Annotated in this window: 42 protein-coding genes and 1 pseudogene (2 of these 43 cut by a window edge); 18 read left to right on the top strand and 25 right to left on the bottom strand. The window is 40.2% G+C overall.

Annotated features, from left to right (window positions below; all coding sequences use genetic code 11):
* Positions 1-1,779, bottom strand: partial view of a PrkA family serine protein kinase gene (locus tag ACSFVZ_RS03370; RefSeq protein ID WP_135924231.1) — the 5' portion only. The gene continues 144 nt to the left of window position 1, outside the view; the window shows 1,779 of its 1,923 coding nt (coding positions 1-1,779); its start codon is at positions 1,777-1,779; the stop codon falls past the left edge of the window.
* 239 nt (positions 1,780-2,018) lie between these two features.
* On the bottom strand, positions 2,019-2,600 hold the full coding sequence (locus ACSFVZ_RS03365; protein WP_054551537.1) for a superoxide dismutase: 582 nt from the start codon (positions 2,598-2,600) through the stop codon (positions 2,019-2,021).
* 263 nt (positions 2,601-2,863) lie between these two features.
* Here ACSFVZ_RS03365 and ACSFVZ_RS03360 point away from each other — a divergent pair, with 263 nt between their 5' ends.
* Positions 2,864-3,202 carry a Grx4 family monothiol glutaredoxin gene (locus tag ACSFVZ_RS03360; protein ID WP_054551536.1) on the top strand — a complete coding sequence of 113 codons (339 nt, stop codon included), beginning with the start codon at positions 2,864-2,866 and terminating at the stop codon, positions 3,200-3,202.
* A 76-nt stretch (positions 3,203-3,278) separates the two neighbouring features.
* Here the strand turns inward: ACSFVZ_RS03360 and ACSFVZ_RS03355 are convergent, their stop codons facing one another.
* The 6 genes from ACSFVZ_RS03355 to ACSFVZ_RS03330 all read right to left on the bottom strand — a co-directional run bounded on the left by ACSFVZ_RS03355 (position 3,279) and on the right by ACSFVZ_RS03330 (position 10,495).
* Positions 3,279-4,571 carry a sensor histidine kinase gene (locus tag ACSFVZ_RS03355; protein WP_435558103.1) on the bottom strand — a complete coding sequence of 431 codons (1,293 nt, stop codon included), beginning with the start codon at positions 4,569-4,571 and terminating at the stop codon, positions 3,279-3,281.
* The gene (locus tag ACSFVZ_RS03350) at positions 4,571-5,899 is read right to left on the bottom strand and encodes a sigma-54-dependent transcriptional regulator (RefSeq protein WP_435558102.1); all 1,329 of its coding nucleotides are present in this window, start codon (positions 5,897-5,899) and stop codon (positions 4,571-4,573) included. Before ACSFVZ_RS03350 ends, ACSFVZ_RS03355 begins: the two co-directional genes overlap by 1 nt.
* A gap of 81 nt (positions 5,900-5,980) precedes the next feature.
* A complete protein-coding gene (locus tag ACSFVZ_RS03345; protein ID WP_435558101.1) occupies positions 5,981-7,186 on the bottom strand; it encodes an ABC transporter permease in 1,206 nt (401 codons plus the stop codon).
* 10 nt (positions 7,187-7,196) lie between these two features.
* On the bottom strand, positions 7,197-8,510 hold the full coding sequence (locus ACSFVZ_RS03340; protein ID WP_435558100.1) for an ABC transporter permease: 1,314 nt from the start codon (positions 8,508-8,510) through the stop codon (positions 7,197-7,199).
* A gap of 2 nt (positions 8,511-8,512) precedes the next feature.
* Entirely contained in the window at positions 8,513-9,220 is a 708-nt protein-coding gene (locus tag ACSFVZ_RS03335; RefSeq protein ID WP_435558099.1) for an ABC transporter ATP-binding protein, read from the bottom strand.
* A gap of 21 nt (positions 9,221-9,241) precedes the next feature.
* Positions 9,242-10,495, bottom strand: coding sequence for an efflux RND transporter periplasmic adaptor subunit (locus ACSFVZ_RS03330; RefSeq protein ID WP_435558098.1), 1,254 nt, complete (start codon positions 10,493-10,495; stop codon positions 9,242-9,244).
* Between the two features lie 697 nt (positions 10,496-11,192).
* Here ACSFVZ_RS03330 and gltB point away from each other — a divergent pair.
* The 4 genes and pseudogenes from gltB to ACSFVZ_RS03310 all read left to right on the top strand — a co-directional run bounded on the left by gltB (position 11,193) and on the right by ACSFVZ_RS03310 (position 18,267).
* Complete coding sequence (gltB, locus tag ACSFVZ_RS03325; RefSeq protein ID WP_435558097.1) at positions 11,193-15,650, top strand: glutamate synthase large subunit; 4,458 nt, start codon at positions 11,193-11,195, stop codon at positions 15,648-15,650.
* Positions 15,651-15,659: 9 nt separating this feature from the next.
* Positions 15,660-17,075: a glutamate synthase small subunit GltD family protein gene (locus ACSFVZ_RS03320; protein WP_135924238.1), complete on the top strand. Its 1,416-nt coding sequence runs from the start codon at positions 15,660-15,662 to the stop codon at positions 17,073-17,075.
* 168 nt (positions 17,076-17,243) lie between these two features.
* A complete protein-coding gene (locus ACSFVZ_RS03315) occupies positions 17,244-17,579 on the top strand; it encodes a hypothetical protein (protein ID WP_435558096.1) in 336 nt (111 codons plus the stop codon).
* A gap of 2 nt (positions 17,580-17,581) precedes the next feature.
* Positions 17,582-18,267 (top strand): annotated as a pseudogene (locus tag ACSFVZ_RS03310) (response regulator).
* Positions 18,268-18,284: 17 nt separating this feature from the next.
* On the opposite strand, the gene ACSFVZ_RS03305 reads toward ACSFVZ_RS03310, so the two are convergent.
* Positions 18,285-18,752 carry a hypothetical protein gene (locus tag ACSFVZ_RS03305; RefSeq protein WP_435558095.1) on the bottom strand — a complete coding sequence of 156 codons (468 nt, stop codon included), beginning with the start codon at positions 18,750-18,752 and terminating at the stop codon, positions 18,285-18,287.
* 72 nt (positions 18,753-18,824) lie between these two features.
* A complete protein-coding gene (locus ACSFVZ_RS03300) occupies positions 18,825-20,867 on the bottom strand; it encodes an ATP-binding protein (RefSeq protein WP_435558094.1) in 2,043 nt (680 codons plus the stop codon).
* Between the two features lie 312 nt (positions 20,868-21,179).
* Here ACSFVZ_RS03300 and ACSFVZ_RS03295 point away from each other — a divergent pair, with 312 nt between their 5' ends.
* Positions 21,180-22,775 carry a hypothetical protein gene (locus ACSFVZ_RS03295; RefSeq protein WP_138557908.1) on the top strand — a complete coding sequence of 532 codons (1,596 nt, stop codon included), beginning with the start codon at positions 21,180-21,182 and terminating at the stop codon, positions 22,773-22,775.
* 347 nt (positions 22,776-23,122) lie between these two features.
* Positions 23,123-24,718, top strand: a complete 1,596-nt coding sequence (locus tag ACSFVZ_RS03290; RefSeq protein WP_435558093.1) for a hypothetical protein — start codon at positions 23,123-23,125, stop codon at positions 24,716-24,718.
* Between the two features lie 65 nt (positions 24,719-24,783).
* Here ACSFVZ_RS03290 and ACSFVZ_RS03285 read toward each other — a convergent pair whose 3' ends face one another.
* From ACSFVZ_RS03285 to nadK, 4 genes are all read right to left on the bottom strand, one after another.
* Positions 24,784-25,182: a hypothetical protein gene (locus tag ACSFVZ_RS03285; RefSeq protein ID WP_135924244.1), complete on the bottom strand. Its 399-nt coding sequence runs from the start codon at positions 25,180-25,182 to the stop codon at positions 24,784-24,786.
* 53 nt (positions 25,183-25,235) lie between these two features.
* On the bottom strand, positions 25,236-26,909 hold the full coding sequence (gene recN / locus ACSFVZ_RS03280) for a DNA repair protein RecN (RefSeq protein WP_435558092.1): 1,674 nt from the start codon (positions 26,907-26,909) through the stop codon (positions 25,236-25,238).
* 67 nt (positions 26,910-26,976) lie between these two features.
* Complete coding sequence (locus ACSFVZ_RS03275; protein WP_135924246.1) at positions 26,977-27,540, bottom strand: hypothetical protein; 564 nt, start codon at positions 27,538-27,540, stop codon at positions 26,977-26,979.
* A gap of 95 nt (positions 27,541-27,635) precedes the next feature.
* Positions 27,636-28,520 (bottom strand): NAD(+) kinase, encoded by an 885-nt coding sequence (gene nadK / locus ACSFVZ_RS03270; RefSeq protein WP_135924247.1) that lies wholly within the window; start codon positions 28,518-28,520, stop codon positions 27,636-27,638.
* A 120-nt stretch (positions 28,521-28,640) separates the two neighbouring features.
* Here nadK and ACSFVZ_RS03265 point away from each other — a divergent pair, with 120 nt between their 5' ends.
* Both ACSFVZ_RS03265 and grpE read left to right on the top strand, forming a co-directional pair.
* Positions 28,641-29,585, top strand: coding sequence for an HrcA family transcriptional regulator (locus tag ACSFVZ_RS03265; protein WP_135924248.1), 945 nt, complete (start codon positions 28,641-28,643; stop codon positions 29,583-29,585).
* 58 nt (positions 29,586-29,643) lie between these two features.
* A complete protein-coding gene (gene grpE, locus ACSFVZ_RS03260) occupies positions 29,644-30,252 on the top strand; it encodes a nucleotide exchange factor GrpE (RefSeq protein WP_135924249.1) in 609 nt (202 codons plus the stop codon).
* A 68-nt stretch (positions 30,253-30,320) separates the two neighbouring features.
* Here the strand turns inward: grpE and ACSFVZ_RS03255 are convergent, their stop codons facing one another.
* Positions 30,321-31,511 carry a Bcr/CflA family efflux MFS transporter gene (locus ACSFVZ_RS03255; protein ID WP_295508474.1) on the bottom strand — a complete coding sequence of 397 codons (1,191 nt, stop codon included), beginning with the start codon at positions 31,509-31,511 and terminating at the stop codon, positions 30,321-30,323.
* 192 nt (positions 31,512-31,703) lie between these two features.
* On the opposite strand from ACSFVZ_RS03255, the gene ACSFVZ_RS03250 reads away from it, so the two are divergent.
* Positions 31,704-32,501: a M48 family metallopeptidase gene (locus ACSFVZ_RS03250; RefSeq protein ID WP_135924251.1), complete on the top strand. Its 798-nt coding sequence runs from the start codon at positions 31,704-31,706 to the stop codon at positions 32,499-32,501.
* Here the strand turns inward: ACSFVZ_RS03250 and ACSFVZ_RS03245 are convergent, their stop codons facing one another.
* The 3 genes from ACSFVZ_RS03245 to ACSFVZ_RS03235 all read right to left on the bottom strand — a co-directional run bounded on the left by ACSFVZ_RS03245 (position 32,502) and on the right by ACSFVZ_RS03235 (position 35,175).
* Complete coding sequence (locus tag ACSFVZ_RS03245) at positions 32,502-32,867, bottom strand: hypothetical protein (protein ID WP_138557657.1); 366 nt, start codon at positions 32,865-32,867, stop codon at positions 32,502-32,504.
* Between the two features lie 120 nt (positions 32,868-32,987).
* Entirely contained in the window at positions 32,988-33,770 is a 783-nt protein-coding gene (locus tag ACSFVZ_RS03240) for an outer membrane protein OmpK (RefSeq protein WP_135924253.1), read from the bottom strand.
* A gap of 91 nt (positions 33,771-33,861) precedes the next feature.
* A complete protein-coding gene (locus ACSFVZ_RS03235) occupies positions 33,862-35,175 on the bottom strand; it encodes a Na+/H+ antiporter NhaC family protein (RefSeq protein ID WP_235382328.1) in 1,314 nt (437 codons plus the stop codon).
* Positions 35,176-35,465: 290 nt separating this feature from the next.
* Here ACSFVZ_RS03235 and dapB point away from each other — a divergent pair, with 290 nt between their 5' ends.
* From dapB to ACSFVZ_RS03210, 5 genes are all read left to right on the top strand, one after another.
* Entirely contained in the window at positions 35,466-36,263 is a 798-nt protein-coding gene (gene dapB / locus ACSFVZ_RS03230) for a 4-hydroxy-tetrahydrodipicolinate reductase (RefSeq protein ID WP_435558091.1), read from the top strand.
* A gap of 207 nt (positions 36,264-36,470) precedes the next feature.
* Positions 36,471-37,607, top strand: coding sequence for a glutamine-hydrolyzing carbamoyl-phosphate synthase small subunit (gene carA, locus ACSFVZ_RS03225; protein ID WP_130151430.1), 1,137 nt, complete (start codon positions 36,471-36,473; stop codon positions 37,605-37,607).
* Between the two features lie 16 nt (positions 37,608-37,623).
* Complete coding sequence (gene carB / locus ACSFVZ_RS03220; protein WP_435558090.1) at positions 37,624-40,842, top strand: carbamoyl-phosphate synthase large subunit; 3,219 nt, start codon at positions 37,624-37,626, stop codon at positions 40,840-40,842.
* Positions 40,843-40,892: 50 nt separating this feature from the next.
* Positions 40,893-41,369 (top strand): transcription elongation factor GreA, encoded by a 477-nt coding sequence (gene greA / locus ACSFVZ_RS03215; RefSeq protein ID WP_135924257.1) that lies wholly within the window; start codon positions 40,893-40,895, stop codon positions 41,367-41,369.
* 119 nt (positions 41,370-41,488) lie between these two features.
* A complete protein-coding gene (locus ACSFVZ_RS03210) occupies positions 41,489-42,532 on the top strand; it encodes a S66 family peptidase (protein ID WP_435558089.1) in 1,044 nt (347 codons plus the stop codon).
* A gap of 38 nt (positions 42,533-42,570) precedes the next feature.
* On the opposite strand, the gene ACSFVZ_RS03205 is transcribed toward ACSFVZ_RS03210, so the two are convergent.
* A complete protein-coding gene (locus tag ACSFVZ_RS03205) occupies positions 42,571-43,227 on the bottom strand; it encodes a nitroreductase family protein (protein WP_435558088.1) in 657 nt (218 codons plus the stop codon).
* Positions 43,228-43,329: 102 nt separating this feature from the next.
* On the opposite strand from ACSFVZ_RS03205, the gene ACSFVZ_RS03200 reads away from it, so the two are divergent.
* Entirely contained in the window at positions 43,330-44,268 is a 939-nt protein-coding gene (locus ACSFVZ_RS03200) for a LysR family transcriptional regulator (RefSeq protein WP_435558087.1), read from the top strand.
* A gap of 30 nt (positions 44,269-44,298) precedes the next feature.
* Here ACSFVZ_RS03200 and ACSFVZ_RS03195 read toward each other — a convergent pair whose 3' ends face one another.
* The 6 genes from ACSFVZ_RS03195 to ACSFVZ_RS03170 all read right to left on the bottom strand — a co-directional run bounded on the left by ACSFVZ_RS03195 (position 44,299) and on the right by ACSFVZ_RS03170 (position 54,063).
* Positions 44,299-45,648: a serine hydrolase gene (locus ACSFVZ_RS03195; protein WP_435558086.1), complete on the bottom strand. Its 1,350-nt coding sequence runs from the start codon at positions 45,646-45,648 to the stop codon at positions 44,299-44,301.
* A gap of 115 nt (positions 45,649-45,763) precedes the next feature.
* Complete coding sequence (locus tag ACSFVZ_RS03190) at positions 45,764-46,726, bottom strand: alpha/beta hydrolase (protein WP_435558085.1); 963 nt, start codon at positions 46,724-46,726, stop codon at positions 45,764-45,766.
* 108 nt (positions 46,727-46,834) lie between these two features.
* The gene (locus ACSFVZ_RS03185; protein ID WP_135924262.1) at positions 46,835-47,698 is read right to left on the bottom strand and encodes a D-Ala-D-Ala carboxypeptidase family metallohydrolase; all 864 of its coding nucleotides are present in this window, start codon (positions 47,696-47,698) and stop codon (positions 46,835-46,837) included.
* Complete coding sequence (locus tag ACSFVZ_RS03180) at positions 47,695-49,326, bottom strand: L,D-transpeptidase family protein (RefSeq protein ID WP_435558084.1); 1,632 nt, start codon at positions 49,324-49,326, stop codon at positions 47,695-47,697. Before ACSFVZ_RS03180 ends, ACSFVZ_RS03185 begins: the two co-directional genes overlap by 4 nt.
* 408 nt (positions 49,327-49,734) lie before the next feature.
* Positions 49,735-52,887, bottom strand: coding sequence for an efflux RND transporter permease subunit (locus ACSFVZ_RS03175; RefSeq protein WP_435558083.1), 3,153 nt, complete (start codon positions 52,885-52,887; stop codon positions 49,735-49,737).
* A 3-nt stretch (positions 52,888-52,890) separates the two neighbouring features.
* Positions 52,891-54,063, bottom strand: a complete 1,173-nt coding sequence (locus ACSFVZ_RS03170) for an efflux RND transporter periplasmic adaptor subunit (protein WP_135924265.1) — start codon at positions 54,061-54,063, stop codon at positions 52,891-52,893.
* 158 nt (positions 54,064-54,221) lie between these two features.
* Here ACSFVZ_RS03170 and ACSFVZ_RS03165 point away from each other — a divergent pair, with 158 nt between their 5' ends.
* Positions 54,222-54,470 carry a YkgJ family cysteine cluster protein gene (locus ACSFVZ_RS03165; RefSeq protein WP_135926270.1) on the top strand — a complete coding sequence of 83 codons (249 nt, stop codon included), beginning with the start codon at positions 54,222-54,224 and terminating at the stop codon, positions 54,468-54,470.
* Between the two features lie 197 nt (positions 54,471-54,667).
* Positions 54,668-57,671, top strand: the 5' portion of a protein-coding gene (locus ACSFVZ_RS03160; protein WP_435558082.1) for an SH3 domain-containing protein. 11 nt of this gene lie beyond the right edge of the window; 3,004 of the gene's 3,015 nt are visible here — the first part of the coding sequence; it begins with the start codon at positions 54,668-54,670; its stop codon lies off the right edge, out of view.

The following is a 57,671-nucleotide window of genomic DNA, read 5'->3' as shown; positions in this document are numbered from 1 at the left end:
CGGCAGGAGATCTTCTGTATTTGAGAACATTTTCTTCTCAATAACCGTGCGAAGTTTTTCGTAGCTAGTCCAAAGCGGATTCTTGCCTTGGTTGTGCGCGCGTGCACGCAGTACGAAATTGACTATTTCATTACGGAAATCTTTCGGATTTGAAATTCCCGCAGGTTTTTCAATCTTTTCAAGCTCTGCGTTAAGTGCTGCACGGTCAAATAGCTGGCCGGTATCTGGGTCACGGTATTCTTGATCTTGGATCCAAAAATCAGCATAGGTGACATAACGGTCAAAGATGTTTTGCCCGTATTCTGAGTAAGATTCTAAATAGGCCGTTTGTAACTCTTTACCAATAAACTCCACGTATTGAGGAATGAGGTAGCCTTTTAAGTGACTTAAGTAACGCTCTTCAACATCGGCTGAAAACTGCTCACGCTCAATTTGTTGCTCAAGCACATAGAATAAGTGCACAGGGTTGGCAGCTACTTCGGTAGTATCGAAGTTAAATACCCGCGACAGAATCTTAAACGCAAAGCGGGTAGAAAGCCCTGTCATGCCTTCATCAACACCTGCGTAGTCGCGGTATTCTTGATACGACTTCGCTTTCGGATCGGTGTCTTTTAAGCTTTCGCCGTCATACACCCGCATTTTTGAATAAATGCTTGAGTTTTCTGGCTCTTTCATGCGTGAAAGGGTGGTAAATTGCGCCAGTGTTTTTAATGTACCTGGTGCACAAGGGGCGTCATGTAACTCACTATTTTCGAGTAGTTTATTGTAAATTTTGACCTCTTCAGAAACACGTAAACAATAAGGTACTTTGACGATGTAAACACGGTCTAAAAATGCCTCATTGTTTTTATTGTTCTTGAATGTTTGCCACTCAGATTCATTCGAGTGAGCCAGAATCATACCATTAAACGGTAGGGCACTAATGCCTTCTGTGCCGTTGTAGTTACCTTCTTGCGTTGCTGTAAGTAGTGGGTGTAGCACCTTGATTGGTGCTTTAAACATTTCTACAAACTCCATCAAGCCTTGGTTTGCTAAACAAAGTGCGCCGGAGTAGGCATACGCATCTGGGTCGTTTTGTGCAAAGTGCTCAAGTTGGCGAATATCGACTTTACCGACTAACGCTGAAATGTCTTGGTTGTTTTCATCGCCGGGCTCAGTTTTAGCAATCGCGACTTGGTTTAAAATAGATGGGTAGCGCTTAACCACTCTAAATTGGCTAATGTCACCATTAAATTCACTTAAGCGTTTTGCAGCCCACGGTGACATCACCGTTTTTAAATAACGCGGTTTAATGCCATATTCTTTCTCTAAAAGCTCGGCGTCTTCATTTGGATCAAATAAGGCTAAAGGGTGGTCGTTAACAGGCGAGCCTTTAATTGAATAAATAGGTACTTGTTGCATTAAGTATTTAAGTTTTTCAGCAATTGATGATTTACCACCCCCAACAGGGCCAAGTAAATACAGCACTTGCTTACATTCTTCTAAGCCTTGCGCAGCATGTTTTAGATAAGAGACGATTTGCTCTATGGCATCTTCCATACCATAAAAATCGTGAAATGCCGGGTAGCGTGCAACTACACGATTTGAAAACAGCCTGCTTAAGCGCGCATCGGTTGATGTGTCGATAATTTCAGGTTCGCCAATAGCCATCAATAACCGTTCAGGTGCGCTGGCATAAGCTGATTTATCCTTCTTACAGATCTCGAGAAATTCCTCAATACTGTATTCTTCTTCTTGCGCTGCTTCGTATCGTGATTGGTAATGCTCAAAAATACTCATAGAGACCTCCGAAAACCCGCTAAAATGACGTGTAATTAGATTAAGAGAAAAGCAAAGGTTAATTAAAGCTTAGTCACGATTTTGAATTTTTGCGCAAGAAAATTAAGAATTTAATTGAAAAAAGCTCATCCTGATTAGGCTTTTTGGGTGAGTGGTTGGCTGCGGGTCAGAGGGGGCGTGCAAAGGACAATAAAAAAGACGCCGAAGCGTCTTTTTTGATTACTGTTTGTAACAGAAGATTAAGCGAAGTTAGCGTTCGCGAAGTCCCAGTTAACTAATGCCCAGAAACCTTTTAGGTAATCAGGACGTACGTTACGGTAATCGATGTAGTAAGCGTGTTCCCACAGATCCACAGTTAGGATTGGAGTAACACCTTCATCAGTTAATGGCGTTGCAGCATTTGACGTGTTTACGATATCAAGTGTGCCATCAGCTAGTTTAACTAACCAAGTCCAGCTTGAACCGAAGTTGTTTACTGCTTTGTCGTTTAACGCTTCTTTGAATGCGTCGAAAGAACCCCATTTAGCGTTGATCGCGTCAGCGATTGCGCCTGTAGGCTCGCCACCACCGTTTGGAGATAGGCTGTTCCAGTAGAAAGTGTGGTTCCAGATTTGTGCAGCATTGTTAAATACGCCACCTTCTGAAGAACATACGATTTCTTCTAAAGATTTGTTTTCGAATTCTGTGCCTGGGATCAGACCGTTTAATTTCACAACGTAAGTGTTGTGGTGTTTACCGTGGTGAAACTCTAGAGTCTCTTTTGAAATATGTGGCTCTAATGCATCGATTGCGTATGGTAGTGACGGTAGTTCAAATGCCATTTTTTATCTCCATCTTCTTGGTTGATAGTCCACTCAGTTATAGGTAATAGCAAGGTAAACAGCGTACTTCCCTATACCAAGTGGTATTATAGTGTTACTATAATTGTTGAGTATTTTACTCAAGTTTTAGCAAACAGCAATGCTATTGCTAAAGACTATTTTAAATTGTGGCTACGAATGCCGATTTAAGTTATATATCTGAGGCCACTGTGAAACTTTTTCAAGGCCAATGTAGTAAGCTAATGTCTTTTTTGAGGTTGTAAATGGAAACCATCGATAAAATTAAACAGCAAATTTCTGAAAATCCAATCCTTCTTTACATGAAAGGATCACCAAAGTTACCTAACTGTGGTTTTTCTTCACAAGCATCACAAGCACTTATGGCATGTGGTGAGCAGTTTGCTTACGTTGACATTCTACTTAACCCAGATATCCGTGCAGAGTTACCTGCATACGCAAACTGGCCAACATTCCCACAATTATGGGTAGAAGGCGAGCTTATTGGTGGTTGTGACATTATCATCGAAATGTTTCAACGTGGTGAATTACAGCCACTAATCACTGAAACAGCTGCAAAGTACAAAGAAAAAGACGCTGAATAATTATATTTAGTGTATAAAAAAGCCGCAAACTGCGGCTTTTTTATAGCCATCCGCTTAAGATTAGTAAGCGGTGGTATTACCCAGGTAATAAAACATGCACGCTCAAACCACCGTGCTCACGGTTATGTAGGCTAATTTGCCCGTGGTGCGCTTCAACTATTTCCCTGCAAAGTGCTAGCCCTAAACCACTGCCAGTTGCTTTGGTTGAGTAAAAGGGGATTAGTGCGTTGGCCATTACAGCCTCACTCATACCCTTGCCTTTATCACTCACTGTGATGTGTGTGCCACTTGTTTCTTGTTGCACAGTTAAGCTGACATCTTCTGGGTTTGAACCAGATTCATAGGCATTTTTTAATAGGTTTATAAGTAACTGCTCGAGTTGGGTATGATCAGCGTCAGTTGTTACACGTTCATCAAGTGAAACCTCAACCTGCCACTGACTTTTTAATTGCTCAATCAGTGTCGGCCAGTTAATCGTCGACAGTTGAGGGGTGGGTAACTTAGCAAATTTGCCATAGCCTTGTACAAACTCATTAAGGTGTTTTATGCGGTCTTCAATGGTGGTAAATACCCGTTTTAAGCGTGGCTCGTCGACTTTTTTTGTTAATAGTTGCGCGCTATGAAGCATAGATGACATTGGCCCTAGTGAGTTGTTAAGCTCATGGCTAATGATACGAATGACTTTTTTCCATACCTCTACTTCTTGGCGGCTTAGTTCGCGGGTCAGCTGTTTAAATACAAATAGTTGGTGAAACTGATTATTAAGTAATAATCGGCCTGTTGCCATATGCCAAGTTTGTGATTCTTGATCTGCTTTATCGAGGGTAAATAAGCCATCAACGCCTTTGTGAATGGCACGCGTTAATTGCTCGCAGCTTGAATCTAATAAGTTTTCGAGCTTGGCACCTTCAAGGGCTGACTTAGCATCGAGTAAGCTACGAGCACTGTGGTTGCTATACACAATAAAGCCTTGGTCGTTAGTCAAAAGCACAGCTTGTGGCGAGCTTTGTAATACTTTGTCGAGCATCAACTCGCGCTGATATATCCATTGTTTTTCTTGGCGAAGCTGTTTTGCGGTTTGGTTATAAAGCCGGCATAAATCACCTAGCTCATCGCTGCCATCATAGGCTAATAGTGTAGCCAGCTCGCCATCTTTAAAATTAAGCAACCCGGTTTCGAGTGAGTTCATGCCATCAATAAGCGGGGTTGATAATTGCGCGGCAAAAAGTCCGCTGATCAAAGCGCAAGCGAGCAGGGCTAATAGGCTGTAAAACAAGCTTATACCCGCAAAGTAACAAACCAACATAAGTGGCAATGCAGACGCTGCCATGCATAAGGTTATGATTTTATATCGAAACGAAAAACGCATTAGTATTCAATCTTAAATTTATCAAGCCTGCGATAAAGTGCTTGGCGACTTAGGCCAAAATGGCGAGCCACTTTAGCAATCACACCTTTGTACTCGCGCATGGCAAGTTCAATCTCTTGTTTGTTAGGCTCTGCTCTTGTTTGTGATGGGCTGTTTGTTTCAACTTGTAAGCCAAAATCAGCAAGCTCAATCACCCCTGTGGGTTTTAAAACGCCAGCGCGTTTACAGGCATTTTCAAGCTCACGAACATTCCCCGGCCAACTATGGGCGAGCAGGGCTTTTTCTGTACTTAACGACAGGGTGCGCTCAGGTAAAAAGTGTGCGACCAAAGCTAAAATATCATCAGGGCGATGAGCTAGGCTTGGTAAATTTAACTCAATTACATTTAAGCGGTAGTAAAGGTCTTCACGAAATTGACCTGTTTTAATTGCATGGCTTAAATCTTCATTGGTTGCTGAAATGACCCTAACATTCACTTTACGTGTTTGTGTTGAACCTAAGCGCTCAAATTCACCGGTTTGTAAAATGCGTAATAGCTTCATCTGCCCAGAAAGTGGCAAGTTACCAATTTCGTCTAAAAATAAGGTGCCACCATCGGCCGCTTCAAATCGACCAATGCGCTGTTTGGTAATGCCTGTATAGGCGCCAGCTTCTGCACCAAATAACTCAGCCTCAATAAGCTCGCTAGGCAGAGCGCCGGCATTAACAGTGATAAAGGGTTTATCTGCTAATAAAGAATTGGCCTGAATTATGTGTGCAATGCGTTCTTTACCGCTGCCGTTAGGGCCTGTGATCAGAACCGAAATATCCGATTTAGCAACTTGAATCGCAAGATTAACAATGTGCTCCATAGCGGTACTTTTATAAACCAAGCCTACTAAATTTGCTTGTTGCACAGATGCGTCACGTTCTTGCTGGTGGCGGGTAAAGGTTTCGTTTTGTTGTTTTGCTTTACCCAGCTCTATTAGGTTATTTACACAGGTAAGTAGCTTGGCATCGTCCCATGGTTTTGGCAGGTAATCAGCAGCCCCTGCTTTGACAAGTTCAACAGCAGTAGAAAGCTCTGTCCATGCGGTGATCAAAATAATCGGAAGGTGAGGATTAATGTCTCGTAAGGCATAGAAAAGCGCTTTGCCTTCTTCGCCTGAAGTGGTGTCGGCGGTAAAGTTCATGTCTTGAATAACAAGAGCAATGCGTTGGTATTGTACGGCCTGAATTGCCTCAAAAGGGTTGCTTGCCGTAACAACATCAAAATCGTGAATTTCGAGTAACAACGATAACGCATCCAAAATGGCTGGGTTATCATCGACGATAAGTATTTTTTCCATATTATTGTTTTAGTTGTTTTCCTAATAAGGGTGCAAGATGAATGCTACACTGTTAATCCAGTGTAGCATAGGTTGGGAGAACTAAATTGTTCGAGTTGCAATGCTCGGTGAGATATTCGCCGCCCGTTTTGCAGGTGCAAGTACTGCTAATAAACTCATAACGAACACTGCCAGCGCTGTAGCAAGCACGTAGCTAATATCAAGCTGAGCAATTGAGAAGTGCTGCATGAGTAACTGGCCTAAATACACGGCAGCAATCACGCCAATCACTAAACCAACAACACATATCATGGCGTTTTCAACTAAGAAGTAGCTGATAATGGCTGACTTTCTGGCACCTAAAGCACGGCGAGTACCAATTTGTTTAGTACGCTTACTAATATTGAACAGCGTTAGGCCGAAAATACCTAGGGCCGTCACTAACACTAAAATAGTAATTAGCACAATCAGCATGCGCATCATTAATGTATCTTCAGCCATGTATGACTCTTTATCGTCATCTAAGCCACGAATGCGAGAAATAACGCGTTTGTTGTAGTTTTTCAGCATGGCTTCTTCAACACGATTCATGACTGATTGACGTTGACCAGGCTCTGTTCTAACCACAAAGCGTGCATTTGTACCAGGCTTAATAAAAGGCAGCAGTGCTACGTTATCTGGGCGGCTGTCTTTAAGCCATGGGCCTTTCATCAGTTCAACAACACCAATTACTTTCATTGGAATGTCACCAAAATAGACAGTTTGACCTAAACCATTGCCGTCAGGGAACAGCTCATCGAGTAGTGTTTTAGTGACAACGGTTACTTTTGATAACTCATCATAGTTATCGGTAACGATCACTTCGTCTTCGGTGTAGTTACGCCCAGCAATGAGTTTTACGCCATAGGTATTAATGCCATGCTCATCGATAAACATGTAAGAGCTACGCGCTGATTTACTCTCTTCAGGTGCTGGCTTTAAACTAAAATCTGACGAAGAGCCACTGCCCGAAAGCGGTGTATTACTTGAATAAGCAGCATCAACTACACCAGGTATTTGACGAAGCATGGCTTCATCAAGCTCATATTGCTGTGACGGCGACACATCTTTGCCAAACATCATGACATTAAAAACAAAAATGTCTTGTTCAGGGTAGCCTGTTTCTTGGCTTAAATAGCTAATTCTGTCTTGAATAATAAACGCCGCGTTACTAACAATTGCAGTGGTGATGGCAATTTGGATCAGTAATAAAATAGCGCCAACTTTTGAGCGGCATAAGGCGTGAAAGATAGGTTTAATTTCTAACATGGTGTCTTCCTTATTGGCTCTTAAGGTAAATAGCAGGGTTGGTTTTACACACCAGCCAAGCAGGGTACAGACCCGCTATCACACAGGTGCTAATTGCAATCACAGGTGCGCTGAGTAACATGCTCAAGTCCATTGTGGCTAAGCTTTGGTAGTAGCTATAGCTTTGACGTACGCCTAATAACCCCACTTGCGCCAAAATAATTCCGAAGATGCCACCTAAGAAACCTAACATGGCTACCTCAACAATATGTTGAAAGAATATTTGGCGTTTACTGGCACCTAATGCACGGCGTACACCGACCTCAGGAGCGCGACGTAAAAATTTCGCAAGTAACAAGCCTAAGATGTTGGCAAGGCATACCGCTAAAAACATAAAGCTTAGGCCAACCAGAATTTCGTTGTCTTCGCTGACAACATTGTTGTACTGCATCCACTCATTTACATCGCGTAAGGTGGCGGTTAATTTTTCACGGTTAAAACGACCTAGCTTCTGTTGTTCTTGCATATAGGCCATTAAAAAGTCTTGGTAAGCTTGCTTTTCTGCAGGTGTTTTTAGTTCAACCCAAAACTGTAACCACACCATTTCTGAATTGAGCTTGTCATTAAAGGTATTGGTTTTTTCGTGCTTCCAACCATTGGTATTACCCCAGTTTTCAAGCTGGCGTGCTTTCATTAGGCTAAATGGTAAAAATAGTTGTTCGGTTTTATTAAATGCACCGTTATTCAAGTCATAGTATTTAGTAGTGATATCCCAATCATCAATCACGCCAATGACTTCGTAGCTGGCATCATCGAGGTACACCATTTTGCCTACCGGGTTTTCACCTGCGAATAGTTTGTCGTTTAATTCTTTATTGATAACCACGACAGGCGCTGCATCGGCTTCTTGTTGCGCGCTCCAAACCCCACCATAAATAAACGATAGGTTAAACATATCGAAAAAATCAGGGGTGGTTAGACGAGCTTGACCAATAAATGGTTTAACTGTGTCTGAGTCTAAATAAACCGAAAAACCCGTTCTAACCATAGTGACACGCTTGCCACCTGCTTTGGCCTGGTTAAGATTAACCGCATCTTGATAGGTTAATTGCAGTGGCATGTTATCGACTGTCCACCACGTACGGCCTTCATCCATGGTTTGTAACTGCACAGAGTAAAGATCGCTACTTTTTTCAGGAATAGGGTCTGCCGACATCATGTGATACACAGATAAACTTGTCATGGTTACGCCAATACCAATGGCAATAGCCAGCACCATTAAAAAGCTCACAAGTGGCGTGCGCTTAAAGCTGCGCCAGCTTAAATCTAAATAATGAAGGAACATGGTTACACTCCAGCCGCTTTAAGGTTTTGGGTGCCTTGATACAAAGTGAAGTCAGCGAGTTGGCCATCAACAACTTGGATATTACGAGGTGCTCTGCGGGCAAGCTCTGGATCATGGGTTACCATGATGATGGTTGCGCCATTACGGTTGATTTGCTCAAGCAGCTCCATTACCTGACGCGCCATAAGGCTATCTAAATTACCAGTTGGCTCATCGGCGAGTAAAAAGCGTGGTTCACCTGCAAGGGCTCTGGCAATAGCGACACGTTGCTGTTGACCACCAGAAAGTTGTTGCGGTAAGTGTTTAGCGCGTGAGGCTAAACCAACTTGCTCAAGGCATTGTTCAATTCGGCGTTTACGTTCAGCAGCTTTGATACCGCGATAACGCAGTGGTACTTCAATATTCTCATACAAGTTCAAATCTGGAATAAGGTTGAAGCCTTGGAAAATAAAACCAATTTTTTGATTACGAAGATCTGCGCGTTGGTTGTCATTTAATTTACCCACATCAATACCGTCTAGCATGTATTGGCCTTCGCTAAACGGCTCCAACATACCGGCGATGTTTAAAAAGGTGGTTTTACCTGAGCCACTCGGGCCTGTTACGGCAATAAATTCACCTTCTTCTACTTGTAGGTTGAAGTCGCGAAGGGCGTGCGTTTGTACCATATCTGTTTGATACACTTTGCTGATGTTGTTCATTGTAAGCATGTTGATTATTCCTTTTATTTGTTAGCGTAAAACCAGTGTGGGTGCTTTTTTAAAGCGATCGTAATTCGAGATAATTAACTTATCGCCAGGCTCTACGCCTTCGATAATCTCGACAGCATTGATACTGCTTGCACCGGTTTTTATATCGATTAAATAAGCCATGTCACCGTCAACTTTATAAGCATGGGTGCCACCTTGTTGTAAGAATGCGCCGCGTTTTACCTGCAATACATTGTCGCGATTCTCTAATAAAATACGTGCGGTTAAGCGTTGGTTTTGGCGAATGCCAGAAATCTCATTGTCAAAGCGTACGCGGGTAGTGACCTCGCGATTATTCACTTCAGGCGAAATAGCCGAAAGGGTGCCTGTTACATGACGTGCGCCTAAAGTAAGTTCTACTTGCATACCAAGACCTAGCTCGTTGGCGTAGCTTTCTGGTACTTGCAGTTCTGCTTCAAAGTTACTTAAATCGACCAATGTCATTAACGGTTGGCTTTGTGTTACCGCCTCTTTTTGTTGCACTAATAAGTTACCCACAATGCCGCTTACGCTGGCGGTAATGGTGAGTTCATTTACTTGCCTTAGCAAGTCATCAACAATCAATTGCTGACGCGCCAGATCGCGCTCTGCTGCTTTTAGCTCAAATGCGAGGGTATCTTTAGCTAAGCTGACTTCTTGCTCAGCATGCTTATAAGAAAGGTTGGCACGAGCTAAGTCATCAACCGCTTTTTCTAGATCTATTTGGCTGATCAAATGTTTCTCGATAGAGATTTTAGCGCGACGGTTTTCTCTATCTGCGGCATTTAGTTCTACCTGAGCTAAATCGAGTGCTTTGGTAAGGCTCAGCTTTTGCCTGCGCGCTTCAAGTTGCTTGCGTTGTAATTCGCCTTCTAATCGCGCTAATACTGATTGTTGCTGTTTTAATTCGTTGGTTAGCTCAGGGCTGGTAACGGTTGCAATCACTTCATTTACTTCAACGCTATCACCGGCTTTTACTTTTAAATCGACAAAGCCACGTTCAGGGCTGTAAACCTTTGGCGCATTAGCTGCAACTATTTTACCGCTCGCTGCCACATCTCTGGTGAGCGTCTTTTGGCTCACTTCACTAATTTGTAGGCTTGCTGCATCAACCGAAATGCTGCCATCGTTACTGGCAAACAAAGCTTGAAAGCCAAGCGCACCAACAAGTATTACGCCCGCTGCTAACATAAGTGGTTTTTTTATGGTGTTTTTCTTTGCCACGGTAATATCTTGGGCGCTGGTATCCTTAATCATCATAACTCCTTACGATTCTCAAAACACACAATCATGAAGCCAACGGCAAGCATGGTAAGTGGAGAAGCCATAAACAAACTGATAGTGAACATTTTGAAATCCTCAATTTCGCTGATGTCTTATCTATACCAGTAGCGTGCCAAAACTTAATGTATTGATTTTTAATGTATTTTATTTTATTTGATGAGTTGCTGCCTGTCCGCGGACAGAAAAAGTGTCCGCAGCGGACACTTTTAAATTGCTGTTTGTTGACGCATAGGTAAAGAAACTCAGTCATTGCGACTAAGGTAGTCTGCTCAGATACATAGTTTGTAACTATGCTAAAGCCAAGAGTAAATAATGATGCAACTGTGCTAGGTGAGACCCCATAAAAAGCTGCATTGATATTCATAAGGTGAATAATTATTCATTTTTTGTTGCAGTTTACGTTAACGTAAAGGTGCGGTTTTTTAGATTGGTTTTTTACAAGTTGTTAAATTTGACACCAGTGTCATAAAAAAATAACGGTAAAAATACGTCTAAATGTAAAAAAATTGCTTAGTATTTAATATGTGCCTTCAAGTGAGAAATATTCAAGAATATGAATATGTATTCAAATCTCTATTGACTCATGGAACAATTGGCGATAGTTTTGTTCGTCTGCTAGCACTGTCGCAAAAGACTGAATCGCTAGTCGTTGTAGCAAGGGGAGGGGTCTATGTTATATGACTCAAAATTAGAAAAAGATAATTGTGGCTTTGGCTTAATAGCCCAGGTCAATGGTCAAGCGAGTCACCGCTTGATTCGAACAGCAATCACGGGCTTAGATCGCATGGAACACCGAGGCGGTATTTCTGCAGATGGTAAAACCGGTGATGGCTGTGGTTTATTAATGCAAAAACCCGATAGTTTCTTTCGTGCTATTGCCAGCGAACATGATTGGCATTTAGGTAAGAACTACGCAGTCGGCATGGTATTTTTAAATGCTGATCCTGTACTTGCACAAACAGCTAAAGATGTGCTGAGTGATGAACTTGAAAAAGAAACCTTGAGTATTCAGGGTTGGCGTGTAGTGCCAACAGATTCATCATGTTTAGGGCCAATTGCAAAAAAACAACTACCGGGCTTTGAACAAATTTTTGTGAGCGCACCAGAAGGCTGGCGTCCAAAAGATTTAGAGCGTCGCTTGTATGTAGCACGTCGTCGAGCAGAAAAGCGCCTCGAAAACGATGAACATTTTTATATTGCCAGCTTATCTGGTTTAGTTACTGTCTATAAAGGCTTAATGATGCCTGTAGACTTACCTAACTTTTATTTAGATTTAGCTGACATTCGCATGACCAGTGCGATTTGTGTATTCCACCAACGTTTCTCTACTAATACACAACCTCGTTGGCCATTGGCGCAACCATTCCGCTATTTAGCGCATAATGGTGAAATTAATACGATTCAAGGTAACCGCCAGTGGGCTCGTGCCCGTGCGTACAAGTTTGCCTCACCACTTATTCCTGATTTGCAATCAGCAGCGCCTTTCGTGAACGAAAGCGGCTCTGACTCTTCAAGCTTAGATAATATGCTTGAGTTGTTCTTAGCGGGTGGTATGGATTTATTCCGTGCTATGCGAATGCTTGTGCCACCAGCATGGCAAAAGAACCGTGCCATGGATGATGACTTACGTGCATTCTATGACTTCAACTCAATGCACATGGAACCATGGGATGGCCCGGCAGGTATTGTAATGTCAGATGGTCGTTTTGCAGCCTGTAACCTTGACCGTAATGGTTTACGCCCTGCGCGCTATGTAATCACTCAAGATGGTTTTATTACCCTTGCTTCAGAAGTAGGTATTTGGGACTACGCACCAGACGAAGTGGTTGAGAAAGGCCGTGTTGGCCCTGGTGAGCTATTAGTTATTGATACTCATCAAGGGAAGATTTGGCATTCAGATGAGATTGACCAAGACCTTAAGTCACGCCATCCATATAAAGCATGGCTAGAAGCAAACGTTAAGCGTTTAACACCGTTTGAGCAACTCTCAGAGAAAGATGCGGGCAACCGTTCATTTGATGATGAAACTCTGCTTAAGTACCAAAAAATGTTTGGTTACACCAACGAAGAACTTGATAGCGTTATCCGTGTAATGGGCGAAAATGGTCAAGAAGCAACAGGCTCAATGGGTGATGACACGCCATTTGCGGTACTTTCAGAAGGTCATCGTTCACTGTTCGATTACTTCAGACAAAAATTCGCGCAAGTAACCAATCCACCGATTGATCCACTTCGTGAAAATCACGTTATGTCTTTAGCTACTTGTATTGGTAGTGAGCAAAACGTATTTAATGAAACAACAGGCCATGCTAAGCGTTTACAGTTTGATACGCCAATTTTGATGTATGCAGACATGCAACAGCTTATCAATGCTGACGATGAACATTACAGCTATTGTAAAATTGATATTACTTACACCAAAGAAGAAGGTTTAGAGAAAGCGATCACCCGTATCTGTGATGAAGCGCAAGCAAAAGCAGCGTCAGGCTGTGTAATGCTTATTCTAAGTGACCGTAACTTTAGTGAAACGCACTTGCCTATCCCGGCTGCAATGGCGGTAGGGTCTGTTCAAAAACGTCTAGTTGATAACAACTTACGCTGTGAATCAAATATCATTATTGAATCGGGCAGTGTCCGTGATGCACACCAATTTGCTGTATTACTAGGCTTTGGTGCAACAGCAATTTATCCGTATCTTGCGTATGAATCGTTAGTTGCGATGACTGACAAAAAGGTCTTAAACAAGAGCTACTGTGAAGTAACCCTTGCTTATCGTAATGCGATAAATAAAGGTCTATATAAAATCATGTCGAAAATGGGCATTAGTACTGTTGCTTCGTATCGTTGTTCGATGTTATTTGAAGCCGTTGGTTTATCAGATGCAGTTGTAGAAACCTGTTTTAATGGCGTGGCAAGTCGCATCAAAGGGGCTTGTTTCACTGACTTTGATGATGACCAACGCAAACTACATAAGTTAGCCTTTAGTAAACGTAAATTATTAAGCCATGGCGGCTTATTAAAATATGTTCATGGTGGTGAATACCATGCCTATAACCCAGACGTTATCCAAACACTGCAAAAAGCTGTGCGTTCTGGGGAATATAGCGACTATGTAGCCTACGCTGATTTAGTAAATAACCGCCCGATCACCAATTTACGTGACATGTTGGCAGTGAAAATTCCTGAAGCTGGTGTGAATATCGATGACGTTGAGCCGGCAACTGAGCTCTACAAGCGTTTTGACTCAGCAGCAATGAGTATTGGTGCGTTATCGCCAGAGGCTCATGAAGCGCTCGCGATTGCAATGAACCGTTTAGGTGGTTGTTCAAACTCAGGCGAAGGTGGTGAAGACAAACTTCGCTACGGCACAGAGAAAAACTCGCGTATTAAGCAAGTTGCATCTGGCCGCTTTGGCGTAACACCGCACTACTTACGTAGCGCTGATGTAATTCAGATTAAAGTTGCGCAAGGTGCAAAACCAGGTGAGGGTGGTCAATTACCGGGTGAAAAAGTAACGCCATATATAGCAAAATTACGTTACTCGGTACCGGGTGTGACCTTGATTTCACCTCCGCCGCATCACGATATTTACTCAATCGAAGATTTAGCTCAGCTTATTTTCGATTTAAAACAAGTAAACCCAGATGCACTGATTTCGGTGAAGTTAGTTTCTGAGCCGGGTGTAGGTACTATCGCAACAGGCGTAGCTAAAGCCTATGCCGATTTAATTACCATTGCTGGTTATGATGGTGGTACAGGTGCAAGCCCACTTACTTCTGTTAAGTATGCAGGAAGTCCTTGGGAGCTTGGTCTTGCTGAAACCCAGCAAGCGCTAGTAGAAAATGGTTTACGTCATCGTATTCGTCTACAAACTGATGGTGGCCTTAAAACGGGTCTAGATATCATCAAGGCGGCTATTTTAGGTGCTGAAAGCTTTGGCTTTGGTACTGGCCCTATGGTGGCACTTGGTTGTAAGTACCTGCGTATTTGTCACTTAAACAACTGTGCGACCGGTGTTGCAACGCAAGACGATACGCTTCGTCAAAAGCATTATCATGGTCTGCCAGAAATGGCGATGAACTACTTTAAGTTTATTGCCGAAGAAGCGCGCCAAATAATGGCAAGCTTAGGGGTTACTCGATTAACTGATTTAATAGGTCGTTTGGACCTGCTTGAAGCCATTGAAGGCAAAACAGAGAAGCAAAAGAAAGTAGATTTGTCATCTGTGGTTGCGGTACCAAATAACCCAACTGGTGAGACTCTGTATTGCAGTGCACCTAATAGCTCGCATTATTTAGGTCAGCTAAATGAAACCTTGCTTGAAAAAGCAAAACAAGCGATTGATGAAAAATCGGGCACCTCATTGGTAAGTCGTATTTGTAATACTGACCGCTCAGTGGGTGCGATGTTATCGGGCTATATTGCCTCTAAACATGGTAACCAAGGTATGGCTGCTGATCCTGTCTCTATTGAGCTTCATGGTACAGCGGGTCAATCATTTGGTGTATGGAATGCTGGTGGCCTTGAAATGACATTAGTAGGCGATGCGAATGACTATGTTGGTAAGGGGATGGCTGGCGGTAAGCTGGTAATTCGTCCACCGCTGGGTTCATCGTTCGAAAGCCACAAAGCGACTATTGCCGGTAATACCTGTTTATATGGTGCTACAGGCGGCAAATTATTTGCGGCAGGTTGTGCTGGTGAGCGTTTTGCAGTTCGTAACTCTGGCGTACAAGCGGTTGTAGAAGGTGTTGGTGACAACGGCTGTGAATATATGACCGGTGGTGTGGTTTGCGTACTTGGCAAAGTAGGTATCAACTTTGGTGCAGGTATGACAGGTGGTTTTGCTTATATTCTTGATGAAGGCAATGACTTTGAAAAACGCATTAACCCTGAGCTTGTTGAAATTGTCACGCTCGAAGGGTTGGCATCACACCAAGAACATTTACGCGGCCTAATTGCTGAGCATTTAGAGCTTACAGGCTCAAACCGCGCTGAGCAGATTTTAGCTAACTTTGATTTATACATTCCAATGTTTAAATTAGTTAAGCCAAAATCTAGTGATGTAAAAAGTTTACTCGGACACCGAGCGCGCAGCAGCGCAGAGCTTCGTGTTCAGGCTCAGTAAGGGGGTAGTATGAGCGAAAATGTATACCAGTTTATCGATGTACAACGTGTTGATCCGCGTAAAAAGCCAATTTCAGCGCGTAAGCAATCTTTCGTCGAAATTTACGAGCCGTTTTCTGAGACACAAGTAAACTCACAAGCGGACCGATGTTTGGATTGTGGTAACCCGTATTGCGAATGGAAATGTCCAGTACATAACTATATTCCACAATGGTTAAAGCTCATTCGTACTGGGCGTATTTTAGAAGCGGCAGAGCTTTCTCACCGTACTAACAGCTTACCAGAGGTGTGTGGACGAGTTTGTCCACAAGACCGTTTGTGTGAAGGCTCATGTACACTTGAAGAGGAATTCGGTGCTGTTACTATCGGTAATATCGAAAAGTACATCACAGATACAGCCTTTAAGATGGGCTGGAAACCAGATATGTCGTATGTGGTTTGGTCTGACAAAAAAGTAGCAATTATTGGTGCAGGCCCGGCAGGCTTAGGCTGTGCGGATATTTTAGTACGTAACGGTGTAAAACCTGTGGTGTTTGACCGTCATCCAGAAATTGGCGGACTTCTTACGTTTGGTATTCCTTCTTTCAAGCTTGAAAAAGAAGTGATGCAAAAGCGTCGTGAAATTTTTACTGAAATGGGTGTCGAGTTTAAGTTAAACACTGAGGTTGGCGTAGATGTTACCCTTGATGAAATACTCGCTGAATATGATGCCGTGTTCTTAGGTGTTGGTACGTATCAAAGTATGCGTGCAGGACTTGAGAATGAAGACGCTGATGGTGTGTTTGATGCACTACCATTCTTAATTGGTAACACCAACCGTGTTATGGGCTATGCCGAAGACAAGCAAGCTTATATCGATATGGCTAACGAAAAAGTCGTCGTGTTAGGCGGTGGTGATACAGCAATGGACTGTGTAAGAACCTCTATTCGCCAAGGTGCTACAAAAGTAACTTGTGCTTATCGTCGTGACGAAGAAAACATGCCAGGCTCAAAACGTGAAGTTAAAAATGCCCGTGAAGAGGGCGTTGAATTTACCTTTAACGTTCAACCTAAAGGTATTGTGGTTGACGAGCAAGGCAAAGTTGCAGGCGTAAAAATGGTTAAAACTCAGTTGGGTGAACCAGATGAGAATGGCCGTCGTCGTGCCGAAGAAGTGGCCGGTTCTGAACATGTTATTGAAGCAACTAAAGTGCTAATGGCATTTGGTTTTAAACCTCATAAAATGGATTGGTTGGAGCCGTATGGCGTTGAAATCAATCATTGGGGTGGCATTAATGCTCCTGAGCAAGGAGAATTTACTCACCAAACAACGAACCCTAAAATCTTTGCGGGTGGTGATATAGTTCGCGGTTCAGATTTAGTTGTTACAGCTATTTTCGAAGGCCGAAATGCAGCTGAAGGTATAATGGAATATCTTGGCGTATAAGTTCTTAACTTAATGTACGATTTTGAAAGCAAGCCGATGGCTTGCTTTTTTTATGCTTAATCAAAGCAAAATCATCGCCTCAACTAACATTTGATTTGTTGAGAGTAATCCCCGATAAAGAAAATGAAAAATCATAACCAGCAACGTATAATTAGTCAGTAAAAATGGTTGGATTATAATTTATCTTCGCAGTTTAGTGCTAGCTCCATATTTGCTCCACATTGTTACGCTTTAATGTTCCAAAGAAGTTTGGATCCAGTATGGACATTTGATGCTAACAACATGGAAAAAAAGAAAATGTTTTGCGAACACATTAATCATGAGCAACTAAACTGTTTTCAACCAAGTTCAAAATCTGAAAATGATTTACTTAATGAGGTTATGAAAAGTGAAGACCTGCACGATATTCTGACTATGGTTTTATTAGATGAAACCTTATCAGACGCGTTTAAAGCGATGGTTAGGAAGCAATTAAAAATAATAAAAAATATGAAACGGAAATAAAAATGTCGCAGATATTAGTCGTTGAAGACGACTTAGATATTGCAGAACAAGTGCTGTTGTTCTTCAATGCATCTGGCTTTACTACTCATCACATTACTGATGGCAGTGCTGTGGTGTCGTGGGTTAAAGAAAATAGTCCGGATGCAATAATTCTAGATGTAATGTTGCCCAATTTAGATGGCGTGGAGTGCATGAAGCAGATCCGCGCTTTTTCTATGGTACCCATTATTATGGTAACCGCTAAAGTTGAAGAGGCTGATAGGTTAAAAGGGTTAGAGCATGGTGCTGATGATTATGTGTGTAAACCTTTTGTGGCGCAGAGCTTGTCATGCGTGTTAAGGCTATTTTAAGACGATGTACACCAATATCCCAGCAGCCAAATGAGATGCCTGCTACTATTTGTCTAAACGAAGATGCCTTAGAAGTTGAAATTCAAGGTGTATCGCTCGGTTTAACTAAGGTCGAATTTGACGTGTTTAAGCTTTTATATAAAGCACCAAAACGTGTTTTCTCAAGGCAGCAGATACTTGATCATATTCAACCTAATAACTTTGACATTACCGATCGTGTTATCGATAGCCATATCAAAAACATCCGCAAAAAACTTAAGAATTTAAAGTTCTCTCCTAAGATAGTCGCTTCTGTTTACGGCGCAGGCTATCGTTATGATGAACGTCAAATCAATTGATTTGGCGTTCATCGCTTTCACACCTTATTGCAAACGGTACGTTCACCTTTTCTAACAGAATGGCTAAATACGTACACTGATAACTCTCTGGATTGAATATCCTGCCAAATTTGTTTACTAGGAAGTGGACATAATGCGTAATGTAAATATTGGCTTAACGCCTCACCTTCAAGAGCAATTGGAGTTGGCGTTTGTACATACACTTGAATTGCATTAGTTGAATATTTAATCTTGTTTAAACGCCAATGACCTAATAAAAACTGTTTTGCAAAAAACTGTGATATACGCTGTTTTGCAGATTCAGACAGTGGAGGGGACACTACTGGCTTTTCATAGCTTACATAATAAAGCCCAGCACTTAATAGCAAGCTAGCGATAGCAGCACTGAAAGGAAGATGAGACTTTTTGGTTTTTTTAACTTTGTTTTGACGATGTTTACGCTCAACAGACTTAGCCCATTGAGCATGCTTTAATGACTCTGACATGGTTCCATTCCACAGTAGTTTATAGTGCTATTTAAGCAATAAAATGTGGTGAAAAAATGGAGAAGAAAGCGCTTATTTATTACTTATAGGCAGTAAAATCCTGATACATAAACCACCTGACTTACCCGGTAATGCGCTAATATTACCAGACATTAGCTCTACAAAACTTTGGCAGATCGAAAGCCCTAAACCAGAACCTCCTAATGCACGGCTACGAGACTCTTCAACACGATATAAACGGTCGAAAAGTTTGCCTATATGCGCTTTTCCTACCCCAGGAGAGGTATCATCAACTTGAATAAACAACTCTTGGTTGTTTGCTCTTACTTTAAGGCGAACATGGCCTGGGCTGTCTGTGTATAGGCAGGCATTAGTAAAAATATTGTTGAGAATTTGGTCAAGCTTTTGCTTATCTACGGTGATTTCAACTCCTTCAGCAATAACAATGTCAGCTAAAAATGTGAGTTGATGGCTGCAAACATAGCGGCGCATGTCTTGCTCATATTCAGTAAAAATATGTGCTGCATTATATTGTTGAAGATTTAATGTAAGGGTTTTGTTTTCAGCTTGAGATAACTGATATACATCGGATATCAAGTTATTCAGCTGTGCTATCTTGCCATTAATTTTGCTGTAGGCTAGGTCACGGTTTTCTTGAATATCGAGTTCCAGCGCTTCGATATGCAGTTTTAATACACTCAGTGGTGTGCGTAATTCATGGGATATATCTGCAAGCATTTTGTCTTTTTCAATCAAGCTATATTGATATAGCTTTGCTTTAAATAGAGCTTTTCGATGCTTAAAGTAATACAGCACTAAGGCAAGCGTACTGAACAATAAAACAATGCCGGCTGATAACAGCCATATCTGTTTTTCTAATCGCTGATTATTCATTTGAGCTGTAGCGAGTTTGTTTTTTTGTATCTCATCATCAATGCGCTGCTGTTGCTCGATTGCTGTTAATTGTTTTTTGTTCTTTTCAACAGCTTGATTTAAATGCTCTTCAAACAACGACTCGGCAAGTGTGTTTTTAAGTTTTAGCTGCTCAGCTGCTAGTTTGTAATCACCGATAAGTTCAGCATAAATCGCGGTATAACCGTGCTGTTTTTGATTCAATAAGCGGTTATCAATATCAGCGAGTAGTTCTTTTGTGTTACTTAAATAAAGGTTAATCAATATAGGGTTTTTTAGTGCTAGATGTAGTTCGATTAAATTAAAGTAAGAGTAAATTTTGCTTAATGTCGAGCCAGACTTAAGCGCAGCATTTAACCCTGATTCAGCACTACTGAGCGCCATATGTTGGTTGTCTATTTTTAAATACAATTGCATTAGCGTATGTTTCGCGGTAGCCATATTCTCATAGGCGTTGACGTCGGCTAAACGGGTATAGGCGTTATTTAATAAGGGGAGCGCCTGCTCTAAGTCACCTCGTTTATACACTAACTTGGCAAGTTGTAAGCTGGTGTCTGCAATATTCATTTGGTTTTTGGTTTTAATATCAAACTCAAGCGCTTTTTTATAGAAGTACTCAGATTGAGAAAGGTCATCAAGTCTTTGAGCAAGGTTTGCTAAGTTATAAAAATTAGTGGCAACCAGTTCATAATTATCGCTGTTTTCTAACAAGCCTTGTGCTTTGACTTGATGGTGCATTGATTGTTCAAGATCATTAAGTGTGTCGTATAGCGAACCTAAATTGCTATGGCTTTGTGCTTGTAGATTTTTGTCTTCAAGTTCGTTTGCAAGCGCTAAGGCTGCCATGTAGTGCTTCTTTGCTTCAATTGTTTTTACTTGGCGGCGGTAGTTGATCCCCAACTCTTTTTGGATCTGGTATTGATCCTCTTTACTCAAATTAGCAATTTTTTGTAATGGCAGTAACAGTTCAATCGCCTCGTTGTAATGACCTTTTTTACGTAAAAGTGGCGCTTGAGCCATGGCAATATCATAGGTTGATGAAGTGCTATTATGATCTTTGTATTGCTCAAGAATTGTGAGGGCTTCACTGATTTTTCCTTGGTTTTCAAGGTCAGTGACTTGATTTAATAGAGAACTTGGCAGTGTGGTTGCTACACTCGCGCATGACAAAAAATAAATAGCGATAAGTAAAGAGTATTTCATTAGAGGTTAGAATGGGCTTAATGTGTACGCATACTAACGAGAAAATGTGTAGAAATTATGGAGTTATTAGTTAACGTTTTTCGTTATTTCGTATTGTTTAGTGAAAAAGGATTGCTATTAATCTGTTTAAACCTTACATGTTATTATTTTTCACCTTTTTGTCTCATTATCAAAAATTTCTGATTGTTTTCAGATATCTGAAGCCTAAAATCAAGCTGAATATAATTTATACACAATTGGCATAATAATAAATAATTTATTTATTATTTTTGGTAGTAATAAAGTTTTGATTAATTCTCAGGCGAAAATACAATGAAAAAATCTATTTTATCTATATTGGTAGCATGTGGGGTACTTGCATCACATGCCTCGGCAAATAACTGCACAGGCGAGCTCTATGGTATTAACTCTGGTCGAGGTCATTTAGGTTTCGTTTTTTCAATAGATGAACAAGCGCAAAGCGCAGCTGTTCATTCAAAAGCTGCGTTTTCATCTGCAGCGATAGCATTTGATAGCACAAGAAACCGACTTTATTACGTAGCAGCTCCACGACCGCTTTCATATAAGTTAGATGTAAGTGAATTTAATTTAGCGAGCCATGAACTTGCTGACCTGCCGATACAAAGTGAAAAGTATAAATATACTCGTATTGCTTATGTAGATATGGATACAAAAGAACACACCGTTCTTAATCGATCTAATCCGATGACTCGTTTAGCGTATGATCCAAATCGCGATGTTATTTATGGCTCAAAAGGCAGTAAACTTTATGTTATTTCTCCTGAGTCAGGTGAGACGCAGTTCCTAGGTAATATGACTGGCTATGGCAATAGCTCAGATATTCTTCGCGGCGATATGGTTGTAAAAAACGGTGAAGTGTATTTGGTTTCTGCAACCAGTATCTTTTCATTGGATCTTTCTACACTTGAATTATCGAAAAAGTCTGAACATGGTTTAACAACAGTAACAGGTGCTGCGCTAGACCAAAATGGAGAGTTATTAATTTCACGAGAAGTTATTAATGATCAAGGTAATTATAACATTACGAAGTTGTATAAAGCGTCGATTGAAACGGGCAAAACCTGCGCAATGGGTACATACCCAATGCGAATTAATGATTTAGCGTTAAACACACTTAAGCCAGTCGCGTGTTATAGCCAGCCAACTTGTAGTATTGGTGCTCAGCCACTAGTTATCACCAGTATTGATAAAAATAGAAAGGCAACTTGGCAAAACTATACTTTAAATGCCTATTTATTTGATAAACCAATAGCAAAACTGACTAGTTCAGCAAACTTTGGTGAAGATGGTATTGTTAATAAAACGGTTTCAATAAATCATGACTTTGCTGCTGCAAACTCAATTACTGAAGCTGCTATTGATGATTACAATACAGATATCTTTTTTATGGGAAGTTTTCATGACACCGATTTTACAGATGCTGAACTTGCAGAGCTTTACAATTGGTCAAAAAAATCTGGCAATGTAACTATTATTGCGGCTGATTCTGATATGCCGAATGAAAAAGTCTATGCCAAATGGGGTTATACAGTTACTCGTAATGGTTATGTAGATGGGCCAAATACTCAAAACCCTGATGGTGTTAATACTCAAGCTCAACAAGCTATTTTCGCTGGTCCATTTGGTGGTGTAACGAGTTTCTATCAAGCGGGTGGTGCTAAAGGATATTTTTCTGAAATGCCTGCAGGTACGCAAGTATTAGCAGTTAATCAAGATGGCTTGCCAACGATAGTAAAAGACTCAGCTACTGGTGATATTTTATTGTCTGATAGCGGTATTGTTAACTCTCAAGACAAAGTTGAAAATTACACCTCAGGTACAGGTGTGTCTAGCATGGCAGACCGCTTATTCTTAAACTTAATTAACTACGCTAGTGATATAGATTAATTCGCTTCATTTTAACCATCGTGAAGTAAACTACTTTACGATGGTTAATTATATGAAAACTTCATTTTATTAATTGTTTAAACGTTTAATCTTATAGCTCCTCAATTTATTTTTTCTCTCCTTCTCTATTTTGTATTTTTACTTAATATTAATGTTTTTCTTTTTTAGTTTTTAATCATCTGTTTTTATTTTTCTCTCTGAAAATAAGGGTTTTCCTATTGTGTTGTAATGATTTAAAAGTAAATATTCGCCTTTGTAGTATTTAAATAAAAATTAACATTTATTACCTTTCTTATTTTCAATGAGTAGTAAATAAGGTTTGGTTTTATTTTTCAGGTGAATATAAAATGAAAAAGTCTATTTTTTCGATAATGACACTTTGCAGCTCTCTCTCGTCAGGTGCCTATGCAAACATGTGTACTGGTGAGTTGTATGGTATTAACTCTGGCCGAGGTCATTTAGGTGTTGTGTTTTCGCTTGATGAGCAAGCAAAAACGGCAGCAATTCATTCAAAAGCGAAGTTTTCTTCAGCGGCAATGGCATTCGATAGTACTCGTAATCGTCTATATTATGTGTCAGCACCACGGGCTTTAACTTATAAGTTAGACCCAAGTTCATTGAATTTATCTGATGATGAATTGAAAGACTTACCGATTAAAGGCGAAAAGTATAAATACACTAAATTAGCCTACGTTGATATGCAGACAAATACGCACACAGAAGTTGCCCGAACAAGTCCAATGACACGTTTAGCGTATGATCCAGACCGTGATGTTATTTATGGCTCTAAAGGGAGTAAGTTCTATATTATTTATCCTGATTCTGGCGAGACCCAGTTTGTAGGTAATATGACTGGCTATGGTAATAGCTCAGATATATTACGCGGTGATATGGTTGTTAAAAACGGGGAAGTGTACTTAGTTTCTGCAACCAGTATTTTCTCATTAGATCTCTCTACACTTGAACTATCGAAAAAGTCAGAACATGGTTTAACTACAGTAACAGGGGCTGCGCTTGATCAAAATGGTGAGCTGCTTATTTCTCGTGAAGTGATTAACGATCAAGGTAATTACAACGTAACTAAGTTATATAAGGCATCTATAGACACGGGTAAAACATGTGAAGTAGCCTCCTATCCAATGCGCATAAATGATTTAGCAGTTAATACACTAAAACCAGTTGCTTGTTATGCTGAGCCAATTTGTAGCGTAGAATCAGATTCAATCGTTATCACAAGTATCGATCAAGCCAGACAAGCTACGTGGGCTGGTTATACGCTTAATGGTTGGTTAATGGAGTGGTCTTTAGAAAAACTAACAAGCGCAGCAAATTTTGGTGAAAATGGTGTAATTAATAAACCAATTTCAATAAATCATGACTTTGCAGCGTCAAATTCAATTACTGAACAAGCACTAGATAATTACAATACAGATATCTTTTTTATTGGTAGCTTCAGATTGAGTAACTTCACTGATGCCGAACTTAATGAAGCATATAATTGGTCACTAAAAAAGGGTAATGTCGCAATTATCGCAGGTGATGCTGATTACCCTGAAGAGAAGATTTATCCAAAATGGGGCTATAGGGTAACAGCCTATGGTTATGTGGATGGGCCAAGTAAACCAAACCCTGATGGTGTAGGTTCTCAAGAACAGCAAAGAATTTTTGAAGGACCATTTGGAGAGGTAACTGAGTTTTATCAGGCTGGAAGTGCAAGAGGTTATTTTTCTCAGATGCCAGCTGGAGCACAAATTTTAGCTGTAAATCAACAAGGCTTACCAACTATTGTAAAAGACCCTGCAACAGGCGATATTATCTTGGCTGATAGCGGTATGCTTACACTCCAACATAAAGCAGAAAACATCACTCAAGGCCCTACGGTTACCAGTATGGCAGACCGACTACTAATGAATCTGTTTAACTATGCCAGTGAAATAGACTAACTATTTGCTGGTTATGCAAAAATCGCGAAGCTATATGTGCTTCGCGATTTTTAATATAAAATTATTCACCAGCAACCAGTTAAGGTGTTTTTCACTCTATTGGTGTGCTGTTTAACTAATAAATAATTAACTCCCACCAATAATACATGGCAACTTGCAAGCACAATTATCCATGGTGAAATACTTTGTGCTAAAAGACTGACCGTTACCAAGCTCATTAGCATCAAAAGCAATGACGAATTTAATGCAGTTTGTAATAACTGCTTAAAGCGTAAATGTTTCCAACGACTCCAAACAATCAGTAAAAATGCGGTAGTGGGGAGTATAAATAATATACATTCAATTAACGTAACGAATAACTGGGCGCTTTGAGAAGGCGGAGCAGCTGTTGCACCTTGTGAATGGTTAGAGCTTAAGGCAACCAATCCAAGCACCACAGTGATAAACATATTTTTAATATTCATTTATAAACTCTAAACTAATAAATCTTTAGCAGCTAAACACCCAAGCATTCAAATTAGGCATGCGCGTTTATAAGCTCTTTTGCATTGGCTTTTGCCATTTTACTGATGTTATCGCCAGCGAGTAGTCGGGCTATTTCATCAATACGGCCTTCTTTTGTAAGTTTATTCATTTGCGTATAGGTTTCGCCGTCTGCAATTTCTTTTGCAACAAAAAATTGTTGATGCCCAGAGCTTGCTACTTGCGGCAAGTGAGTTACACAAATAACTTGTGTCGATTTACCGAGTTGGCGTAAAAGTTTACCAACGGCTGAAGCGGTTGGGCCAGAAATACCCACATCGACTTCATCGAAAATTAGTGTTGGCGTTGTAACACGTTGAGCAATAATAACCTGAATCGCTAAACTGATACGTGATAGTTCACCACCCGAGGCCACCTTAGAAAGTGCTTGCATTGGTTGACCTGGGTTAGTTGATACTAAAAACGAAACCATATCAAAGCCCATTGAGCTTGGCGCTTTATCGGTAGCTTGCTGAATATCAATCGCAAACTTGCCATTTTCCATCGACAAGTTCGCCATGCTATCGCTAATTAATTGGTTAAGTGTTTGTGCGTAACTATGACGGCTTTCACTTAATAATTGAGCTGCCTGTTTGTATTGCTCAAGCGCATCATCAATTTCACTTTCAAGCGCACCTAAACGGTCACTGTTATAGCTGATTGATGCTAACTCTTCACTGATAGATTGATGAAACTCAACTAACTCTTCTGGTTTTATATGGTGCTTGCGGGCAAGGTCCATAATACCTGTTAACCTTGTTTCAACTTCATCTAAGCGAGCGGGGTCTAAGTCAGTTACATCGACATAACTACGAATTTCACGGCTTGCTTCTTCAACTTGTACAGCAGCCTCGCTAAGTAGCGCTGCAATGCTCGATAAACTTTCATCATAACTAGCAAGCTCAGCAAATTGCTGCGCACTGTGTTGCAACATTGAACAAGCACTTAGCTCGTCACTTTCGTATAAGTGTTGTAGCTCACGCTGGCATGACTCTAAGATAGTTTGGCTATGACTTAGTTTGTGATGCTCAGCTTCAATCTCCTCAAATTCACCCGGCTGTAAAGCAAATTCATCAAGTTCAGCCACCTGATACTCTAATAACTGCTTTTGAGCTGCTTGTTGCTGTTGCTGCTGCTCTAAATGATTAAATTCTTTGAGTAATGCTTGGTAAGCTTTGTAGCGCTCTTTAACATTAGTTAATAGCTGGTTGTGGCCTGCATAAGCATCAAGTAAATGTAATTGATGCTCAGACTTTAACAAGTGCTGATGGGCGTGTTGGCCATGAATTGAAATTAAATACTGACCTAACTCTTTTAATTGCGCAGCGGTTACTGAGCTGCCATTAATATAGCTTTTGCTGCGGCCATTTTTACAAATAACTCGACGCAGCAAACACTCGCCGTCGTTATTTGAAAGTAAATGCTGTTCTAAAAACTGTTGGGCGAGCGGAAGTTGGCTAATATCAAACTCAGCGCAGATCTCTGCGCGCTCAGAGCCTGGGCGAACCGCAGCTGCATCAGCTCGTTCACCAAGGCACAATGATAGCGCGTCGATGGCAATTGATTTACCTGCGCCGGTTTCACCTGTAATGGCGGTCATGCCATTGTGCCACTCAGTACTCAAGTTACTGACGATGGCAAAATTTTTAATTTCTAACCCAATTAACATACTGTTTATCCATCCAGCTAATTAACTGTTAATTTATACAGTGTTTTTGGGTTTTGCAAATTAAATTTTAAACTTTGCTTAATTCTGCGTTCTGATTTTCTTGGTTTATGTCTTTTGGATTCGATGAGTTCAGCTCTTTTGCTTGTTCATCTGAGGGCATTGTCGGCGGCTGATACTTGATGACTTCAATTAGCGATGGCAAAGATTCCTGATAAAATGACTTGTTGTACTCGATGCCATTGTAAGGAAGTTCAGCCATGAAATATTGAAGGCGGTCAGCTAATTGATCTAATTCTTCTGGTGTCTGCGCTTTGCTCGCTTCCATGATGATGGTATTTATCAATAAATCACTGATGTATTCAAGGTGAGCAAGGTTTTCTTCATTATGAGCTTGAACAACAAAAAAGTTACTCGTAATTTGACTTAAACGCGAAACATTTTTCGGACGAATAAGTTTGCCTTCGCTAAAGTCAATCAACTTGCTTTTAAAGTCATTATTAATTTCTTTTACACGTTGGTTAAAACGTTTCTTTTCAGCCTCAATCGCTTTACGACGGTTGCTCTCAACCATCCAGTAACAGCCTAGCAAGGTGATAAGTAATAACAGAGCAAGAAAAACGATATAGCTCATTTCGGTGAAGTATCCTTAAAAAATTACAGCATTAAGTATGATTATTTTGCGCTAATCAATCTGCCTTGGCAATTATTTAAGATAAAAATTGCTATTTAAAATAGCCGACTTCCCCAATTAAGTTTTTTTCTCAAAACATCATAGTAGGAATAGTCTTTAGGGTGAATTAAGCGCAAGTGTTTATCGGCTTTTTTGATAACCACTTCATCTCCGGGCAATACCGCCAAAACCACATGACTGTCGCAGCTTACTTGCAGACTGTCGGTATTTTCGAGGCTGAGCTTTAAGCGCACTTCGTTATCGGCATCAACCACTAGGGGACGACTTGATAAAGTATGTGGGAACATTGGTACTAATGAAATTGCGTTCAGCTCAGGTGTTAGAATAGGCCCGCCACCCGATAATGAATAAGCAGTTGAGCCTGTTGGTGTTGAGACAATTAAGCCGTCTGAGCGCTGTGAGAACACAAAATCGTTGTTAATAAAGGCTTCAAACTCAATCATATGGGCAACTTTATCGGCATGAAGAACAGCTTCATTAACCGCCAAATTCGCACTCTTAAGTTCGGCATGACGATAGACTTCAACTTCTAATAAAAAGCGTTTTTCTTCGATAAATTGTCCGCTTAGGACATGTTCAAGACTTGCTTCAAAACCTTCTGGGTTTAAATCAGTTAAAAAGCCTAAGTTACCTCTGTTTACACCAATAACTGCAACATCAAAGCGCGCAAGAACGCGAGCAGCACCAAGCATGTTTCCATCGCCGCCAACAACAATGGCTAAATCTGCCCGCTCACCTAAATCAACTAACTTAACTAAGTTTTCTGCTGGTACGTTGTCAAGTTGGCGTCCAGTTCGTTGCTCGACGAGCACTTCAAAGCCTAAGGCAAGTAAAAAAGTATGAAGGCGTTGCAGGGTCGTGGCTGCGGCGCTGTGATTAGGTTTGCCAATCAAACCTATGGTCTTGAACGGTGAATCCATGTTAATTGCACTTAAACTTTCATAGCAATAGATTACATTAAAAATTAATGCTTTGAAAATAACTTGAAATAAACTTGCAGCGCCCAAATATCTAAGGCCAAGGAGCAAGATGTATTAATTATGAAATTAAATCCGCGTGACCAACAAATATTTTCAGCAGTAATGAGCCTTTATTGTAATGGTGAAGGGTTGCCTGTTGCTTCATCACGAATTGCTAAACAAAAAGGCATGGCTGTGTGCTCAGCTACGGTGCGTAATGCGATGGCACGTCTCGAAAAAGAGGGCTTATTATATTCACCTCATACATCTGCTGGCCGTGTACCCACCAATGAAGGGTTTGAATATTGGCTGTCAGAGTTTTTTGAGTTACCGCAAATTGCAACTTATTGGCAACCACAGCAAGCCCAGCTTGTTGAATTAGCTCATGGCTTGAGTCAGCGTTACAAGGTCTGTTGTTGTGTTGGCTTGCCACAGGTAAGTTCACAACTGGTTTTTCGTGTTGAAGTACTTGATTTTGATGCTAGCAACTGGCTTATTTTGTTGCTTGATAGAGCAGGGCAAAGCCACAATATTTGTATCACTAAACCTGAGGATTCAAGTGATGCTGTGCGTTATCAATTTGCGACTTGGCTAAACACGGTGTTCAGTCAACAAACCCTGATGGAAGGATTGTATCGCATGCAGGCGATGGCCAATACTGCACCGCATAATTGTCATGATTCACTCACACAATGGACAAGACAGTTAAGTCAAAAACTTGGCTCTGATAATAGCATTGTGGTGGGCGAAAATTATCTTTATCGCCAAGTTGATTGCCAGACCAGTCTTAATATTGGAGTATCATTTTTAAATTTTGTTGAAGATAAGTTGGCATTTAAAAATGGTTTATCGGTTCTTAATACAGAACAACTACCATTTACTGATTGTGATGAGCTTATGGTTATCAGTGTTCCATACTTTAATAACCAAGAATATCAGAGTCGATTTTGTGTTATTTGTCCAAAATCAGCACAAATAGAAGCAATCATCCAAGAATTTGAGTTAATCGGCTCATCAGCCTCTTGAATCTTTTTATTCAATCCCCATAATTACCGCAGTTGTAAAGAATTGGAGCATGTAAGCTATGTCTGAGCAGACAAAATCACCAGAGCAAGAAGTTGAACTAAACGAAGAATTTGAACAAATGCAAGCGGATGTTGATGCAGCCGTTGAAGCAGCAGAGCAAGTTGAAGGTGAAGAAATGAGCCCTGAAGCAGAAATCGCGCTACTGCACAGCGAGTTAGAAGCTGCTAAGCAAACTATAAACGATCAAAAAGACAGTGTTGTTCGTGCTGCAGCAGATGTTGAGAACATGCGTCGTCGTGCCGCTCAAGATGTAGAAAAAGCACATAAGTTTGCACTTGAAAAGTTTGCTAACGAATTACTACCTGTTATCGATAACCTAGAGCGTGCAATTGAGTTTTCTGATAAAGAAAATGAACAGCTTAAACCTGTGCTTGAAGGTATCGAAATGACCGTTAAGAGTTTTAATGATGCGGTATCAAAATTCGGTGTTGAAATTGTTAATCCTCAGGGTGAACAATTTAATCCTGAATTTCATCAAGCAATGTCAATTCAGCCAAGCAATGACGTAGCACCTAACACTGTTCTTGCAGTAATGCAGAAAGGTTACACATTAAATGGCCGTTTATTACGTCCTGCAATGGTTATGGTATCGAAAGAAGCTGAATAAGCTTTAAAGAGATAGAAAAAATGCCTGTAAATTACAGGCATTTTTTTTATTACAATTGTGTTCAATATTTAAGTCGATTGGTATCGTTTTCGATGCCAAAGCTGTACAAGTAATATCAGTATCAGTGCGCTGAACATCATCGCAGAAAATGGAATAGCACTTTGTGGATGAACAAAAGCAAGGATAGGCCCAACTAAAGCACCACTACCGAATCTCAGTGTACCAATAACAGCTGTTGCAGTACCTGACTTTTCTTCAAATTGCATGAGAATCAATGAGTCTGCATTACTTGCTATAATACCTAAGCTCATCATTAATGGTGCAATGGTGGCAACGATGAAATATAGCGATAAATGCATCACACTGAATAATAACAATGCCCCGCCAGCAACAAAGCCAATGCCAAGGCCAATAAATAAAAGTTTACGAGAGCCTAAACGCGGCACTAAACGTGTATTCATAAAGTTACCGAACATTAAAGCCAACACGTTAAAAGCAAATAGCACACCGAACAATTGCTCATCTACTTTGAAGAAATCGAGATATACATAAGGTACTGATGTTAAGAAGCAAAAGAATGCGAATGAGGCAAACATTGAGCTGGCAATATCGGCAAGTGCGCTGCGGCGTGAAAATACCGTTTTATAACTATTGAAAAACAATGCTAAACCGCGCTGTTTACTTTTAAATATAGGAATATCGATCAGATGTATTTGGACTAAGGCTAAAATTGTAAAGCTATAGCCTGCTAGAACGATAAAAATAACCTGCCAGGTTGAGATGCCCATAATGAGTGAGCCAAGGGTAGGGGCTATCAGTGGAGCCACCATCATAATCATAGACACATACGACATACCTTTAGCAGTATTTTCGCGGTAAATATGGCGAATGATCCCGGGCACTACAACCGTCGCAGCAGCTCCGGTAAAAGCTTGAATGGCTCTTAAAGACCAAAACAATTCAATATTTTGGCAAAATGCCAGAGCCAATGAGCTAATACCGAATAAACTTAAGCCTACTTTAGCAAGTAGTCGCCTACCAAGCTCATCGGCAATTGGACCAAAAAACAACATGCCAAGGGCGTAACCTGCAAGATAAATGCTCAGTGAAATTTGCACATTTGGCATCGTCGTTTGCAAGTCGTTTGCAATTACCAGCATTGCAGGTAGGTATAAATCTATGGCAAGAGGGGTAATTGCAACAATACTTGCCAGTAACGGTAATAAAATGCGTTTATTTAAAATCTCTGGGGAAGGCATTGGTTACTCATTAATCGAAAGTTAGGTCACTATTGTAGCAGTGTGAACCCCTGTGGTGAACTTAGTTTGCCTGCTAAGTAAAAGAATTAACGAAAAAATAACAACTGATAATGAGGTCGTTCATTTTCATATAAAATTAAGCAATGCTTTGCTATATTAGCGATTATTGCACCAAGTATTTCAAGGATTCGTATGAAAAAATTATTGATGGCAGTGTTAGCTACCGCTGTTTTAGCTGGTTGTAAAACCTCACCAACAGGACGCACGCAAATTGCGCTTTACTCTGATCAACAAATGAATCAAATGGGACAAGCCAGTTTTGCAGAAATGAAAAAAACGCAGCCTGTTAATAAAGACCCACGAGTTAATAGCTATGTTAAGTGTATTGCCGATGATGTAATTTCTGTACTGCCAAATGAGTATGCAAAACAGTCTTGGGAAGTTGTAGTATTTGAAGACGATTCTGCAAATGCATTCGCCTTACCGGGTGGTTATATCGGGGTTCATACTGGTTTATTAAAAGTAGCGGTAAACCAAGACCAACTTGCTACTGTTTTAGGTCATGAAGTTGCACACGTGATAGCTGAGCATTCAAATGAACGTGTTTCACAGAATGCACTTTTACAAACTGGCTTACAAGTTGGTGGTGCGGCACTTGATATGGGGAATGTGCAATATCGAGGCGAAATCATGCAGGCTTTGGGTTTAGGCGCACAATATGGGGTGGTATTACCATTTAGTCGCTCACATGAATCAGAGGCAGATATTGTAGGTCTAGATTTAATGGCAAAAGCAGGATTTAACCCAGAGCAATCAGTATCTCTTTGGCAAAATATGAGTGCAGCAGGTAGTAGTGGTACACCCGAGTTTATGTCGACTCACCCAGCTCCGGGTAACCGAATTAAAGAGCTTCAAAAGCACATGTCAGATGCATTAAAAGCTCAACAAGCGGCTAGAGCGAAAGGGAAAACCCCGCAGTGTAAATTATGATCAATAGAGCAAAGGTTGAATATCAACATTTTGCCAATAATATTTTTTATTCTCATAAATACACACTTTTCCTGGGTAAGTTGTCTGCTCGATTGAAGGAGCGGATAGCTGCTCAGGAATACCACATTTTTGCGCCAGACTAACCATAGCTATACCCTCAATTAAAAGAGTAATATCTATATCTTTCCAATTACAATCATTTTCTTGGCAAAAACAGGCTTTTCCGTCGTAAGTAACTTGATCAAGTTTTGGCATTGAGTAAGGTTTTGGTAAACCGCATTTTATTGCAGGTTTAAGCTCAGTTGTATTGGCTAAGAAAGAAGTAGTTAAAGCTAGTAAGCTACTAATGATAAATGATTTATTCATGAGGTTCTCCTAAAATCTAACTGTAGAACCACGATCGAATGTATGTCAAATTTTACTCTAAAATTTAAAAAGCCTGTAGTTTAGATAACTGCAGGCTTTAATTTGATAACTAGCAACTCGTTAAAACGTCCACTCAACGTGAAGTTGTGGTACTGACTCAGTAGTGTCTGTACCTAGCTTGTTGTGCCAGTATTGCCACTCAAGACCTAGCAGTAGCGTATTTTCTTTCATGCTCATTGCATGACCTAAATCCCAAGTAATGATTGGCTGTGCTAATATCCACGCTTTTACATCTTCACCAAATTCATTTTCACGTTCAGCGATGTATTCAACATGACCTGTTACATTGAACTTTTGTGAGCCAATAGTAAATGGGTAACCCCATGCAACATCAATCATCCAGCTGTTTGATTCAGTTGGTGCGCCACCACGTGCTACGCCTTCACTGTCATCAATGTAAGCGGTGAATAGGGTAGATAAAAAGCTAAAGCCCGGAGCTTGCCAGCTCAATTTTACACCTGGTAAATATTTCAGTACTTTTGCGTCACCCGCTGCGTTAAAACCTGCTGTTAAGCCTACATCGGCAATTGCGCCGTATGAAAAGTCATTGCCAGAGATTTTTGATAAGCTAAATGTTGAATACCACTCGCCATAAAAGTCTTTGTCTTGATAGCCATCTTGACGGTCGTCATTGCTGTAATCAATAAAAAAGAAGTTATCGCCATAGTCGTAACCAGAAGCGTGTTGCAATGAAACAACCGTGGTATTTGACTTAGTTAATGAAAACGGATTTTTGTGTTCACCGTTATTAACGTGTAATTGCGTAGAGCTCCAATTAGCGGCATAGCCTGAAGTACTTACTGCACATAGCGCAGCAACAGAAAGGATCTTTTTCAAGTTCATATCTCAATATTGATGGTGTAAAGGGGATATAAAGGCAGGATTATAGCAGATACGCCCTAAATTGGGCGTATCTTGGCAAAAATTATTTAACTTATGCTTTATTCCGACGTAAGCAAATTACCGCTACTGCAGTAAAAGCAAGAATAAAACAATAATAAGATGATGTTGATACTTCCCATGGGCTAATTTTAAAAGTAGCACCCAACAATAGCGCTTGTGCGCCATAAGGCAGTGAGCCTTGTGTTACACAAGCAAAAATATCAAGCAAGCTTGCTGAACGCTTACCTGTAATTTCGCCATCATCCGCTAATTTTTTAGCAATTGGGCCTGCAACAATAATTGATACCGTATTATTAGCAATACATAGGTTGCTGGTCATAACGAGGGCTGCAATCCCTAATTGATCCGCAACTTTACGGTGCCATTTAGCGATAACTTTAGTAATTGCTTGAATTTTGTTAGCAATATAATCAAGACCACCATTAATACGGATAAATTCTGAAAGGCCGCCAATAAACATCGATAGCAAGAAAATTTCCTGCATATCGGTAAAGCCTTTATAAACATCTTTAACAAAACTCGCCCCTTCATAGCTGCCAGTAAAGCCCATGAGTGCAGCAAAGATAATACCGCTAAATAGCACCACAAATACGTTAAAGCCCATTACCGCGAGTACCAAGATAAAGGCATAAGGCAATACTAATAAAATATCGAAGTCTTGAGTTTCTACAGCTTCTGCAGTAGGTGTTAAGAAAAATAACAAACCGATTGTTAATGCTGCAGCAGGCAGTGCAATTTTTAAATTTTCGCGGAATTTATCTTTCATTTCACAGCCTTGCGTGCGGGTTGCAGCAATCGTTGTGTCAGAAATAATTGATAAGTTATCACCAAACATGGCACCCGATACAATCGTGCCTGCCATCAGTGATGGATCAATACCTGTTTTTTGGGCGACGGCATAAGCAATCGGACCAATAGCACCAATAGTACCCATTGAAGTACCCATTGCAGTCGACACAACAGCGGCGATTAAAAATAATCCCGGTAGTAATAATGCTGGCGGAATAAGTGATAAACCTGCATTAACAACGGCATCAACACCACCTGTTGCACCGGCAACCGCAGAAAACGCACCAGCGAGTAGATATATCAAACACATCGTGATGATATTGCTGTGCCCAGCACCTTTAATAAAGGTTTCAACACTGTGGTTGATGGTATTTTTATTTAAGATAAACGCCAGCATGATGGCAGGTAAAATTGCCACTGGAGCAGGTAATTGATAAAAAGCGTAATCAACACCTTGAGATTGTAAGTATAAGCCAGCGCCTAAAAATAAGCCGACAAACACCAAAAGCGGCAGCAAAGATAATTTTGCTTTTGTTTTATTAAATGATGGCTGCATCATATTCCTCGTTAGATAACCAATAACACAGCCAAAGACTTCTTTTAGCTGTATTTAGTTGTGTCTAAAAGACATCAACAGCGCCCGCAAGCCAAAGACCAAATCGGCGCAAAGGAAGAAGTTTAAATGTATAGATGGCTAAATGCAAAGACTATCTGTTATTATTGTTGTTATTTTATAAAACACAAACTCAGCATAAATTAGCTCAGTGTTTTTTATAAGCTAACCTGACTATTACATGAGTTTTCGATAAAATCTAGCAAGCTAATAAGAATAGGTAAGGTAATAGTATGAATCGTATAGGTGTATTTGGTGCAAACGGCCGTATGGGGCTGGCACTTTTAGAAGCTGTCACAAAAAAAGAAGATGCAACTTTAACGGGCGCGTATGTTCGTGACAACTCGCCACTTTTAGATATTGCCGTTAATCAATTAAACAGTGCCGCAACAGCTGATGTGTCATTTAGTAAAGAGTCAGATGTAAAAGATACTGATGTGCTGATTGATTTTACCTTACCTGCAGGTATGCGTAGTCATTTAAAAACAGCCGTAGAAAAAAATATCGCGATGGTAATTGGTACCACGGGTCTTAATCAAGACGACATTGATTCTTTAAATGAAGCAGCAAAGCATATTCCGATTGTTTTTGCGCGCAATTATAGCGTAGGTGTGAATTTACTGCTTAACTTAGTGCAGACTGCGGCTGTGAAGTTTGGCGATGACATGGACATCGAAATATTTGAAGCTCATCATCGTCACAAAATTGATGCACCTTCGGGCACCGCGCTGGCAATTGGAGAGGCAATTGCTGAGGCAAAAGGCTGGCAACACGATGAAGTTGCACGATTTGACAGAAGCAATGACGAACATGCAAAATCGCAAAATGAAATAGGTTATTCGGTCATGAGAGGCGGGGATATAGTAGGTGAACACACCGCATATTTCGCAACTTCTGGCGAAAGGCTAGAATTAACTCATAAAGCAAGTTCAAGAATGACCTTTGCATTAGGAGCTGTAAGAGCTGCGGGCTGGTTGAAAAATAAACCAGCTGGACTTTATGACATGCAAGATGTGCTTGACTTGAAGTAGTTTAGTTTGATTTTTGGCAGTTTCAGCGAGTTTTTAGTTAATAGCGCTTATTTTTACTATTTTATTAATTAAGATTAGATCTACAAGCTAAATTACTGTAGAATAGCGCCAATTTGCCAAAAATTCATAAATGCGTGTTTCCAATCGCTATAAACGGGCAGTAGAGCAAATGACTTTACTCCCGTTTTTTACTGTTAGGAGGTTAACTTGACTAAATCCGCTCTGTTAGTCCTAGAAGACGGCACAGTGTTTCGCGGTACTGCAATCGGCGCTGACGGCATGTCAGTGGGCGAAGTAGTATTCAATACGTCTATGACTGGTTATCAAGAAATTTTGACTGACCCTTCATACGCGGAACAAATCGTAACTTTGACGTACCCACATATCGGTAATACGGGTACTAACAGCGAAGACGAAGAAGCGGGTCAAATCTGGGCTAAAGGCCTAGTGATCCGTGATTTGCCACTGCTAGCAAGTAATTTCCGTAACGAGCAATCGTTAAGTGATTACTTAAAAGAACGCAATATCTTAGGTATTGCAGACATCGACACTCGTAAATTAACACGTATCTTACGTGATAAAGGCGCTCAAAATGGTTGTATCATCGCGGGCGACGAGTTAGATGAGAAAAAAGCGCTTGAAGCTGCGCAAGCCTTCCCAGGCTTAAAAGGCATGGATTTAGCAAAAGTTGTCTCAACCAAGGAAAATTTTGAGTGGCGTGAATCAAGCTGGACATTAGGTTCAGGCTTTAAAACGCTAGAAGCAGCAGACGAGAAGTTCCACGTTGTTGCTTATGACTTCGGTGTTAAACGTAATATCTTACGTATGTTAGTAGACCGCGGTTGTAAATTAACCGTAGTGCCTGCACAAACATCAGCAGAAGACGTATTAGCACTTAACCCAGACGGTATCTTCTTATCAAATGGCCCTGGTGACCCTGAGCCGTGTACATACGCGATTGAAGCAATTAAAACTTTCCTTGAAACAGACACGCCAATTTTTGGTATTTGTTTAGGTCACCAATTACTTGCTCTTGCCTCAGGTGCACAAACAGTAAAAATGAAGTTCGGTCACCACGGTGGTAACCACCCAGTTAAAGATCTTGACCGCAATGTTGTTATGATCACAGCGCAAAACCACGGTTTCGCAGCTGATGAAGCAACATTACCAGCGAATTTACGTGCAACGCACGTTTCACTATTCGATGGCACGCTACAAGGTATTCACCGCACAGATAAACCAGCATTTAGCTTCCAAGGTCACCCAGAAGCAAGCCCTGGTCCACACGACGCGGCACCATTATTCGACCACTTCATCGACTTGATGCAAGCACGTTCAAACTAATTTAACCGGAGTAACAATGCCAAAACGTACCGACATAAAAAGCATTCTTATCTTAGGCGCAGGCCCGATTGTAATCGGTCAAGCTTGTGAATTTGACTACTCTGGTGCACAAGCGTGTAAAGCACTACGAGAAGAAGGCTATCGAGTTATTCTTGTAAACTCGAATCCTGCAACTATCATGACTGACCCTGAAATGGCTGATGCGACGTACATCGAACCAATTCACTGGGAAGTGGTAGAGAAAATCATTGAAAAAGAAAAGCCAGATGCAGTACTTCCTACTATGGGTGGTCAAACTGCATTAAACTGTGCACTTGATTTAGATAAGCACGGTGTATTGGCTAAACACGGCGTTGAGTTAATCGGTGCAACTGCTGATGCAATCGATAAAGCTGAAAACCGTGAGCGTTTTGACGCTGCAATGAAAAACATTGGTCTTGAGTGTCCGCGTGCAGAAATCGCTCACTCAATGGAAGAAGCACACGATGTACTAAGCCGCATCGGTTTCCCATGTATCATTCGTCCATCATTCACTATGGGTGGTACCGGTGGTGGTGTTGCATACAACCAAGAAGAATTTGATGAAATTTGTGAGCGTGGTTTAGATTTATCACCAACAAATGAGCTTCTAATCGATGAATCATTAATCGGTTGGAAAGAGTACGAAATGGAAGTTGTTCGTGACAAAAACGACAACTGTATCATCGTATGTTCTATCGAAAACTTTGACCCAATGGGTGTTCATACTGGTGACTCAATTACGGTTGCACCAGCGCAAACGCTAACAGACAAAGAATACCAAATCATGCGTAATGCATCGATGGCGGTACTTCGTGAAATCGGTGTTGAAACAGGTGGTTCAAACGTACAGTTTGGTGTGAATCCAGTAGATGGCCGTATGGTTATCATTGAGATGAACCCACGTGTATCGCGTTCATCTGCACTTGCATCAAAAGCAACTGGTTTCCCAATTGCGAAAATCGCTGCAAAACTAGCTGTAGGTTACACCCTTGATGAGCTACAAAACGACATCACTGGCGGTAAAACACCAGCGTCTTTCGAGCCGTCAATTGACTACGTTGTAACTAAGATCCCACGCTTTAACTTCGAAAAATTCGCAGGTTCAAACGACCGCCTTACAACACAGATGAAGTCTGTGGGTGAAGTTATGGCGATTGGTCGTAACCAACAAGAGTCACTTCATAAAGCATTACGTGGTCTTGAAGTAGGCGCAACGGGTTTTAACCCAATCGTTGCTCTTGATGACCCGAAAGCGAAAGAAAAAATCATCCGTGAATTACGTGAGCCAGGTGCAGAGCGTATTTGGTATGTGGCAGATGCAATGCGTCACGGTATGAGCGTAGAAGATGTTTTCGAACTAACTAAGATTGACCCTTGGTACCTAGTGCAAATCGAAGACATCTTAAAAGACGAAGCAACAATCAGCGAAGTTGGTATGGCTGGTTTAAATGCTGAGTTCTTACGTAAGCTTAAGCGTAAAGGTTTCGCTGATGCGCGTATCGCAGAAATTGCCGGTGTCTCTGAAGCTGAAATTCGTAAAAAGCGTCACCAGTTAGATATCGTGCCTGTATACAAACGCGTTGATACCTGTGCTGCCGAATTTAGCTCAGACACAGCTTACATGTACTCAACATACGATGAAGAGTGTGAAGCGAACCCATCTGACAAAGATAAAATCATGGTAATCGGTGGTGGCCCTAACCGTATCGGTCAAGGTATTGAATTCGATTACTGCTGTGTTCACGCAGCATTAGCTTTACGTGAAGACGGCTATGAAACAATCATGGTTAACTGTAACCCTGAAACTGTTTCAACTGACTATGATACATCTGATCGCTTATTCTTCGAGCCAATCACGCTAGAAGACGTATTAGAAATCGTACGTGTTGAAAAGCCTAAAGGTGTTATCGTTCAGTACGGTGGTCAAACGCCGCTTAAACTTGCTCGTGCACTTGAAGCGAACGGTGTGCCAGTTATTGGTACTTCACCAGATGCTATCGACCGTGCAGAAGACCGTGAGCGTTTCCAACAATTAGTTGAGCGTTTAAACCTTCTTCAGCCAGAGAATGCAACAGTAACTTCAATGGAAGAAGCGATTGCAAAATCAGCTGAAATCGGTTTCCCACTTGTTGTACGTCCTTCATACGTACTAGGTGGCCGCGCGATGGAAGTGGTATATGATGAAGACGATTTACGTCGTTACATGACTGAAGCAGTATCAGCGTCAAATGAAGCGCCAGTACTACTTGACCATTTCTTAGATAACGCAATCGAAGTTGACGTTGATGCAATCTGTGACGGTGAGCAAGTAATCATCGGTGGTATCATGGAGCACATTGAGCAAGCAGGTGTTCACTCAGGTGACTCAGCATGTTCATTACCAGCGCACTCATTAACAGCTGAAGTTCAAGACGTGATGCGTAAGCAAGTGACTGATATGGCACTTGAGCTTGGCGTAGTAGGTCTAATGAATACACAGTTTGCTGTGAAAGACGGTAAAGTTTACTTAATCGAAGTAAACCCACGTGCTGCACGTACAGTACCGTTTGTTTCTAAAGCGACAGGTATCGCACTTGCTAAAGTAGCGGCACGTTGTATGGCGGGTCAGTCGCTGGCGAGCCAAGGTATTACTAAAGAAGTAATTCCTCCTTACTACAGTGTTAAAGAAGTGGTATTGCCATTTGCTAAGTTCCAAGGTGTTGATCCAATCCGTGGCCCAGAAATGCGCTCAACGGGTGAGGTAATGGGTGTTGGTGAAACTTTCGCCGAAGCATTCGCTAAAGCACAATTAGGTGCAAGCAACACTTTACCACGCGGTGGTCGCGCGTTACTATCGGTACGCAACAGTGACAAGCCACGTATTGTTGAGCTAGCTAAAACCATGACTGACCTTGGTTTTGAGTTAGATGCAACGGGTGGTACTGCTAAAGCCCTTGAAGAAGCAGGTATTGCAGTTCGTCGCGTGAACAAGGTATTCGAAGGCCGCCCTCATATTCTTGATAGAATTAAAAATGGTGAATACAGCTATATTGTAAACACTACTGAAGGTCGCCAAGCGATTGAAGATTCGAAGGTGTTACGTCGTGGTGCTTTACAGCACAAGACAAACTACACAACGACACTGAACGCGGCATTTGCTAACTGTACTGCTAACCAAGCAGACGACCGTAGCAGTGTGACGTCAGTTCAGGAATTACACCAGCGAATGAACTAAGGAAATGTGCCAAGGGTGATACATTCACCCTTGGATTAAGTGAGAATAATATGCAATCAATTCCGATGACAGTTCGTGGTGCAGCATTACTGCGCGAAGAACTTAACGAATTAAAAACAGTTACACGCCCAAAAATCATCGCTGATATCGCTGAAGCGCGTGAACATGGTGATTTGAAAGAAAACGCTGAATACCATGCTGCTCGTGAGCAACAAGGTTTCTGCGAAGGCCGTATTCAAGAAATCGAAGCGAAGCTTTCAAATGTGCAAATCATCGATGTAACTAAAATGCCAAAAACTGGCAAGGTTATTTTTGGCACTACAGTGACTATCGTTAATGTTGAAACCGACGCTGAGGTGAAATACCAAATCGTAGGTGATGATGAGGCAGATATCAAAAATAACTTGATCTCTGTAAACTCGCCAATCGCACGAGGTTTAATTGGTAAAGAGGTAGACGATGCCGTTATCATTAAAACACCAAACGGTGAGGTAGAGTACGAAATCATTGAAGTTGAGTATATTTAATAGCTTAACCAAGCATTGATAAAAGCCGCGGTTTACTACCGCGGTTTTTTTATGCCTGTTTACAGGCGTGGATTTATTCGGTACGTTGGGGGCTCGTTAAACGGAATAAAGGAGTAGTAATGGCTAAAATTCAGTATCCTAAGCCAATAGCCAAAGGTGACAAAATAGCCATTTGTGCTTTTTCCTCTGGTGTTGATGAATCATTTCATAAGCGATTAGATATAGTACTTCAAGGTTTAACAGCGAAAGGGTTTACAATCATTGAAGGGTCATGCTTACGTCAAGAGCATAACCCTGCAAAGCAACGTGCAGAAGAATTAATGCAGTTTTTAACTGATGACTCGATTGCAGCGATTATGCCGCCATGGGGAGGCGATCTCACCATGGCGATTTTATCATTACTTGACTTTAACGCTATTAATAATGCTAAACCTAAATGGTTGGTTGGCTTTTCAGATATCAGCACCTTTGCATGTGCATTAACGACTCGTTGTGGTTGGGCGACTTTACACGCCGCAAACTTAATGCAAATTCATCCAGATGACACCGATCAGCATTTGCAAGATATATTTAATGCAATGGAGCTGGAAGAAAATCAGTGTTTACATCAAGTTGCTTCTCCTTTCTATCAAAAAGAGGCAATTGACTATAAAGCAAATCCAAATGCAAAATTTAATCTAAATGCACCGAGCCAATGGCGCTGTATTAACTATAAGGATAAACGTCAAATTGAAGTTTCTGGACGGCTTATTGGCGGCTGTTTAGACACGTTAGGGTTATTATTACCCTCAAATTACTATGCTTTGCATGAATTTAAAAAGCAGTATGCGCCAGAAGGTTTAGTTTTATATTTAGAGAATGCGGAACTTAGCCCGATGGCATTAGCTAGGTGTTTATTGTCTTTAAAGCTAAATGATGTGTTTACTGATGTTAACGCGGTGATATTTGGTCGCAGCCCTGCAATTAATAACGACTGCTACTTTGATGAATACCAAGCAATAGAGCTTGCATTTAAAGGCAATTTGTTCCCGGTTATCGTTGATGCCGATATTGGCCACGTAGCTCCTAATTTAGCACTAATAAATGGTGCTGTTGCCACAATAACGGCAGATTTGTATGAAGGTGTGGCGAGTAATGTCATGGTGAAAACTGACTTAAAATAAATATCACGCCGGTTTTACCGGCGCGATTGAAAGGCTTGTTACACGACTGTAATTACCGCATCTTTATCTAAACGCGATTTTGGTAATGCAGCGTTATAATCTTGCTCTGGCTCGTGATAACCAATTGCGAGTGCTACTTCACAAACATAGCCGCCTAATTCATCTGCAAATAGCTCACCGAGTAAGTCTTTATCTACGCCTTCCATTGGGGTTGAATCTATACCTAAACGAGCAACAGTATGCATGGTATTACCTAAAGCAATGTAAGTTTGAGCTTTAGTCCAATGTGCGTTAACTCCTTGATCATCAGTATTTAAATAAACGAAAGCGAATGCGCCAAATGCTTGCTCTTTGTTTTCTGCTTTTGTACGACCATTGGCAATATCAGCATCGATTACCTTTTCATAATCAGCACGTTTATAGCTTGGGTTATAAGCAAATAAAATGGTGTGTGATGCTGTTTTTGCATGTACTTGGTTAAACTGAAACTTATTTGCAAAACTATCATGCAAACGTTGCTTAGCTTGATCTGATTCGATGACTACAAACTTCCATGGTTGAGAATTAATAGACGATGGCGATAAGCGTAATGCTTCTAAAATTACAGCTAAGTCTGCTTGGCTAATGTGCTTTGAAGCGTCGTAACGCTTACTTGTGTAACGGCGTTGTAAGTCAGAAATAATAGGGTGTGTCATGATTTGCTCCCGCATGTATAACAATTAGGTGCAGTTTACGCCTTGCATACTTTGCGATAAAGCGCATAATCGAATAAACATTATCAAAAAATTTTAGTTAATATGCTGGTTGAAGATCTCAAATTAATCCTCAAGGTTGCTGAGTTTCGCAGTATTACAACCGCAGCAGCAAAGTTAGACATGCGAGCCGCTACCGCCAGTGCGGCAATTAAACGTGTTGAAGCCGCTCTTGGTGCAGAGTTGTTTGTTCGTACAACTCGTCATTTGCGCTTATCTGCGGCAGGAGAACGTTTTTTACCACAATGTCAGCAAGCTGTGCTCATGCTAGAACAAGCGACACTTGCCTTAAAAGGTGAGCATGATGAAATTGAGGGCGAGCTAAGAGTCGCACTATCGTCAGATTTAGGCCGCAACATTATTATTCCTTGGTTAGATGAGTTACTCGATGAATATCCAAAGTTGAGCATGCGCCCGCATATTAGCGATAGTAATGTCGACTTTTACCGAGACTCCGTTGATTTCGCACTTAGGTATGGCTCGCCATCTGATTCAAACTTATATGGTTTTAAAATTTGTAATGTGCCACGACTGTTATGTGCGACCCCAGAGTACATTGCCGAATATGGCACGCCAACACATCCTGATGAATTAACCCAGCATCAAGGTTTATTTTATCAACTGCAAGATATCATTAATAATGTCTGGGATTTTACCGATGGGACCGAGCGTTTTAAGGTAAAAATGCAAGGCCGCCGAGCATCTAACGATGGTGACTTGGTAAGGCGTTGGTGTGTGGCTGGTAAAGGCCTAGCAGTAAAGTCTTGTATTGATATCAGTGATGATCTATTAAGTGGGCGGGTAGTGCCAGTAATGCAAAATTACCCTCACTTATGTGCAGAGCTTTGGCTAATATGCCCAAGCCGTCAGTCAATAACACCCGCAGTTCGTTTAGTTCGTGATATATGCCGAGAAAAAACCAAGGCGATTCTCAATCAACTGATTGAAAAAGGGATTTTAGATAAGCGGGTACTCGATAACTAATTATTTTAGGTATAGAGTAGCTGAGCTTGTTTATTGTAATTTCTCAATTGCTTGTTTGGCACTTTCACTGTCAGGGTTTAGTTTTAACGCACTTTTGTAACTTGCTAATGCCTTTTGTTTATCACCGGCAGCTAAATATGCTTCACCTAAACTGTCAAACGAATTTGCGGACTCTGGATAAGATTGATTGTTGAGTTCAAACACTGTTATTGCGGCGTCTAGCTCACCCATCTGCATTAATTTATAGCCAAAGTAGTTTAGCGACCTTTCTCTTGGCGTATTATCATCACTCACCATTTGCTGATAGGTTTTCTTTAACCCTGCAATACCTTCATGTTTAAATGCGTTATAAAGTTTACTATCTGCATGCTCTGTCGCTTTTTCGTAGGGTTTGCCATAGTAGATTGCAAGTAAGCCATTAGTCATGGGAGTGAGTGGTGCACCACCGGTGTTATTTAAAATGATAACCAGTAATTTGTCTTCGATTATCCTACTTATAAATGCATTAAAACCATTGATGCCACCGCCATGTTGAATACGTGTTAGGGGTTTTCCGTAGGTGCTTTTATCAAGGTTTGTTACTTCCCAACCAAGCGCATAATTTCTTTGCTCAGAAACTTGATACATCTGCTTCTTATACTCTTTGTTCAATAACTTATCCGTGTAGAGAGCTTGATCCCATTTTAGTAAATCTCGTGCTGTTGAATACATAGACCCAGCAGCATAGGGGATAGACATATCTAAATAATCAGTATTGCTATAGCCTGCTAGGCCGTTGTCGTAACCCGATACGCGAAATTTAATGATTTTATTGTGAGAATCATAGCCTGTATCCTTCATATCGAGTGGATCTAAAATGTTCTTCTGTAATACGTCTTGATATTTTTGACCTGTTACCTTTTCGATTACCGCCCCTAAAATAAAGTAGCCAGAATTGCTATAACGAAATTCAGTGCCGGGCTCGAACACTAGATCATCACTACATAGCAAGCGAATAAATTCATCAACACTGTAGGGGTTTCGGCTGTACTCATCACGAAACGATTTAGCTTGGGTATAATTACCAAGACCAGAGGTATGATTAAGTATTTGGCGAAGAGTAATTTTAGTGGCTATATCATGTCTGTAGTCAGGTAGGTATTTTGCAAGGTGATCATCGAGTTTAAGTTTACCATCTTGTGCCAATTGCAGAATTAACATGGCGGTAAATTGTTTGGTAATTGAACCAACTCTAAATTTACTTTTATCACTATGCTTTATATCCCATTCAAAGTTGGCATAGCCAACGCTTTGTTCAAACAGTACTTTTCCATCTTTTGCGACTAATACATTACCATTAAACTGCTTGTAGTCATGAAAGCCTTGGATAAAATCAGCCATCTCTGCCTGCATGTTTTGGCTGTGTGCAATGCTTGAAGTTGCGAGTAAATAAAAAACTACAAGCAACCTTAATTTCTTACAGAATATGTTCATTACTGTCCTTGTTATTTGTTGGTTACATTAACCTATGTAAAACCTCATTGCGCATGGCTTGATTGATAAGGCTTACCATTCTGGTGTGGTCTAAATTACTGTAATGCACTACAGATACACTCCCATTTTGAAGTGCTTGCCAATATCCAGCGGGGCTTATTGGATCTCCGTTGCTGAGATAGAGTGTTGTTCTAACTGATGGTTGTGTGTCATTGAGCAGGGTGATTAAATCAAGCTGTGACTCATCAATACCACTGCCTTGAATCACATTTTTTGCTGCATTTTTAAAATCATCATCTTTGACAAAGTAGCTTAATGTTGGGTGGTAATTTTTAGCTACGGACATTAATGCGGTGTCAAAATGGACCATTGGTGCAACCATTATCTGTTGCTTTACATTAGGTATTTGCTTTGCAAATTGCATAGCAGCAATACTGCCCATTGAATAACTTAGAATATCAATTTGTTGGTATTGGTTGTTATTTAAATAATGCTGTAATACATCAAGACTGTTTAGACCAAATTTGAATTCATCATACTGATTGCTAGCAGGCATAAGGATGACATCTTTACCAGTAAAATGGCTAAGCCAACGGGCTTGAAAGCTATAAATTAAACTACTCACACCATAACCTGGGAATACTATAATCACTGAATCGTTTATCTGTTTGGTGCCATTTCTAGAGGTCAAAGTTGTTTCAAATCTTTCCATTACTTCTTTGGATTTAAGTTGAAAAGTTATACCAAATTGTTCACCTTGCTTAAAATATTCTATTAAATCATTATAAGAAAATATCCTAATCATTAAACAGTGCTGTGTATTATTGCATGCTTTTTGGGGTATACCTTCGTAAACGGTTCTCAACATTGGATCGTCAGGACCATCGTAAGCTACTTCTTGCGCAGGTTGAGTTAATTGATAAGCAATAAAACTCTGACAACCACTGAGGACTAAAATATAAAAAATGCAGAGGATAAAGCGCATAATTCCCTTTGTTTTTTTGTAGTATTTCCATTTCTCATAATAACTTAGCAATCAAGCAGCAATAATGCAATCGGATAATATATAAACAAGGATTATATGAAGATTGTATTACCACCTAGCGGTAAATCCTCGATTATCTATGTGAACAAAACCACCGTGGTGAGAGGCGGGTTTATAGCGACCGATACCGCCGTTATAGCGGCTCTGTTTTTGAAATTTTTCGAACACTTTATAAAGTACATCAACATCAGCAATCGTTAGTTTTCCATCGCCATTTAAATCGTCCATACGGCCATCGCCATTCTCATCTATATATAAGTCAAAGGCATCACCATATTGGTGTCGGCTGTGTTTGCCATTACCAATAGAGCGGTTGTAGTGGGGGGTTCGATAGCCACTAATAAAGGCAAATTTGCTGACTTTAATCCCTTCATTTTGTACAAACGTGAGTAACTCTTCTAGCATCATCAAGCCGTCGTTATTTATATATAAATATTTTGGAAAGTCACTCACTTGCTTACAAATTACATTTTTAATTTGTACATGAGGAGTAAGCTGGCGTGATAAGTCTTTTTCAAAAATTTCGATAAATCCGTTTGGCGCAGTGTACTGTGGGTAATTTTTATAAGGGGCAGGGTATAGCCCTATTTGGTAATTATTCAATTGTTTATTGTCTGAATTGAAAGGTTTTTTCACAATAATGAGCAAGTGTTTAGTGACTTTACCATTACTCAGTACTAGGTTGTAGAAACCCGCATTGTTGGGCGCATTTATGGCAATGCTGGTTGGTCCTAGTCGTGCTGTTTCAACATCTGAAACAGCAGTAGGAGTAAAATCAGCCGTGTTATCAAGAGTCAGAACTTGGTTTGCATCTAAAATTAAACTATGTAACGTGTCACTTAGCTCAATGGCTAGAGTCCGCTGGGCATTGATAACGAAAAATAGATAAAAAATAACACGGCTTAATTTCATAATTTTCCTAAAATTGAATTATTAGCTAATGGCGTAGTTAACTTTTTTAATAGTTCTGCATCGCGGTTATAAACATCGCTATAAAAATGAAGACCTTCCTGATCGTTCCCTGAGACAGTCCAGTACATTAATAGCACGTCTAATGGTTTAGATAAGCTAACTTTTTTAGTTTCTTTTGCGGCAATAGTGTGATCAATGTCACTGCGAGACCAATTATCTGAGGTTCCTAAGATTTTTTCAGCTAAGGTGAAAGGATCATCTACTCTTACACAACCGTGACTAAATGCACGTTGGTCTTGCTGAAATAGGCTTTTTGCTGGTGTATCGTGCAAATAAATTGAGTATTTATTGGGAAACATAAATTTAATTTGGCCTAGCGAGTTATTCTCTGATGGTTGTTGTACAAACCAGTACGGAAAGTTCTTCCGGCTTGCATTTGCCCAATCAATACTCTCACTATCAACTGGGTTACGGCGGCTATCAACCACAACAAAGTCTTTTTCATTTAGGTAGTTAGGATTTTCTTTCATTTTTTTGATAATGCCACCTGAAATACTGCGTGGAACAGTCCAAGTTGGGTTCATCACGATATAACTCATTTGACCTTTAAAAATAGGCGTTTTTGTGTAATTTCGACCTACTACTACGTTGGTTTGCCATTTAAGCTTGTTATCTTCAAATAAATACAGCTTATAACCAGCTATATTTACGATCAAAAAACGTTCTGTGAGCGTATTATCAACCCAGCGAATGCGTTCTAAATTAACTAAAATATCATTCACATATTCGCTGTAGTCTTTATTGAGAAGTTTTAAAGTTGCACCGCCAATAATACCATCGTCATCAACTTGATGAGCGTATTGAAATTTTTTGACAGCATCAACAAGTTCATCATCATACTCGTGAGCATCAGATAGGTTACCAGTATAATAATTTAAGCGATGTAGTTTTTGTTTTAAGAGCGGCACTGCTGGGTCAGTTTGACCCGGTTTGAGTGCTTTACTTTGCAAGGAAATTGCAGGTAGCTCACCTTTTGCATCAAGCTCTCGGTAAAATACTAGCGCTTTCTTTAACCTTTGATAATGGGGTAATACGGGCTTAAGGTTGTTTAATCCTTTATCAAGACTCTTAGATTTTACATGTTTGAGTAAAGAAGCTGCTGCAGCATCAGGGCTGACATCAAATTGTTCATAGTTCCATGTAGATGCTAGCTGTTTTGGGTTAACTTTACCGCGGATCAAATGTTTCGCATAGGTCATAATTGCGTCAGTCATTAGTACGTCAAACTGTGCCTCGGCTGCATCAGTGCCACGTTTATCGACTTCATCTATAAGTGCCAGTAATGTATCAAAGTGATAATCGTTGGGTGAAAGACCTTCAAGTTCTGACTGTGCGACTAAGTTGAGTACTTGCTTTGCATATTTAATGTCAGCCCAAACTTGCTCAAAGCCATTTGCCTTGTATGTGGCAATGGTCATTTCAGGGGAGTGGATCTGCTGTTCTTCAATGGTGTGTGATTCACCAATGAGAATAGGTTCAAGCTGTTGTTGCAAGTATTGGTTTTCGGCTAATACAGGTGTGCCTAATAAAAAACAACTAACCAAAGCCGTTTGACGAAAAAATTTCATAGCTATGTCCTTATAACGTATTAGGTTTGAGCCAGAGACTCATTTATTAAATGCTAATTTAAGCTTAGCAAAGCAATACAAAATATAGGAACAAATTTACTTATTTTTTAGTAATAGTAATCCGTATTAATATTAAAAACAGAACACTTTACCTAGTGAGTAGATATATTACCAAGCAGTAATTCTTAGTCATTTTGATGAATTAAATCTATCGTTAAAAATTACTTATTTACGACAGCATGAATACCAGAGCAATAGCAATGCAAGAACAACTCAATAACAAAGTTTTTGCCTTGTAATCAACGAGGTTTTATTGTCTCAAAATAGACCTGTTAATTAAGTGAATAGATATAAAAAACGCTTGGCAAACTACTTTGCCAAGCGTTAGGTTGGGATAGTGGAATATTATTAGTTACTACTTGTCTGTAACTCAGATTCAGTTGGTGTTTTTTTACCTTTCAGCTTACTTATTAGGCGTTTAAAGTCCTCAAGTGCAACGTACTGACATGGAATTAATATCAGTGTGATAACGGTCGCAAATAACACACCAAAAGCAAGTGAAACGGCCATTGGAATAACTATTTTAGCCTGTAAGCTTGTTTCCATAATGATTGGTAATACACCAATGAATGTGGTGATTGAGGTTAATAATATAGCTCTAAAACGTCGGCCACCAGCCTGCATCACAGCCTCTTTAATTGCTACACCTTCAGCGCGAGCTTTATTAACAAAGTCGACCATTACTAGCGAGTCATTCACTACAACCCCGGCAACTGCGATGATACCGAATACCGATAGGCTACTCATCGTCATACCTAAGATCATGTGACCGAACATCGCACCAATTACGCCAAATGGAATAACCGACATAATAATGAATGGTTGCGAGTATGAGCGTAGTGGAATAGCAAGTAACGCAAAGATAATCATCATTGATAAAGCAAAATCACGTACTTGCTCTGCGACACTGTCCATTTCTTCTTGAATACGGCCAGCTACATTACTTTCTACACCTGGGTAACTTTTCAATAGGCTAGGTAAGTAGTCGTCACGAATTTCTTTAGCAATGGCAAACGGCTCTGCTTGGTCAGTATTTACCGCAGCCCATACGTTTACGGTACGTTTAGCATTTTCACGGCGAATGCGGTTTACGCCATCAACAATATTAACCTTAGCGACTTCAGCAAGCGGCACCTCTACGCCAGTGGGTGTAATGATACGTGCATCTGTAATGTCACTTACTGCATCACGAGATTCACGAGGGTAGCGGATCATTACTTTAATTTCTTCACCATCACGTAAAATACGTTGTGCTTCAAGGCCGTAGTAACTAAAGCTGACTTGTGATGCCACATCCGATAGCGTTAAGCCTAAGCTGTAAGCAAGCGGTTTAAGTTCAAGTTGTACTTCATCGGTTGCTGATTGTAGTGAGTCATTAACATCACCCACACCTTCCATGCTATTTAATTTCTCTTTTAACTTAGCCGCAACCTCTTTTAGCTTGTTGATATCTTTGCCTTCAAGGCGGAAGCTCACATCGCCGTCATCACGACCTCCGTTCATGATGCTATCTTCAATATTAAGTGTTTTCACCCCCGGTAATGGTGGCATTTGTTCGCGCCACATAGCACTTAATTGGAATGTATCAATAGGGCGTAAATCGGGTTCAACTAAAATTGCCATGATACGAGCACTTGTACGACCGCGTAAACTAACCGATAAGTCGCGGATCATTGCTTGACCATATTGCTCTTCAAGTTGTTTATCGACATCTAAAATCAGCTTTTCAATTGTTTGTGCTGTTTCAAGTGTTGCTTGCTCAGATGATGATAAATTCATTTCAACAGAGATACGAGGGAAATCATGCGGAATTTTAGGGTTCGCAACAAACTTCACTAAACCACCCGTAAACATACCGCCACTGACAATAAGTACACAGATAAAACCAACAATCACGGTGTAGCGATAGTGAATACAGCGACCAATAAATGGAGTGTAGTAATTATCAACAAAGTTTTTCAGGCCTTTATCCATACCTAAGCGTAAGCGGTGTAACGGGTTTTTAGGATTCGCAGGTTTATTTTTCATAGCCGCTAAGTGAGCCGGTAAAATTAGTTTTGACTCAATCAATGAGAAAATTAAGCAAAGGATAATTACACCACCAATGGCTTTAGAAAACGCAGAGCCAGGGCCTGATGCCAATGTTTGCGGTAAGAATGCGGCAATTGTGGTTAACACCCCAAAGGTTGCTGGAATAGCAACGCGTTTTACGCCGCGTACTACGTTATCGGGACTGTGACCGTGTTTTTCAATTTCAGCACTGGCTGACTCACCAACCACGATGGCGTCATCAACCACAATCCCCAGCACCAGTATAAATGCGAATAAAGAAGCTAAGTTAACTGTGATGTCTATAAAGCCCAGAGGCATCATTAAAAATGCACCTAGGAATGACACAGGTAAACCCATCATGACCCAAAATGCTAAGCGCAGTGGCAAGAATAGGGCAAGTACCACCATTACTAAAATACCACCCCACACCATGTTGTCGATCATCATGTTTAGACGACCTTCAAGGTAGTAAGTTAAATCAACAATCGGTGATAGTTTTACACCAGCAGGAAGCTGTGGCGCTTTATCTGCAAGGTATTTTTTTAATACCGCAGCAACTTTAGTGATATCTTGATCTTTTGATGCATTTACTTCAAAAGTCAGTGAATTTTTACCGTTGTACTTAGAGTATTGTAAGCCTTCTTCAAAGCCATCGTTAATTGTTGCTACATCACCTAATAACACCTGTGCGCCATCAGGTAGGTGTAATAAAGGCAGATTTTCGAACTCTTTACCACGATAAGCTTGGTTTTCGACACGCATCGAAATGTAGCCATTTTCAGAGCGAATTTGACCCGCTGACATATTGGCAGAGAAGCTACGCACGGCTGTGGCAATATCACGGAAAGTTAAACCATACTCACGTAGTTTATCTGGGCTGATTTCAATGCCAATTTCGTAGTTTAAACCACTGTAAAAGTTGACCAAGTTTATTTGTGGTAAAGCTTGTAGCTCATCTTTTATGTCGTTACCAAGCTCTTTGAGCTGGTAGTTACTCATATCGCCATACAAAGCGAGTATCATGACTTCTTGCTCAAACTTTTCGCGGCGAACAATAGGGCGTTCCATCTCAGCAGGGAAGGTATTGATTGAATCAACCTGCATCTTGATTTCATCGAGTACTTCTTGCGGGTCGTATTTTTCTTCGATTTCTATCCAAGCTTGTGAAAAGCCACGGTTTGAATAAGTAATTAAACGTTTAATGCCTTCTAGGCCCTCTAAAGACTCTTCGACCTTAATGGTTATACCTTCTTCTACCTCTTGTGGCGCAGCCCCAGGGTAAACAGCTTGAATACTGATCCAGTTACTTTCAAACTGTGGGAACATTTGTTTACGCACCGACATTGCTGTCAATAAGCCGCCCACTAAAATGAAGATCATAAGTAGGTTTGCAGCAACTGGGTTGCGTGCAAACCAGGCAATAAGCCCTTTTTCTCTGTGCGTGGTCATGGCTTATTCCTCTTTTAACGCTAACTGCGTTGTTGGCACACTTAGTTTTGCATTATCTAGCTTGACTGCCATGCCTTCAGTTGGGTATTCAAGAGCAGAGGTAATAAGTTGTTCACCATTAGCAAGGCCATTATCGGCGATTACCATGCCATTTTGTTCGCGCACTATGTTAAGTGTTTTAAAAGTAAGGGTTTCGCCATCTTGTAAAACTGCTACTTTATTATCTTTAACTAAGTGATGCGGAACAACAATTGCGTTGTCTAATGCACGGCCTTCAATGGTGGCATTAATGTACGAGCCAAAACGCAGAGGTTGCTTTTGCTCATAAGGCGTTGCTACTTGTGCTACTAGGTAATTCATACGGCTGCGTTGGTCAACAACCCCTTCGCTACGAACAATAGTCGCTTGCCACGTTGTTTGTTTACCTGCAAATTCAGCGTTAATTGATACGTTAGCACCAATACCTTGGTTATTTAGATATTGCAGATCTTTATCTGCAACAGGTAAGCGAATTTCAGCCAGTGATGTTGAGCTTAGGCTACCAAAGCTATTACCTGGGTTTACTACACTGCCTAAACTAATTAGTCGCTCGTCAATAATCGCATCGTATGGCGCTTTAATGTAAGTGCGCTCAAGGTTGCGTTTGGCGCGTTTAACACTGGCTTGTGCTGCACGGTAGTTTGCAAGTTTTTCCGCAAGTTGAGGTTTACGTAAATAAAGCTCTGAAGGGATAACTTGGTTTGAGTCACCTTTGATGCGGTCCCACTCAGCTTGTGCAACAGAGACTTGTGCGCGTTCAATTTCAAGAGCAGAGCTTGCTTGCGCTAGACCTGCTTCTGCTTCAATGAGTGCAGCTTCGTAATCATTTGGGTCAATACGTGCTAGAATGTCGCCTTGCTTAACAAACCCGCCTTGTACAAACTGTTCAGACAGCGAGACAACCTGGCCACTCACTTGTGCAACTAGGTCTGTGTGATTTTTTGGTTTGACAATGCCGTATGATTTTACATCGAGTGTTACAGCATCAAAACTTAAAGGTTTAATTGATACAAGCGGACGCGTATCTTGTTCTGGTTTTTCTGCTGGCGGCTGCTTCATTGAAGCAAATGCGAATGCCATTCCTAGTCCGCCGACTAATACGGCGATTGGGAGAATGATTTGTTTTTTACTAGCCACGGGATAGTCCCTCACGGTTGACGGTAATTAAAAATAAATTTGATAGGCTAAGCATACGCAATAAAGTGTTTACAAGGCGTTCGAAGATGTAACAAACCATTACACATATTACAAAGGCGCTACAAAGGTTCTATAAGAGGTACTCAATGACAGATAAAATGGCATGTAGATTAGGCTGTGGCGCCTGTTGTATTGCACCCAGTATTAGCTCTGCAATTCCTGGGATGCCCAACGGGAAAGCGGCGGGAGAGCGCTGTATTCAACTTGATGATAATAATCTATGTAAATTATTTGGCGATGAATCAAGACCCAAAGTATGCAGTGATTTTTCTGCCACTATTGATGTGTGTGGCACCACTAACGAACAAGCACTGTATTTAATTACTGAACTTGAGCAAATGACTTAGTTTATAACATAAATACTTTTTAGCTCAATGTTTACACATACTATACTCCTAATATTTTCTTAATCCTCACCTCTTAATATTTAAGTGTTTAACTTCTAGGAAAGTTAAGTACTTTATATGGTTTATTTTTTTTATTTTGCCTTTAAAACCTTTTTGATTGATATTTGTAATTTAGGGAATGATTTTAAGGAAAGGTTATGTTTAAAATTTATTGGAAATTAGTATTTATATTCATTGTTTTTTTTCATATTAATGAAACTAAAGCAAGTGAATGTGATCCTGTTAAAGTAGTAAAGAATGTAAATGTAAGAGAACAGGCAAATAAGTTTTCTACGAAAGTTGGTTATTTGGAAGTAGGGCAAAGTTACAACGTTGTAAATGAGGAAAATGGATGGGTTAACTTTTGGTATGATGGACAACTAAGATGGTCTTATAAAAATGGCTACTTAGAAAATGCCGAGTTATCTTGTGTAAAAATTTATAATACTAAAACTGGCGCTGTGAATGTTCGTTCTGAACCTTCTAAGTATAGTGAAAGGTTAGGGAAAGCTTCAGAGGGTTCGACATGGATACTAGTTAATGAAAATAATAGTTGGGGGAAGATATGGTATGATAGTAAACCTGCCTTTATTCATAGTAATTATTTGGAAGAAATACCTAAAGTTACTGAAAAGATAAATATGGAAGTAACTATGGGCTATAACAATGGCTATTATGGGGACTCGATAGATGATTCAGAAAGCCTTTTTGATGATATGCTTGTTTTCATTAATGGTGATTTTGTCGGTGAAATGGTTGATACGGTTAATATCACACTCAATGTTGACCCAACTATAAAAAATACAATTTCGTTAATTGGTAAAGTATCTTCATTTGGTGAGGTGACTTTAACTGAAGAAAACTACCAAACTAATTCAGTGTATATTCCCCTTAATGAAAATCATGGCTATGCTGAGTGGGCAAATATGTCTGTCTCCAGTATTACAGAAAATACGATTGATAAAAACTTTTCGAGTTTTGATATTTCGTTCTCACATAATAAATTACCGATATATATAGATGAAAATAACCCTTTTATCATAAATTTAGCCAGAGTTGACGGTAGAAAAATAAATCTAGAAAAGCAATCATCTGTTGATATATCACATTATTTCCATGTTGTGGATGGCATACTTACACCTAAGTCTTTCGAGGAGTTTAAATCATTTTTTAGTTCAAGGGCTATATTTGGCGAACTCACTTTAATGGTTTCTGCTACAGGTAAAGAGGTGGACGTAGATTATTATGGTGAAATTAATTTCTATATGGACGCTTTTTTATTAGATGGAAAGCTTAACCCACCACCCTCTAATAGCAATGTATCTGTTGCTAATGTTGAAATCAAATTCTCTTATTTATTAAATAATAAAAAGTTAGTAAAAAAGGTCATTACTGATGAGTCAGGTTATTTTAGTATAAAATTATCTTTTGGTAATTGGTCGTTTTCAATAGAGAAAGTGCATGATGGTAAGAAGTATTTTTCAGTAGGAACAATTACAACAGACTATGAGCATAGCAATATAAACGTTAACTTACTAACGGATGTAGATATTAGAGAAAAAGTCCCTTTTTTTACTATGCTAAACACATTATCTAGTGAAAATGATTTATTAGATTTTGGAAAAGATAAAAATGATTATGAAAGAAGTGACTTCGAACAGCCTGTTGATTTATGTGGAAGGAATTTCATTGAGCGCGGATATTTATTTAAGTGCTATTATAGTGAGCCTCTTAAAGATGAAAGTGAGAATGTAAAAAGTAGCAATGTATCGAATGAAAGTGAAACAATTCAAGTGAATAGCTCGGAAGAGAATTTAGTAGTTTCAGATTCTTTGGAGCTATTAGTACCTCAGGGCTCTAAGAAATTAACTGTAAATCAATATATGTATACTCAAGAATACCCTTATTATGTGAAAAAGCAAAGTGCCTACAATGATACGGTTGCTGTTTATGTTTATTCTTATTTGTCAGGGGTTTTATATGAATATATTACTGAAGTTAACTCTATTTATAACGATTTTCCCACTTGGGATAGTCTGGGTGGAGCATTTTATAGGTATACGGTTGACGTTGAAAGTTATGCAAAATTTGACAACTTTCCTGTTTCACTTTATATAGAAACAAAAAATGTAGGTGACTCAAAGAGAACTACGTACGTAGCTGCTAATTTGGCTTATGACTCACCATATATTAGAGTTACAGATTTACAATTAAAAAAAAATAAAAAAGCTACGAAAAACTCTGAAGATACTAATGATTTTTTTAGTATACCGAAATCCGGCGATGCGAACCATTATCATAAGTCAATCAATGTAGAGCTAGAAATACCAGAAGGATATAAGTTATCAAATTTAGATGTTATATTGGTTTTGCCTGATGAAACAGAAATGCAAAGTGTCTTTTCAGGGAGTAATTTCACACAAGTTGGAGATATTGTTGAAGGATTAAAATTAACTGACTTTGTTTCTCAGCTTAGTGATACAACATTTTTTAGTGAATTTAAGTATAAGTTTTTTGCAGAAGCAGAAAATGAAATAGAACCAAGTATTATAATTCAAAGTGAAATATATTATTCAAAAATTTTTCAGCCATTATGGAAAGTTGACAGTATTACACCAAGGTTTGGTGTACGTGACGCTGGTGGAGATGGTTGGTCGTCATATAATACCATCAATTGGCTAAAATCATATGGAAACTTAGTACCTGAAATAAATGACATATCAGGAGAGCACGGAAGGTATATCGGTCATAAGACCCATAAAGTTGGCACTGATATTGATGCATTTTTATTTCATAATATGATAGGTGGTAGATTAGATGTAAGGGGAAAAGCTCGGGCTAATTATCAATTATTAGAAAAATATGTAATTAATGCATTAAATGGAGATGCATACTCCATTGATCAAGTTAGGTTGTGGGTAACGAAATCAAGAGGCGGTTTAGAAGAATTAGCACAATTAAGTTCAGTTATTAAACTTTTTTACACACATGGAGACAGTATGAATCAGGCTGGAATTAACTTGTCATCAGGTTGGGGCCGAACTCTGATAGAAACAGGAAAGCTAGATGCTTTTGGCAAGGTATTAGACTTAGGGCTTTCGCCTTGGTCCAATTACAAAGTTACTTATAATAATGTTCATAATGATCATTTACATATCAAAC

The sequence above is a fragment of the Pseudoalteromonas nanhaiensis genome (assembly GCF_051235485.1).
GTDB lineage: Bacteria > Pseudomonadota > Gammaproteobacteria > Enterobacterales > Alteromonadaceae > Pseudoalteromonas > Pseudoalteromonas lipolytica_C.
The sequence above is the reverse complement of the archived record's forward strand: the minus strand, read 5'-3'. Positions and strand labels throughout refer to the sequence as shown.

Bases quoted from the DNA above. Each gene is read 5' to 3' on its own strand.
- ACSFVZ_RS03180 (WP_435558084.1), bottom strand. From the start codon at position 49,326: ATGAAATTTTTTCGTCAAACGGCTTTGGTTAGTTGTTTTTTATTAGGC.
- ACSFVZ_RS03285 (WP_135924244.1), bottom strand. From the start codon at position 25,182: ATGAATATTAAAAATATGTTTATCACTGTGGTGCTTGGATTGGTTGCC.
- ACSFVZ_RS03235 (WP_235382328.1), bottom strand. From the start codon at position 35,175: ATGCAGCCATCATTTAATAAAACAAAAGCAAAATTATCTTTGCTGCCG.
- ACSFVZ_RS03275 (WP_135924246.1), bottom strand. From the start codon at position 27,540: ATGAGCTATATCGTTTTTCTTGCTCTGTTATTACTTATCACCTTGCTA.
- ACSFVZ_RS03345 (WP_435558101.1), bottom strand. From the start codon at position 7,186: ATGTTAGAAATTAAACCTATCTTTCACGCCTTATGCCGCTCAAAAGTT.
- ACSFVZ_RS03360 (WP_054551536.1), top strand. From the start codon at position 2,864: ATGGAAACCATCGATAAAATTAAACAGCAAATTTCTGAAAATCCAATC.
- ACSFVZ_RS03295 (WP_138557908.1), top strand. From the start codon at position 21,180: ATGAAAAAATCTATTTTATCTATATTGGTAGCATGTGGGGTACTTGCA.
- carB (WP_435558090.1), top strand. From the start codon at position 37,624: ATGCCAAAACGTACCGACATAAAAAGCATTCTTATCTTAGGCGCAGGC.
- dapB (WP_435558091.1), top strand. From the start codon at position 35,466: ATGAATCGTATAGGTGTATTTGGTGCAAACGGCCGTATGGGGCTGGCA.
- ACSFVZ_RS03340 (WP_435558100.1), bottom strand. From the start codon at position 8,510: ATGTTCCTTCATTATTTAGATTTAAGCTGGCGCAGCTTTAAGCGCACG.
- ACSFVZ_RS03185 (WP_135924262.1), bottom strand. From the start codon at position 47,698: ATGAAATTAAGCCGTGTTATTTTTTATCTATTTTTCGTTATCAATGCC.
- ACSFVZ_RS03320 (WP_135924238.1), top strand. From the start codon at position 15,660: ATGAGCGAAAATGTATACCAGTTTATCGATGTACAACGTGTTGATCCG.
- nadK (WP_135924247.1), bottom strand. From the start codon at position 28,520: ATGGATTCACCGTTCAAGACCATAGGTTTGATTGGCAAACCTAATCAC.
- ACSFVZ_RS03200 (WP_435558087.1), top strand. From the start codon at position 43,330: ATGCTGGTTGAAGATCTCAAATTAATCCTCAAGGTTGCTGAGTTTCGC.
- ACSFVZ_RS03255 (WP_295508474.1), bottom strand. From the start codon at position 31,511: ATGCCTTCCCCAGAGATTTTAAATAAACGCATTTTATTACCGTTACTG.
- ACSFVZ_RS03245 (WP_138557657.1), bottom strand. From the start codon at position 32,867: ATGAATAAATCATTTATCATTAGTAGCTTACTAGCTTTAACTACTTCT.
- ACSFVZ_RS03205 (WP_435558088.1), bottom strand. From the start codon at position 43,227: ATGACACACCCTATTATTTCTGACTTACAACGCCGTTACACAAGTAAG.
- ACSFVZ_RS03330 (WP_435558098.1), bottom strand. From the start codon at position 10,495: ATGATTAAGGATACCAGCGCCCAAGATATTACCGTGGCAAAGAAAAAC.
- ACSFVZ_RS03165 (WP_135926270.1), top strand. From the start codon at position 54,222: ATGGCATGTAGATTAGGCTGTGGCGCCTGTTGTATTGCACCCAGTATT.
- ACSFVZ_RS03355 (WP_435558103.1), bottom strand. From the start codon at position 4,571: ATGCGTTTTTCGTTTCGATATAAAATCATAACCTTATGCATGGCAGCG.
- gltB (WP_435558097.1), top strand. From the start codon at position 11,193: ATGTTATATGACTCAAAATTAGAAAAAGATAATTGTGGCTTTGGCTTA.
- greA (WP_135924257.1), top strand. From the start codon at position 40,893: ATGCAATCAATTCCGATGACAGTTCGTGGTGCAGCATTACTGCGCGAA.
- ACSFVZ_RS03300 (WP_435558094.1), bottom strand. From the start codon at position 20,867: ATGAAATACTCTTTACTTATCGCTATTTATTTTTTGTCATGCGCGAGT.
- grpE (WP_135924249.1), top strand. From the start codon at position 29,644: ATGTCTGAGCAGACAAAATCACCAGAGCAAGAAGTTGAACTAAACGAA.
- ACSFVZ_RS03290 (WP_435558093.1), top strand. From the start codon at position 23,123: ATGAAAAAGTCTATTTTTTCGATAATGACACTTTGCAGCTCTCTCTCG.
- ACSFVZ_RS03240 (WP_135924253.1), bottom strand. From the start codon at position 33,770: ATGAACTTGAAAAAGATCCTTTCTGTTGCTGCGCTATGTGCAGTAAGT.
- recN (WP_435558092.1), bottom strand. From the start codon at position 26,909: ATGTTAATTGGGTTAGAAATTAAAAATTTTGCCATCGTCAGTAACTTG.
- ACSFVZ_RS03210 (WP_435558089.1), top strand. From the start codon at position 41,489: ATGGCTAAAATTCAGTATCCTAAGCCAATAGCCAAAGGTGACAAAATA.
- ACSFVZ_RS03250 (WP_135924251.1), top strand. From the start codon at position 31,704: ATGAAAAAATTATTGATGGCAGTGTTAGCTACCGCTGTTTTAGCTGGT.
- ACSFVZ_RS03365 (WP_054551537.1), bottom strand. From the start codon at position 2,600: ATGGCATTTGAACTACCGTCACTACCATACGCAATCGATGCATTAGAG.
- ACSFVZ_RS03335 (WP_435558099.1), bottom strand. From the start codon at position 9,220: ATGCTTACAATGAACAACATCAGCAAAGTGTATCAAACAGATATGGTA.
- ACSFVZ_RS03195 (WP_435558086.1), bottom strand. From the start codon at position 45,648: ATGGCTGATTTTATCCAAGGCTTTCATGACTACAAGCAGTTTAATGGT.
- ACSFVZ_RS03190 (WP_435558085.1), bottom strand. From the start codon at position 46,726: ATGCGCTTTATCCTCTGCATTTTTTATATTTTAGTCCTCAGTGGTTGT.
- ACSFVZ_RS03350 (WP_435558102.1), bottom strand. From the start codon at position 5,899: ATGGAAAAAATACTTATCGTCGATGATAACCCAGCCATTTTGGATGCG.
- ACSFVZ_RS03175 (WP_435558083.1), bottom strand. From the start codon at position 52,887: ATGACCACGCACAGAGAAAAAGGGCTTATTGCCTGGTTTGCACGCAAC.
- ACSFVZ_RS03265 (WP_135924248.1), top strand. From the start codon at position 28,641: ATGAAATTAAATCCGCGTGACCAACAAATATTTTCAGCAGTAATGAGC.
- ACSFVZ_RS03305 (WP_435558095.1), bottom strand. From the start codon at position 18,752: ATGTCAGAGTCATTAAAGCATGCTCAATGGGCTAAGTCTGTTGAGCGT.